Annotated in this window: 46 protein-coding genes and 1 pseudogene (1 of these 47 running past the window's edge); 42 read left to right on the forward strand and 5 right to left on the reverse strand. The window is 42.0% G+C overall.

The features are described from left to right. A pseudogene (locus B6K83_RS06495) lies at positions 1 to 189 on the reverse strand (IS256 family transposase); the annotation flags it as partial. After that, positions 152 to 760: a LysR family transcriptional regulator gene (locus B6K83_RS06500; RefSeq protein ID WP_233143822.1), complete on the reverse strand. Its 609-nt coding sequence runs from the start codon at positions 758 to 760 to the stop codon at positions 152 to 154. The gene B6K83_RS06500 and the pseudogene B6K83_RS06495, both read right to left, overlap by 38 nt. Before the next feature lie 328 nt (positions 761 to 1,088). Between B6K83_RS06500 and B6K83_RS06505 the strand changes: the two genes are divergently transcribed. The 22 genes from B6K83_RS06505 to B6K83_RS06610 all read left to right on the forward strand — a co-directional run bounded on the left by B6K83_RS06505 (position 1,089) and on the right by B6K83_RS06610 (position 25,138). Then, positions 1,089 to 3,347, forward strand: coding sequence for a TonB-dependent receptor (locus tag B6K83_RS06505; protein WP_233143827.1), 2,259 nt, complete (start codon positions 1,089 to 1,091; stop codon positions 3,345 to 3,347). 190 nt (positions 3,348 to 3,537) lie between these two features. Next, a complete protein-coding gene (locus tag B6K83_RS06510) occupies positions 3,538 to 5,175 on the forward strand; it encodes an arylsulfatase (protein ID WP_233143832.1) in 1,638 nt (545 codons plus the stop codon). After that, the gene (locus B6K83_RS06515; RefSeq protein ID WP_085284148.1) at positions 5,172 to 6,887 is read left to right on the forward strand and encodes an arylsulfatase; all 1,716 of its coding nucleotides are present in this window, start codon (positions 5,172 to 5,174) and stop codon (positions 6,885 to 6,887) included. Before B6K83_RS06510 ends, B6K83_RS06515 begins: the two co-directional genes overlap by 4 nt. A gap of 41 nt (positions 6,888 to 6,928) precedes the next feature. Then, entirely contained in the window at positions 6,929 to 7,285 is a 357-nt protein-coding gene (locus B6K83_RS06520) for a DUF485 domain-containing protein (RefSeq protein ID WP_233143833.1), read from the forward strand. After that, positions 7,269 to 8,954 (forward strand): sodium:solute symporter family transporter, encoded by a 1,686-nt coding sequence (locus B6K83_RS06525; protein WP_233143835.1) that lies wholly within the window; start codon positions 7,269 to 7,271, stop codon positions 8,952 to 8,954. The genes B6K83_RS06520 and B6K83_RS06525 overlap by 17 nt, the downstream gene beginning before the upstream one ends. Before the next feature lie 176 nt (positions 8,955 to 9,130). Next, entirely contained in the window at positions 9,131 to 10,447 is a 1,317-nt protein-coding gene (gene fahA, locus B6K83_RS06530) for a fumarylacetoacetase (protein ID WP_085284320.1), read from the forward strand. Between the two features lie 54 nt (positions 10,448 to 10,501). Then, positions 10,502 to 11,029, forward strand: coding sequence for a VOC family protein (locus B6K83_RS06535; RefSeq protein ID WP_085284149.1), 528 nt, complete (start codon positions 10,502 to 10,504; stop codon positions 11,027 to 11,029). A gap of 138 nt (positions 11,030 to 11,167) precedes the next feature. Further along, positions 11,168 to 11,797 carry a maleylacetoacetate isomerase gene (gene maiA / locus B6K83_RS06540; protein ID WP_085284321.1) on the forward strand — a complete coding sequence of 210 codons (630 nt, stop codon included), beginning with the start codon at positions 11,168 to 11,170 and terminating at the stop codon, positions 11,795 to 11,797. Positions 11,798 to 12,062: 265 nt separating this feature from the next. Then, positions 12,063 to 14,258, forward strand: coding sequence for a multiheme c-type cytochrome (locus B6K83_RS06545; protein WP_139175513.1), 2,196 nt, complete (start codon positions 12,063 to 12,065; stop codon positions 14,256 to 14,258). 166 nt (positions 14,259 to 14,424) lie between these two features. Then, positions 14,425 to 14,991: a tellurite resistance methyltransferase TehB gene (tehB, locus tag B6K83_RS06550; RefSeq protein ID WP_085284150.1), complete on the forward strand. Its 567-nt coding sequence runs from the start codon at positions 14,425 to 14,427 to the stop codon at positions 14,989 to 14,991. Between the two features lie 580 nt (positions 14,992 to 15,571). Beyond that, on the forward strand, positions 15,572 to 16,162 hold the full coding sequence (locus tag B6K83_RS06555; protein ID WP_085284151.1) for a phage tail protein: 591 nt from the start codon (positions 15,572 to 15,574) through the stop codon (positions 16,160 to 16,162). A 14-nt stretch (positions 16,163 to 16,176) separates the two neighbouring features. Next, positions 16,177 to 16,761 carry a phage tail protein gene (locus B6K83_RS06560; RefSeq protein WP_085284152.1) on the forward strand — a complete coding sequence of 195 codons (585 nt, stop codon included), beginning with the start codon at positions 16,177 to 16,179 and terminating at the stop codon, positions 16,759 to 16,761. An 11-nt stretch (positions 16,762 to 16,772) separates the two neighbouring features. Next, a complete protein-coding gene (locus B6K83_RS06565) occupies positions 16,773 to 17,363 on the forward strand; it encodes a phage tail protein (RefSeq protein WP_085284153.1) in 591 nt (196 codons plus the stop codon). Positions 17,364 to 17,377: 14 nt separating this feature from the next. Further along, positions 17,378 to 18,124, forward strand: coding sequence for a PEP-CTERM sorting domain-containing protein (locus B6K83_RS06570; RefSeq protein WP_085284154.1), 747 nt, complete (start codon positions 17,378 to 17,380; stop codon positions 18,122 to 18,124). Positions 18,125 to 18,588: 464 nt separating this feature from the next. Continuing rightward, positions 18,589 to 19,428 (forward strand): CbbQ/NirQ/NorQ/GpvN family protein, encoded by an 840-nt coding sequence (locus tag B6K83_RS06575; RefSeq protein WP_085284155.1) that lies wholly within the window; start codon positions 18,589 to 18,591, stop codon positions 19,426 to 19,428. Between the two features lie 7 nt (positions 19,429 to 19,435). Next, positions 19,436 to 20,059 carry a cytochrome c oxidase subunit 3 family protein gene (locus B6K83_RS06580; protein ID WP_233143837.1) on the forward strand — a complete coding sequence of 208 codons (624 nt, stop codon included), beginning with the start codon at positions 19,436 to 19,438 and terminating at the stop codon, positions 20,057 to 20,059. Between the two features lie 11 nt (positions 20,060 to 20,070). Further along, complete coding sequence (locus tag B6K83_RS06585; RefSeq protein WP_085284156.1) at positions 20,071 to 20,337, forward strand: cytochrome C oxidase subunit IV family protein; 267 nt, start codon at positions 20,071 to 20,073, stop codon at positions 20,335 to 20,337. Positions 20,338 to 20,718: 381 nt separating this feature from the next. Beyond that, a complete protein-coding gene (locus B6K83_RS06590; protein WP_085284157.1) occupies positions 20,719 to 21,159 on the forward strand; it encodes a c-type cytochrome in 441 nt (146 codons plus the stop codon). A gap of 4 nt (positions 21,160 to 21,163) precedes the next feature. Beyond that, the gene (locus B6K83_RS06595) at positions 21,164 to 22,552 is read left to right on the forward strand and encodes a cbb3-type cytochrome c oxidase subunit I (protein WP_085284158.1); all 1,389 of its coding nucleotides are present in this window, start codon (positions 21,164 to 21,166) and stop codon (positions 22,550 to 22,552) included. Positions 22,553 to 22,681: 129 nt separating this feature from the next. Next, on the forward strand, positions 22,682 to 22,960 hold the full coding sequence (locus B6K83_RS06600; protein WP_085284159.1) for a hypothetical protein: 279 nt from the start codon (positions 22,682 to 22,684) through the stop codon (positions 22,958 to 22,960). A 111-nt stretch (positions 22,961 to 23,071) separates the two neighbouring features. Further along, positions 23,072 to 24,913, forward strand: coding sequence for a nitric oxide reductase activation protein NorD (locus tag B6K83_RS06605; RefSeq protein ID WP_085284160.1), 1,842 nt, complete (start codon positions 23,072 to 23,074; stop codon positions 24,911 to 24,913). Positions 24,914 to 24,946: 33 nt separating this feature from the next. Next, entirely contained in the window at positions 24,947 to 25,138 is a 192-nt protein-coding gene (locus tag B6K83_RS06610) for a hypothetical protein (RefSeq protein WP_085284161.1), read from the forward strand. A 12-nt stretch (positions 25,139 to 25,150) separates the two neighbouring features. On the opposite strand, the gene B6K83_RS06615 is transcribed toward B6K83_RS06610, so the two are convergent. Further along, a complete protein-coding gene (locus B6K83_RS06615) occupies positions 25,151 to 26,254 on the reverse strand; it encodes an HDOD domain-containing protein (RefSeq protein ID WP_139175511.1) in 1,104 nt (367 codons plus the stop codon). A 565-nt stretch (positions 26,255 to 26,819) separates the two neighbouring features. Between B6K83_RS06615 and miaE the strand changes: the two genes are divergently transcribed. The 3 genes from miaE to B6K83_RS06630 all read left to right on the forward strand — a co-directional run bounded on the left by miaE (position 26,820) and on the right by B6K83_RS06630 (position 31,084). Next, complete coding sequence (miaE, locus tag B6K83_RS06620; protein ID WP_085284163.1) at positions 26,820 to 27,392, forward strand: tRNA-(ms[2]io[6]A)-hydroxylase; 573 nt, start codon at positions 26,820 to 26,822, stop codon at positions 27,390 to 27,392. A 36-nt stretch (positions 27,393 to 27,428) separates the two neighbouring features. Then, positions 27,429 to 28,694, forward strand: coding sequence for a glycosyltransferase family protein (locus tag B6K83_RS06625; RefSeq protein WP_085284164.1), 1,266 nt, complete (start codon positions 27,429 to 27,431; stop codon positions 28,692 to 28,694). A 428-nt stretch (positions 28,695 to 29,122) separates the two neighbouring features. Continuing rightward, positions 29,123 to 31,084 (forward strand): methyl-accepting chemotaxis protein, encoded by a 1,962-nt coding sequence (locus tag B6K83_RS06630; protein ID WP_085284165.1) that lies wholly within the window; start codon positions 29,123 to 29,125, stop codon positions 31,082 to 31,084. 174 nt (positions 31,085 to 31,258) lie between these two features. Here B6K83_RS06630 and B6K83_RS06635 read toward each other — a convergent pair whose 3' ends face one another. After that, positions 31,259 to 32,335 (reverse strand): M14 family metallopeptidase, encoded by a 1,077-nt coding sequence (locus B6K83_RS06635; protein ID WP_085284166.1) that lies wholly within the window; start codon positions 32,333 to 32,335, stop codon positions 31,259 to 31,261. A 380-nt stretch (positions 32,336 to 32,715) separates the two neighbouring features. Here B6K83_RS06635 and B6K83_RS06640 point away from each other — a divergent pair, with 380 nt between their 5' ends. From B6K83_RS06640 to B6K83_RS06700, 12 genes are all read left to right on the forward strand, one after another. Further along, positions 32,716 to 33,645 carry an AAA family ATPase gene (locus B6K83_RS06640; protein ID WP_085284167.1) on the forward strand — a complete coding sequence of 310 codons (930 nt, stop codon included), beginning with the start codon at positions 32,716 to 32,718 and terminating at the stop codon, positions 33,643 to 33,645. 40 nt (positions 33,646 to 33,685) lie between these two features. Beyond that, the gene (locus B6K83_RS06645; RefSeq protein ID WP_085284168.1) at positions 33,686 to 34,711 is read left to right on the forward strand and encodes a DUF58 domain-containing protein; all 1,026 of its coding nucleotides are present in this window, start codon (positions 33,686 to 33,688) and stop codon (positions 34,709 to 34,711) included. A gap of 4 nt (positions 34,712 to 34,715) precedes the next feature. Next, entirely contained in the window at positions 34,716 to 36,866 is a 2,151-nt protein-coding gene (locus B6K83_RS06650; protein ID WP_085284169.1) for a transglutaminase TgpA family protein, read from the forward strand. Positions 36,867 to 37,000: 134 nt separating this feature from the next. Further along, positions 37,001 to 38,335 carry a Na+/H+ antiporter NhaA gene (gene nhaA / locus B6K83_RS06655; RefSeq protein ID WP_085284170.1) on the forward strand — a complete coding sequence of 445 codons (1,335 nt, stop codon included), beginning with the start codon at positions 37,001 to 37,003 and terminating at the stop codon, positions 38,333 to 38,335. A gap of 423 nt (positions 38,336 to 38,758) precedes the next feature. After that, on the forward strand, positions 38,759 to 42,508 hold the full coding sequence (gene recC, locus B6K83_RS06665; RefSeq protein WP_085284172.1) for an exodeoxyribonuclease V subunit gamma: 3,750 nt from the start codon (positions 38,759 to 38,761) through the stop codon (positions 42,506 to 42,508). Next, complete coding sequence (gene recB / locus B6K83_RS06670) at positions 42,505 to 46,086, forward strand: exodeoxyribonuclease V subunit beta (protein WP_085284173.1); 3,582 nt, start codon at positions 42,505 to 42,507, stop codon at positions 46,084 to 46,086. The genes recC and recB overlap by 4 nt, the downstream gene beginning before the upstream one ends. Beyond that, entirely contained in the window at positions 46,079 to 48,145 is a 2,067-nt protein-coding gene (gene recD, locus B6K83_RS06675) for an exodeoxyribonuclease V subunit alpha (protein WP_085284174.1), read from the forward strand. Before recB ends, recD begins: the two co-directional genes overlap by 8 nt. A gap of 51 nt (positions 48,146 to 48,196) precedes the next feature. Continuing rightward, a complete protein-coding gene (locus tag B6K83_RS06680; RefSeq protein WP_085284175.1) occupies positions 48,197 to 48,757 on the forward strand; it encodes a DUF3087 domain-containing protein in 561 nt (186 codons plus the stop codon). Between the two features lie 28 nt (positions 48,758 to 48,785). Further along, positions 48,786 to 49,175: a VOC family protein gene (locus B6K83_RS06685; RefSeq protein WP_085284176.1), complete on the forward strand. Its 390-nt coding sequence runs from the start codon at positions 48,786 to 48,788 to the stop codon at positions 49,173 to 49,175. A 67-nt stretch (positions 49,176 to 49,242) separates the two neighbouring features. Beyond that, on the forward strand, positions 49,243 to 49,503 hold the full coding sequence (locus tag B6K83_RS06690; RefSeq protein WP_085284177.1) for a DUF5062 family protein: 261 nt from the start codon (positions 49,243 to 49,245) through the stop codon (positions 49,501 to 49,503). Between the two features lie 164 nt (positions 49,504 to 49,667). Continuing rightward, on the forward strand, positions 49,668 to 49,880 hold the full coding sequence (locus B6K83_RS06695; protein ID WP_085284178.1) for a DUF2986 domain-containing protein: 213 nt from the start codon (positions 49,668 to 49,670) through the stop codon (positions 49,878 to 49,880). A gap of 46 nt (positions 49,881 to 49,926) precedes the next feature. Then, positions 49,927 to 50,454: an AAA family ATPase gene (locus tag B6K83_RS06700; protein WP_085284179.1), complete on the forward strand. Its 528-nt coding sequence runs from the start codon at positions 49,927 to 49,929 to the stop codon at positions 50,452 to 50,454. A 16-nt stretch (positions 50,455 to 50,470) separates the two neighbouring features. Here the strand turns inward: B6K83_RS06700 and B6K83_RS06705 are convergent, their stop codons facing one another. Beyond that, the gene (locus B6K83_RS06705) at positions 50,471 to 51,280 is read right to left on the reverse strand and encodes a crotonase/enoyl-CoA hydratase family protein (protein ID WP_085284180.1); all 810 of its coding nucleotides are present in this window, start codon (positions 51,278 to 51,280) and stop codon (positions 50,471 to 50,473) included. A gap of 234 nt (positions 51,281 to 51,514) precedes the next feature. Here B6K83_RS06705 and B6K83_RS06710 point away from each other — a divergent pair, with 234 nt between their 5' ends. The 5 genes from B6K83_RS06710 to hrpA form a co-directional block, all read left to right on the forward strand. Further along, complete coding sequence (locus B6K83_RS06710; protein WP_085284181.1) at positions 51,515 to 52,561, forward strand: isoaspartyl peptidase/L-asparaginase family protein; 1,047 nt, start codon at positions 51,515 to 51,517, stop codon at positions 52,559 to 52,561. Continuing rightward, complete coding sequence (locus B6K83_RS06715) at positions 52,551 to 53,069, forward strand: CreA family protein (RefSeq protein ID WP_233143840.1); 519 nt, start codon at positions 52,551 to 52,553, stop codon at positions 53,067 to 53,069. The genes B6K83_RS06710 and B6K83_RS06715 overlap by 11 nt, the downstream gene beginning before the upstream one ends. 77 nt (positions 53,070 to 53,146) lie before the next feature. Further along, positions 53,147 to 53,944, forward strand: a complete 798-nt coding sequence (locus B6K83_RS06720) for a hypothetical protein (RefSeq protein WP_085284182.1) — start codon at positions 53,147 to 53,149, stop codon at positions 53,942 to 53,944. A gap of 126 nt (positions 53,945 to 54,070) precedes the next feature. Continuing rightward, entirely contained in the window at positions 54,071 to 54,487 is a 417-nt protein-coding gene (locus B6K83_RS06725) for a CBS domain-containing protein (RefSeq protein WP_085284183.1), read from the forward strand. A gap of 657 nt (positions 54,488 to 55,144) precedes the next feature. Next, positions 55,145 to 57,671, forward strand: partial view of an ATP-dependent RNA helicase HrpA gene (gene hrpA, locus B6K83_RS06735; RefSeq protein ID WP_085284325.1) — the 5' portion only. 1,463 nt of this gene lie beyond the right edge of the window; only the first 2,527 of its 3,990 coding nucleotides appear in the window; the start codon lies at positions 55,145 to 55,147; its stop codon lies off the right edge, out of view.

Below are 57,671 nucleotides of genomic sequence, written 5' to 3' on the forward strand. Positions count from 1 at the left end.
GGTTTTCTTACTTGTACCGTTCTTACGATTAGGCTCGGGATCTGCTCCTAAGTGTTGTTCTAGCTCCGCTTTTAAAGCGGCTTCGGTTAATTGCTTGATAAGCGGTGTTAAAACACCATCTTCACCTGTTAAACCTTTACCAGATTGAAGTTCAGCTAATGCTTTGTTGAAGTCGAAAGATTGAGTCATGTGTCACTCCTATTTTATTAATAATACTGAAATGACACAGATTTCTAAACACTACCTTTTCATCTATCACCGTGATCAGTAAGTCATATTCTCCCTTTATCAAGGCTTGGATTTTGTTTGCTGGGTTGTCATCAAGTAAACCGGCGAGTTCTACATGAACATCTGGATGATTAAGTTTAAATAGGTTAATAGCTTTAGGTATTAATCTAGGTATTAAAGCAGGTGAGCCATTGAATTTGATGCTTTGCTGAGAGCGGTCCTTCATCAAGGTAATTTCTTCAAGCGCTCCTTTCAACTCCGCTTTTGCCGCCTTTGCTCTGCGCAAAAGGATCTCGCCATATTTATTGAGTTTCAGCCGGTGCTTGGAACGATCGAATAGTGCAACTCCGAGCTCTGACTCTAAATTAGAAATACTTTTTGTGATGGCAGGTTGGGACACATACAGCTTCTGCGCCGCACCAGCGACCCCATTGCCTTCGGCAATGGCAATAAAAGCATTTATTTGGTTGATTTTCAATAAAGTACCCTCGTAATCACAGGTGTTATTGGCGTTACTTTTTCTATATTTCACGCAAATAGCTCAAATGTCAACATAACTAAAAGTTAAATAACCATCAATAATTATGAATATAATTTTATTTTTAGCTGAATTAATCTCAATGAGCATCATAAAAAAGCAACAAAATTAATGCATGAAATGCTTAGTAGTAGAGTGCTTAAGAATTCGATATTCACTGATATTCGACTGAAGTTAATGGTTTTAAAAGCTTCTTTTCAGGCGGGATATAGCACTTCTAATCCTCGAAAGTGAAAACGTCGAGTTGCTATTTAAGGTTACTAAACGTTTAAAAGGCGCATGATTTAAATAACTAAAGACTATAACTAGGGGCAAAGTAAACATGAATATCATTCGTAATATCTCAACCATATTTAACTCAACTGCTTGTCAAGATAGCCATGTTCATGCAGAAAATGGTTCGGCAAAAGCATCGTTGAGTCTATCAACTAAAAAGTCCAGTTTAGCGATAGCGATTGCTGGAACTATAGCGTTAGGTCCAGTTGCTGAAGCCATGGCAAAAAAGGATATGGAAGTCATTATGGTGACAGTTAATAAACGTTCAGAGAGCCTGTTAGAAGTTGCTGGCTCTGTTCAAGTATTAGATGAGAATTTACTACAAGACTTCCAGCTAGATGAGATGGACTCAGTGGTTGACTTTATTCCAAATGCAACTTTTAGCGCTGCGCCTAGCGGTACGCCAGTACTTGCTATTAGAGGCATAGGCACTCGGGCTGGTGGCGCCATGTTGGAGCAAGATGTTGGTTTATTTATTGATGGTGTTTGGGCTGGGCGGAATAATCAGATGCAAGCCGGTTTAATGGATGTTGGCATGATTGATATCGTCAAAGGTACTCAGGCCACGCTATACGGGCGAAATGCCTTAGTTGGCGCTATCAGTGTCACGACAAAAAAACCCGGCGACAGATTTGGCGGCTACTTCCAAATTAGCAATGAATTTGAGTATGGCTCAAAAGCTGTAGAAGGGGCTATAGATATTCCTGTTAATGACAAGTTGGCTTTTCGTGTAGCAGGCATGTATGAGGAAGTAGGCGGTTGGATTCATAATGATGGCGTCGGACGTGATGAACCTGAAAGTGAGAATAGCTCGGTAAGAATTACTGGGGTTTATTATACCGATAACGATTGGACTATTACTGGCAAGTTGCAGACTTCAAATCAAGAGCAAGTAGGTAATAGTTTTGTGCGTTTGCTTGAGGGGCAATTTACAGAGTTTGACGGCACAGATCGCTTCACACCGGCCGCAGAGCCACCGACAGCCTTACGGGGTTTTTCAGAAACGGCTTTTGGTGTTGATATAATCGCACCTATTTTAACTAATGCTGATATTGGCTCTGAACGTGACTTTGTTGATACATCGTTAAAATTAGATATTCCGGTTGGTGATTATGAAATTACCGCCATTACGGGCTTTAATCAGATGGATTATACCGCCGCTTTTGACCCGTCGATTTTAGGCGGGCCTCGGGTAGTGGCTTGGTATGACGAAGAATATGAGCAATTCACGCAAGAGATTCGTTTGACCTCACCTGCAGAAGATGACTTCAATTACATTGTTGGAGTCTATTATGTCGACCAAACGGTAGACAGGTTAACTTTTCAGTACCTTAATAACGATCAACGCTTTTGGTACGGCGAGCAAGACATGAGTGCATGGTCGGTATTTGCTAGTAGTACGTACTCTATTAATGAAACATTGCGGTTAATAACAGGCGCGCGTTATACCGATGAAGGAAAAGATGCAGATATTATTGTGCATGGCAACCGAGAAGATGACGGTGTCTATGCAAATGCAACAGATAGTATTGATGAAAGCACGCTAGACGGCTCGATCACACTCGAGTTTGATGGTAGCGACAGCCTATTAATATTTGGTGGTATTGCAACCGGCTCAAAAAGACCAGGCTTGGCCAGTGGTAATCCAGTAAATAATACCGACTTTGTTGGCGCAAATTCATTATTTATACCCACCGAAGAAATTCTGACATTTGAAGTTGGTTTTAAATATGAAATGGCTAACGGTTATATTAATGCCACTGTTTTTGATATGGACATTTCAGACTTTCAAAACGCAAGTTTTAATAACGGTAACCTAGTTATTAGTTCGTTTGATGTCGACAGTCGAGGCATTGAGTTAGATACCTATCATTACTTAACGGATGAAATCACGTTAAAGACGGGGTTTGGAGTTATGGATGTTGAAGATGTAAGCAATAATGCCGAAGTATCAGGAGCACCAAAGTTTTCTGCTAATGTCACTCTTACTTATGAGTCAGACGCCTTAATTAGTAACTTCATATCGCGAGCCAGTGTCAATATTAGTCACAAATCATCTCATTGGTTAAATGCAACGGTTGGCGAAAGTAATCAATACAATGAAATCGATGCGGTTACGCTGCTAAATGCCAACATGTCACTAAGCCACTTAGATTCAGGCATTAAAGTTTCATTATTTGTTAAGAATTTAACGGATGAAGAATACGCTGACTTTTCTTATAACGCGCCTGGTGCTAATAACGACTATATTTTTGGCGTCGCAAAAGGCCGCACCATTGGTTTAGAAGCAAAGTATAGTTTTTAACTTGCTTGTTGAGGGTTCACTGGCGGTTTAACAGTGAGCCCTTTTTACTTGTTCGAATGTCCAGCATTTAGGATTGGAGTCTAATATGTATCACCGACAAGGCTTAGCTAGCCCTTTTTTGACAGTGTTTGTTGTCGCTATTGTATGTCTGGTTATAACACCTTCTAGAGCAGCTGACACGCGCCAAAAAATGCCTGTTGAACGGCCTAATATTTTATTTATTGTTGCTGATGATATGGCGTACACAGATATTGGCGCGTTTGGGGGGGGAGATATCCAAACACCCACCTTAGATACGCTGGCAGATGAGGGCATTAGGTTCTCACGATTTTATGCGGGTGCACAATGTTCGACAACGCGCGCTATGTTGATGACGGGCGTTGACAATCATAGAGCCGGCTTAGGAACAACTGTGGGGGCTTATTCTCAACCTGCAGCAAATCAGCTTGGTAAACCTGGCTATGAAGGCGAACTGCGTAGTGATGTCATTACTTTATCAACAATTTTGCAAAATGCGGGTTATTACAATGTCATGGTGGGAAAATGGCATTTAGGCGCTAGTAAAGACAATAAACCCAGTAGCCGAGGGTTTGATCAAACATTTGCCATGCAGCAAAATAGTGATCATTTCGATGATCAATTAGGCTCTTTTGGTTTTGGTCACCGAGATTATTGGCGTAACGGTGAAATTGTAGAAAAGCTGCCAAAAGGTTTTTTTTCAAGCCGTAACTTCACAACAGAGTTTATCAAATACTTAGATCAGCGCGACAAAGCTAAACCATTTTTTGGTTACTTAGCTTATACCGCTCCGCATTATCCGCTGCAAGCACCTGAGGATATCATTGATAAATATCAAGGGCACTACGATGCTGGCTATGACGATTTGCGTAGTAAACGCATCAAAGGCTTACAAGCGTCGGGTTTAATAAACAAAGAGGCCAAGCATAGCCTATTTCGAAGTGATGTACGGGCGTGGAACACCTTGTCAGACAAAGAGAAGCAACGTTCTGCTAGGTCAATGGAAATATATGCGGCCATGGTTGATGACATGGATCAGAATATTAGTAGGGTATTGGCATACCTAAAGTCTAAAAACCTTTATCACAATACCCTGATTATTTTTTTGAGTGATAATGGTGCGGAAGCGGCATCAGCACAACGAGGACATGCACCAGCATTACTGCCGAAAGCGAGAAACCTAGATAACAGCCTTGAAAATATGGGCCGACGAGGCTCGGTTGTTCTGTATTCGCACACTTGGGCTGCGGCTGGAAATGGCATATTTCGAGAGTATAAGTTTTCCGGTGCTGAGGGTGGTGTTCGCGTTCCGGCAGTGATTAGTTGGCCCGCTGGTGGTTTAGCTCCTCGCATAAATCATGGCGTGACGAGTGTACTTGACATTATGCCAACAGTACTCGAATTAGCCAGAGTTGAACACCCAACTCAAACGCATGCCAATGCGGTTTATCAAGCACCGATAGGCAAGTCACTGGTGCATGTTCTTATGAATGACACGGACAGTATCAGAAGTGAAAGCGAGTACCTCGGCTTTGAGTTTTGGGGCGGACGCGGTGTTGTCGCAGGTGATTGGAAGCTCACGGGCTTGTATGACCAAGACACAGAAACAATGCAAGCGTGGCAATTATTTAACCTTGCTACGGATCCGGGTGAGCAAAGAGATCTTGCTAAAGAACAACCAGTCGTTATGAAGCAAATGCTGAGTTATTGGCAAGATTATGTCACAAACAATGGGGTCATTTTAGCTGAGCCTAATGTACCAGCATTGCGTAAACCCCAAAAAACATTTTTAGAGAGTACGGTAAAATGATCCCTATCAGATTGATATTAGCTATGTTACTTGTTTTCATTTCATCCGCTTGTGCAAAGCATAATGATACTGATTCAACGACTACTCAACCCAATATACTATTAATCGTAGCAGACGATCTTGGCTACTCGGACTTAGGTAGCTTTGGTGGTGAAATTGATACCCCAAATTTAGACAAACTCGCCACTTCAGGGCTGCAGCTAACTAATTTTTATGCTGCACCAACCTGCTCACCAAGCCGGGCTATGCTGCTGTCTGGTATGGACAATCACTTAGTTGGGCTAGGTACACAAAAATATTATTGGTCAGAGGAGCAGAAGGGCCGCCCAGGCTATGAAGGTTTTTTAAATGAGCGCTTTGTCACGCTTGCAACTCGACTAAAAGATGCTGGTTATCGTACCTATATGGCGGGAAAGTGGCACTTAGGTTATGACGAAACGACCTATCCATCTGCGCGTGGCTTTGAAGAAAGTTTTGCTCTTTTAGAAGGGGGTGCTAGCCACTTTGATCAGCGCGGCGTGATCCCTAATGCTAGCAAAGCGAACTATAGAAAAAATGGCAAAGCAGTGGCGCTACCTAAAGACTTTTTTTCGTCAGCATTTTACACCGACAGATTAATTGAAAATATTGAAAGCAACCGAAAAGATGGTCAACCTTTCTTTGCTTATGCGGCTTATACAGCGCCTCATTGGCCACTGCAAGCACCTGAAGAGAATATTGCCAAGTATAAAGGAAAATATGATGCAGGTTATGAAGCAATCATTGCTGCACGATTGCAGCGTATGAAAGAGCTCGATTTAATCGCCAACGTGGTCGAAGCAAACCCAGGTGCTGAAGTGTACCCTACTTGGGATGAACTTACAGCAACACAAAAAAAACACGAAGCGCGGCTAATGGAAATATATGCCGGTATGGTAGATGCTTTAGATTTACATATCGGTCGATTGATCAATTATCTTGAAGAAACAGGACAACTAGAAAACACCATAATCGTTTTTATGTCAGATAATGGCGCAGAAGGAGCCAACCCATTAGATATTGAAGCAGGTAAAAATGAGCCTAATGCAACATGGATCCCGAACAACTTTGATAATAGTGACGACAACTTGGGCAAAGCTGGCTCGTTTGTTTCCACAGGTCCTGGATGGGCACGCGTGAGCAGTACCCCTTCGCGTTTATATAAAGGGTTTACCACGGAAGGGGGCATTAAAGTACCGGCATTTATTTATTACCCTCAAATGGCCCGTTCAAAACAAAAATCTAGTGAGTTTGTTTCTGTGATGGATGTCGCGCCGACCCTAATGGAGCTAGCAGGTCTCGATCCGAAATCGACGCGTTATCAGGAGCGAACTGTGTTGCCGATGACAGGAACCAGTTTGTTGGGGTATCTACAAGAGCAACAAACTAGTGTGCATGGCGAAAACTTTAGCGCTGCGTGGGAATTATTTGGTCGTCGTGCCGTACGCTTGGGAGACTGGAAGATGGTTTGGCTTAATGAACCCTGGGGTAATGGCCGCTGGCAGTTGTATAACTTGGCACAAGATCCAGCAGAAAAGAATGACCTCTACCATTTGTACCCAAAAATAGTACACAAATTAAAGCAAGCTTGGCATGACTATGTAAAGCGCAATGACATGGTGGTTGTGGATAAAGTCGACATTCTCTACAGCAATGGTACGTCTCACTATAAGGGGGCGCAGGTAAGTAAATAGTTCGGTCATTTTTAAAGTATTCCAATAAGAAATTGGCAGTTATGCAATCTAAAAAACATCGGAGTTTAAATTATATGTCAGCTTTAAGTTTATCAGAAATTAGAGAACGGCCAGCTTTCAAAGAGCTAGTACAGAAAAGGCGCAAAATGCGAGTAACGATGATTAGCATGATGATGCTGGTTTTTATAGGCTATTTGTTTGCTTGGGCATTTTTACCTGAATTTGTAAATCTGCGTCTCCCCGCAGACAGCTCGGTAACAATTGGTATTTGGATTACCGTGGTTGTGGTACTCGTTGCTATTCTGTTATCTGCCTACTATGCAATGATTGCCGGTAAACAACTAGACCTGCTTAATGAAAAACTAATCAAGGATATTCATCATGATGCTAAAAAATAAGCGTAGGAATGTGAGTCTACTTTTTCTGACGGCAATTAGCTTGTTCTTAACTCAACCTATGGCTTGGGCTGCTGGGTCTATTTCTGGCGATGTAGCAAAGCAGGCATTAAATATTCCAGCAATAGTCATTTTTATATTGTTTGTGTTAGTGACCCTAGTGATTACCTATTGGGCAGCTAGAAAAACAAGTACTACTAAAGAGTTTTATACCGCAGGAGGGGGGATCCCAGCGTGGCAAAATGGCGTTGCAATTTCAGGTGACTTTTTGTCTGCTGCGACCTTATTAGGTATTACCAGTAGCATTTATGTTATGGGGGTTGATGGTTTAGCGATTATCGCAGGCACGTTAGGCGCATGGCCAGTGGTACTATTTTTAATAGCAGAGCGACTTCGCAACTTAGGGCGGTTTACTTTTATTGATGTGGTATCATTTCGATTATCAGCGTCGAAAATAAGACCTTTAGCGGCGGTGTCGTCACTTTTTGTCTTGGTTTTTTATCTGATCGCCCAGCTAGTAGGCGCTGGCAAACTAGTGCAGTTACTATTTGGTTTAGATTATTTAGTCGCTATTATTTCAGTTAGCTTATTAATGGTAGTTTATGTTGCGTTTGGCGGCATGCTAGCCGCTACATGGGTGCAATTTATTAAATCAGTGCTACTTGTCGCTGGTGGCACAATATTAGCTTTGCTGCTACTTATTCAATTCGATTTTGATTTTGGGAAAATTTTTACCAGTGCAGTTGAAACTCACCCAAAAGGCGGCGCTATTGTTGAAGTGGGTGGCTGGTTAAAAGACCCATTATCGGTTATTTCGTTAGGGATGACCTTATTATTTGGCTTTATTGGCTTGCCACACATCTTAATGAGACTGTTTACTGTTAAAGATGCTGCTGCGTCTAGAAAGTCAGCTTTTTATGCAATTTCTATTATCGGTTATTTTCAACTACTGATTATTTTAATTGGTTTTGGTGCATTATCGTTAATTATGTTTAATGGCAATTACCATGATGCAGCCGGCGACATGATTGGTGGCAATAATATGGCGGTATTACATGTCTCGCACCTGTTAGGTGGCGATATTTTGCTTGGCTTTATTGCCGCAGTGACTTTCGCGACAATTCTAGCTGTGGTGTCTGGATTGACAATATCGGCTGCCGCAACCATAGCTCATGATTTATATGCAGGCACCTTTGCAAAAGGAAAAGTTACTGAAAAGAAAGAAATGATCGTGTCGAAAATTGCAGTTGTTGGTACAGGTGTCTTAGCAATTATTATGGGCGTTGTCTTTGAACACCAGAACGTGGTGTTTGTTTCTAATTTAGCTATGGCTATTGCAGCTAGTGCCAATGCGCCAGTGTTAATCATGGCTATGTTTTGGGGAGGGTTAACCACCCGAGGTGCTATCGCAGGTATTGTCTTAGGCTTAGCTAGCTCGTTATTACTGATAGTGCTTGGCCCTCAAGTTATGGTGGAAGTCTTGGGGATGGAGCAAGCTATTTTTCCATATGCTTACCCTACCGTGGTATCAGTCCCTTTGGCTTTTTTATCGATTTGGTATTTTTCTATCAGTGATAAAAGCGAGTCGGCTGCTGCAGAAAGGCTAACTTACCAAGATCAATTTGTCTTGTCAGAAACCGGTATCGGTGTTCAAGATGCTGTAGAACATTAAAAGTGGCAAGTGCTCAATAAGCTTATACTGGCTAAATAAAGCAACGACTTAGCGAGAGGGGGAATTTTAAGCAAAAGTATCTAAGCCGCTTTGTGGTCATTTTACATTGCAACAAAGCGCTGTTTTTTTTTGGTGATTTTCGTACCAATTTTATTATTAAAAGTGAGTTAAAAATTATGTCCTTAATTAATGAAACCCATAATGTCGCCCTGTCTAGTTGGGTAGAGTCTGCTAACCAAGATGGTTGTGATTTTAGCATTCAAAACCTACCGCTAGCCATTTTTAGAAGAAAAAGTAGTAATGAAGCATTTCGAGGAGGGGTAGCTATTGGCGATCAAGTCGTTGATTTGAAATCTTTAAGCGATAGTGGTGTGCTATCAGGGTTAGCTCAACAAGGAGCACTCGCTTGTAGTCAGCCGAGCTTAAATAAATTTATGAGCATGGGAAAAGAGGCTTGGTCGGCGCTTAGGTTGTCTCTTTCAAGGGCATTAAGGACAGGATCAGATGTTCAGCAACAAATAAGCACCTGTTTGGTTAGTCAATCCGAAGTGGAATATAGTATGCCTTGTCATATTGGTGACTATACGGATTTTTACACTTCAATACATCACGCCACCAGTGTTGGTAAGTTATTTAGGCCTGACAACCCACTACTGCCCAACTATAAGTGGGTACCAATTGGCTATCATGGCCGTTCATCTTCTATTGGTATTTCGGGACAACAATTTCACCGACCGGTAGGCCAGTTAAAAGCGCCGGAAGCTGACACGCCTATTTTAGCGCCATGTAAGCGTTTAGATCATGAATTGGAATTGGGCATCTTTATAGGTGCAGGTAACAACCTAGGCGAAGCAATCCCTATCACTGAAGCAGAAAATCATGTGTTTGGTATGTGTTTGTTTAATGATTGGTCAGCCCGTGATATTCAAGCGTGGGAATATCAGCCACTTGGCCCATTCTTGTCAAAGAGTTTTGCATCCACTATTTCACCTTGGATCGTAAGTATGGAAGCACTAGCACCGTATCGTGCCAGCTTTACTCGTTCGAGTGAGGATCCGCAGCCGCTACCATACTTAAGCTCTGAACAAAATAGCCAGCACGGAGCTATTGATATTGAATTGGAAGTATTGATACAAACAGAAAAAATGCGTGCTAGTGGTCAGCCGCCAGAGAAAATAGCCAATTCCAACTTCATTCATTCTTATTGGACCATTGCCCAAATGGTTACTCATCATAGCGTTAATGGCTGTAATTTACGCCCTGGTGATTTATTTGGTAGTGGAACGCAATCGGGACCTGAGCCAGAGGAAGCGGGGTCGCTATTAGAGCTATCAGCGGGTGGTAAAGAGGCATTAACGTTAAGCAACGGTGAAAGTCGTACTTTTCTTGAAGATGGCGACACGATAGTGATACGCGGAGGCTGTCGTCGAAAAGGCGCTGCTTATATTGGTTTTGGTGAAGTCACTAGCACTGTGCTGCCAGCAAATAGCTAAAGCTTAACAGCATTGTGACTTATCGCTATTATTTAAATTGAGAGGATAGTTTAGATGAAAATAGAGCAAATTCATCATGTAGCTTATCGCTGCAAAGACGCGAAAGAAACCGTTCAATGGTATGTTAAAAACTTAAAGATGGACTTTGTATTGGCAATTGCTGAAAACGAAGTCCCCTCAACTAAAGAGCCCGATCCTTACATGCATGTATTTTTGGATGCGGGTAACGAGAATGTTTTAGCTTTTTTTGAGCTTCCTACCCAGCCCGAAATGGGGCGAGACCCTAATACACCTGAGTGGGTGCAACATATTGCTTTTAAAGTTAAAGATTTAGAAACTCTGCTTGAATACAAAGCTCACTTAGAGAATAACGGTATTGATGTGCTAGGGGGTACCGACCACTCTGTATTTAAGTCCATTTATTTTTTTGACCCCAATGGCCATCGTATAGAGCTTGCCGCTCCCAGTATTGATGAGGCAGAAAAGCTTGCGAAATTAGATAAAGTTAAGTGGGATATGCTCGAAGAGTGGTCGAAAACTAAACGAGCACCTAAGCATGCTGCTTGGTTGCACGAGCATTAAATCTATAGTGTAAAGTTAGACGCAATACAGGCTCTTAGTGAGGCCCTTAATTGTGTAAAAAACACAGAGCTCGCACAAAATTAGCGAGCTAATTTACAGCTTATAGCGCAACAACTATCCATAGCAGGAAGGAAGATGATCACGCTTTATTCTTACTTTAGAAGCTCAGCGGCATATCGTGTTCGTATCGCTCTCAATTTTAAACAGATAGCGTACAACATCGTTGCCATTAACCTCGTCAAAAATGAGCAAAACTCAGCTGAATACCGTGCGATAAATTCACAAGGCTTATTGCCATCTTTACGTTTGGAGGGCGGGGCCGTTGTTACACAATCAGCGGCAATTCTTGAGTGGCTAGAAGAAAGCTACCCAGAACACGCGCTCTACCCAGAAGGTGCAATTGCGAAAGCCCACATCCGAAGTTTGTGTAATATTATCGCCTGTGATATTCACCCACTGAACAATTTACGCGTATTGAGGCATCTCAGCTCAGATATAGGTGTTAGCGACGACGAAAAGTTAGCTTGGTATCATCATTGGATTGATAAGGGGTTTACTAGTATTGAAAATCATCTCGGTAGCTCACCTTTTGCAGCTGGTACAGAGGTAACTATGGCTGATATCTACCTGATACCACAGGTCTATAATGCACTGCGTTTTAGTCAGGATATGACAAAGTATCCAAAAATAATGCGTGTTTTTAAAGCCTGTAATGAATTGAATGCTTTCAAAGCTGCCGCACCCGAGTCACAAACCGATGCACTATAAGTATGTAACTCACTTGGGTTTGAAAAGTTAGGTTAGGTAGTGTTGTAAGCGCTTAGGTGTTTATGCCGTGTAATAAGTCAGTGTTATTGAAGTTACAGTACAGGCTTTAATTTTACTATTTTTTCAACCTACTAGGCTCAAGGTATTAAAATTTGGCAGAAATAATGTCGTCTGTAGGTGTTGTTATTACAATTGTAGCTTACAAACAGAGGCTATTTTTTATATGAGTCGATAAAAAATCGATCTTTAAGGTTTAATAGTAATTATGAAATATATGCTGTTATTTAGTGTCGCTTTTTCTTGTATGTGCTCGGTATTTTCTATTCACGCTAATGAAAAGCTACAATATGCATTTCAAAAAGACGCGGCTAAATCAAATCAACAGTGCATTGCTTGTCATCAACAATCACAGCATGACTGGCAAGAGTCTGACCATGCTAAAGCAATGGCTGTGGCAGATAATAGTTCAGTTTTAGGTGACTTCAGTAATATTGAAGTTGAACATTACGGCCAAAAAGCCGTTTTTTTTATTAAAGAAGACCTTTACCATGTCACCATTTCATATAACGACATAACGCATACTTACCCGATAAAATATACTTTTGGGCACTTTCCTTTACAGCAATACCTCATAGAAACTGAGCTAGGAAAATTGCAAGTAGTGCCTTTTGCTTGGGATAGTCGAGCAAAGAGTGATGGTGGGCAGCGCTGGTACCATAATTATAGTGAAGAGAAAGTTAGCCCCACAGATCGATTGCATTGGCGTCAACCATTACAAAACTGGAATGGAATGTGTGCTGATTGTCATTCTGATGGTTTGGTAAGAAAATATAACCCAGCACAAAATAGCTTTAGTAGTCAATTTGATAACATAAATGTTGGCTGCTTATCTTGTCATGGAGATATGGCGGCGCACTCGAATACGAATGCCAATAAAGCGAAGCTAGACGATATTATTGCGCGTCAAAACCCTACAGGGAAATGGTTAAGAAGCTTAGGGGAAAAAACGGCACATTGGCAGGGGGAAAAGCGTGATAACACGGTTATGGATGGATGTTTCGCATGCCACTCACTTCGTACTCCTTTAACGGATGGCATCATGGCAAAAACAGCTTTTTTAGATCAATTTACACCACAATTGTTGTTAACACCTAATTACCATGTAGATGGTCAAATTAAAGAAGAAGTCTTTGTTTATGGTTCTTTTTTACAAAGTAAGATGTATGCTGCTGGGGTAAATTGTTTAGACTGCCATGACAAACACACCACAAAACTCAAGTTTGAAGGTAACGGCACCTGCCTTCAGTGCCATAGTAATGAAGTTTATGCAGAAAAATCTCACCATCAGCATAAAGAAAACAGTGCAGGAGCTCAATGTGTTAATTGTCATATGCCGACTAATCGGTATATGGGGGTCGATGATCGGCGAGATCATAGTTTCAAAATACCTCGCCCTGACTTATCGCAGCAATATAACACCCCCAATGCATGTGTTAGTTGCCATAGTGACAAGTCAAACCAATGGGCCGTTGAACGCTTATCTGCATGGCATGGCAAACCTCAAGACTTATTAGTAAGCAAGCAACGATTAATAAAGTTACTTAATGGACAAGCGCTGTCGTTAGAAGAGCACTTATCGATCATCTCTGATGAAAAACTTGATGTCATTAGCCGAGCTACAGCGATACAACTGCTTGCGTATACCACCAATTCACTTAAAATCACTCAACTATCAAAGTTCTTAACGCATACCGAACCTTTAATTAGGTTGAGTGCGGTAATGGTCGCAACCTTACTGCCGACCGCTGAAAAAGCAAAGCATGTAAGCCCGTTATTGCAAGATAAATATAGAGCAATACGCGTTGCTAGTGCCCGTAGTTTGGTAACCAGCGATTTATCTTCTGAGTACCAAACATTATTTGCTCAAGCCTTTAAAGAATTAATTCAAGCCAATCATATTAATAGCTGGCGCGGCGAAGGACAGATAAATCAAGGTGTGCTAGCTATTGAAATGAATAACATAGCCCAGGCAGAAAAATCCTTTAAAAAAGCCATTCAAATAGAACCTTATTTTGAGGCAGGTTATATAAATTTAGCTGATATTTATAGAGCGCAACAAAAGCCTTATTTAGTGGCTTCCGTATTAGCAAGTGGTATTAAAAATAACCCATCATCAGCTGTTTTACATTATGCTTATGGGTTGCACTTTGTTCGGCAAAAAAAACTTGATAAAGCTGTTAGTTACTTTGAAAAAGCCATGATAAAAATGCCAAATAACTCACAATATGCATATACCTATATACTGACATTAGATAGCTTAGGGCAAAGTGAAAAAGCATTAGAGCAATTAAAAATATTATTGATGAATTATCGAGATAAAGCTCAGCTAAAAGAATTAGGTTTGTATTTGTCGCAGAAATTGCGTTTACGATCGGAATACGATTGGTTTATGGAGCAATAACTTAACCCAAACACTAGCTTAAGGCCTTTAGGCGCTGCATTTTTATTTATTGTTGATGATTAACAGGGAATATTGATTAAGGTCAACTAAAACACAGTAGGCTAATATTTAACGTGGTAAATTCTTTAGTATGATATGAGTCTTGTTTTAAAACTAAGTTGTTACTATGAAAGTTGATCTAAATAGCCGCTATGGCTTAAACCCTGCTCACAGTGAAGTTGTTGCCGCTAGTAAACTGATTGCGCCTTGCGATGTATTAGACATGGGCTGTTCTACTGGTCGAAATGCGGTGTACCTTGGTCAATTAGGTTTTAACGTTACTGCGATAGACAATAACCCGAATGCCATTGATATGTTAGCCAATATTGCGCAACAAGAGCAAATGCCGAATATCAAGGCGCAGCTTTATGATATTAATTCTGCCAAGCTTGCCAAAGATTATGATTTTATTTCTTGTACCGTTACTTTGATGTTTATTGAGCCAACTCGGCTTGATGCCATAATAGCTGATATGCAAAACAATACCCGTAGCGGTGGTTATAACCTTATAGTTTGTGCCATGGATACCGAACGACACCCATGCCCAGTGCCTTTCCCGCTAACGTTAAGCGCAGGGCAGCTATCTCAAGCCTATCAGGGGTGGCAGCTTATTAAATACAATGAAGATGTCGGTACTATGCACAACGGTGCCAAGTTGCAATTTGCAACTATGTTGGCAAAAAAGCTGAGTTAATATAAACATAAATAAAGATAAACCAAGGTAAACAAAGCCTAAAGACGACTTTTGTCTGCTATGTTAAAGCGTTCAATGCGTAGTGTGGTTCGCGAGTGATTTATTTAGCTTTTTGTTATTAAACGGCACAAAATGGTGCCGTTATTAATTTTTCTGCTCAGAACTTTTACTCTTGATAATTCAAGCGGATAGATACTTGCATATAACCTCACTTTCTAAGCTTTATTTTAGTGTTATTGATACCCACCATTTTTTTTATTTCTCACCCGTGCAATAACCTTATTATTGCAAATAAGCTACTCGACTAAATTGAAATGCAGCGCCGTAGCCGATTAATCATTTAGAAAATAGCAAGAAAGGCCGCTATTACAGCACTAAATTTACTGTGATAAATTTATGTCAACTTATTTTACACATTTACTTAACTAAGAGTGTTTAAAAATTAATCTAGCAATTAACTTGCTGGTTTAACACATATAAATTTTATTGGATTAAATTATGCATCCCGTCTTGAATTACAACAAATACTGTAGCTGGTTAAAACGTTTATTAACCACAAAACAGTCAAGGAGAGTTGCCAATGAAGACAATAACCTCAGGTTTATTTTTATTTATAATATTCATACTTGTTAACACCCTACCAATTAATGATGCCAATGCAGGAGATCAACCTTTTCTTGGTGAAATTAGTTATTTCGCCGGTAATTTTCCACCCCGTGGATGGGCATTTTGCGATGGTCAATTGCTAGCGATAAGTCAGCATGATGCTTTATTTTCTCTACTAGGCACAATGTATGGCGGTGATGGCAGAACCACATTTGCGCTGCCTGATATGCGTGGTCGAGTCGCTATTCATCAGGGTAACGGCCCAGGATTATCAAATCGTTTGCAAGGCGCTAAGTTCGGCACAGAAAGAGAAACGGTCACGGTTAATAACTTACCTGCACATAATCATGCGTTGATGGTTAGCAGTGACTCGCCATCGAGTAGTGTTGCCACAAACCGAGCGCTTGCCTCGACCATGGTTTATGCCACAGAAGCACCCAACAGTACATTAGATAATTCTTCAATGGCAGCAACGGGCGGAGGTCAAAGTATCAATAATAAACAACCCGCCGCTACAGCGCGCTGTATTATTTCACTCGTTGGCATCTATCCATCTCGAAACTAAAGGGGAGCATCATAATGAAAAGTAAACATTTAATAGCAGGTTTGTTGTTTTTATTACCGAGCCTTTTTATTGCAAATCATGCGATAGCAGATGCACCTTTTATTGGCGAGATGCGTTATTTTGCCGGTAATTTTGCCCCCCGAGGTTGGGCTTTTTGTGATGGTCAATTGCTACCGATAAGTCAGAATACCGCTTTATTCTCACTACTTGGCACTATGTATGGCGGTGATGGTCGAACAACGTTTGCCCTACCAGATATGCGTGGTCGGGCATTAATACACTCAGGTAATGGCCCAGGCCTTACGCCTGTAACACAAGGCTCAAAAAGTGGCTCTGAGACGGTAACCATGACAGTCGCACAGATGCCCAGTCATAACCATGCCTTATTAGCCAATGGTACCGCGGCGGATACAGCAACACCAAATGGCAACGCCATCGCAGCGGAAAAAATCTATAAAGCAGGTCAACCGGCAGATAAAACGTTACATACTGAATCAATAGCTAATAGTGGTGCTGCGCAAGCGATTGATACCGTACAACCTTATATTGCTTTGAACTGCATTATTGCGCTTCAAGGTATATTCCCGTCAAGAAATTAGGAGATATAACGATGAAAAAACCATACCTACTCTTGATCGTTACAGTATTTATGACCGGCTTTAGTTCTACAGCGGTATTTGCAAACGAGCCATTTATTGGAGAAGTGCGCTTTGTCGGTTTTAATTTTGCCCCCCGAGGTTGGGCAAAGTGTGATGGCCAAATATTGCCGATCAACTCAAATCAAGCGTTGTTTTCTATCTTAGGAACTACTTATGGCGGAGATGGACGAACCACTTTTGCTTTGCCCGATATGCGGGGTAGAACCCCAATTCATCGCGGGAGCGGGCCAGGATTATCGAGCTATAACTTAGGGCAAAAAGGTGGGGCTGAAAGTATTACTTTAACGCCGGCACAAATTCCCAGTCATCATCATGCTCTTAAAGGCGTGAGCGCTTCGGCTCGAACAAATAGCCCAACGGCTAATGTTTTGGCAAGACCAAGAAGCAACTTAAAAATATATGATGACTCTGTGCCTAACATTGCTTTGCACAATGATTCAGTAGGTCATACAGGTAACGCGAGCACAATAAACAACATGCAACCTTCAATGACCTTAAATTGTATTATTGCGCTTCAAGGACTATTCCCTTCTAGAAATTAATTAAGGACTTTATTATGTTTAAAAATATAGCTATAGCTATTATTGTAATGTTTGCCATCAGCAGCAGCCCGTTTTCTAAAGCGGCTATTATATCTAGTTTCGATGTTGATACGGAATTAACCATATTATCTGATTTTGCGACAAGTGAGTTTGATGCGTATTTTGATGGAGAATTTTTAGATATAGCAGGCTTAGCAACGGGAGGGGTCTCGGGGTCAGGTGACTTTAGTTCGACCTTAGCAGCGTTAGAAGCTGTAGTGTTAAGTGCATATGCTGAGGGTGCAGTAACAGGCTCTCCCGGCAGTGTTGATGGCTTTTATCTATCGTCTGGCGAATTATTTATTGAAAATACCGGTGCGAGTATTTTAACTGGCGAAGTAAGCTTTGACATTGCAATGTTTGCCAGTATTTTTACTGATACGGTTGATGAAATGGCGCTTGCTTTTAGTGGTTTATTTATTAGCTACGAAATCTATGACGGTGTCGGAAATTTGGTTACTGAAGACATATTATTTGATGACTTTATCGAGTTTGATAGTAGCCTAGACGGTACAGGAGGCTTTAATAACAGTGTCTCTAGTTTGTTGACCAATAACGTAAGACTTGCAGCTGATGAAAGCATTTTATATTACTTTGAATTAGATGCCTTCGGCTTTGCCGATACGCTAAGGGCGCCAACAACGAGTGTGCCTGAGCCGTCAACACTTGTTATATTTGCTTTAGGGTTGGTTGCACTTACTTTGCGTCGAATAAAAAGGTAATTAGACTTTATTGTTATTTCTGTTAATAAAAACATCAATCATTCGATTGATGTTTTTGTTGTCACATACGCCTAGCTTAGATCTTTTGCTGATTATGCAAATAAGGCTTGAGTAAGGATTTTACCTTAGCAAGCGTATAGCTTTACTACTTGCTAGTAAAACTACCGAAAATATCCGTTTAAGTGCAATTTAATGCTTAAAGGTTGTTGGCTGCGCGAGAATGACAGTATTTAGTTTTTTATGGCTTTTACCTTGTCATTGTCAAAATGAACACTTTGCTACTTTGTGATTTTTCGCACAAGCACCTGAAATATCAGCTTAGGTTTGATCGGTATCAACTAGCCGGCATTCTTCTCAACGTTTACATATTCTATCATTGCCATTGTTCCCTATAGCGCGTAATTTAGCCGCAATTACTTCGATATCTAACATCATTGCTGATATACAAATGCGAATAGGAAATTATGACTACTCTCAATTTAAATGCCTCGGTGGCGATCGCTGCTGATAACACAGACCAAGCAAAGACGTCACTATTTTATCAAGAGCAAGATAATGAGGTGGCATTATTTGAATATGCTTACAACCAACAATTACCGGTGTTAATTAAAGGCCCAACCGGTTGTGGTAAAACCCGTTTTGTTGCCCACATGGCGGAAAAACTCAATAAACCATTATATACGGTTGCCTGCCATGATGACTTAACCGCCGCTGACTTAGTTGGCCGCCACCTCGTTGGACCGCAAGGGACGTACTGGCAAGATGGACCCTTAACGCGGGCGGTGCGTGAAGGCGGCATTTGCTATTTAGATGAAGTGGTAGAAGCACGCAAAGATACCACAGTTGTGCTACACCCGTTAGCAGATGATCGCCGTATTTTGCCATTAGAGCGCACCGGTGAACTTATTGAAGCCGCACCGGGTTTTATGCTGGTGGTATCTTATAACCCCGGCTATCAAAACCTGTTTAAAGGCATGAAACCTAGTACCCGTCAGCGCTTTATTGGCTTGCGCTTTGGTTACCCAGAAAGCGAAATAGAACAAGATATTATCATTAAAGAAACGGGCGTTGAGCCAAATTTAGCCTTTAAACTTGTTGAGTTAGCACAAGCCTTACGCCGCCTTGAAGACAATGATCTCGAAGAAGTTGCCTCAACCCGTTTATTGATTTATGCCGCGAAAATGATGACTTCAGGCATGAATCCATTAGATGTTTGTCGTTGTTGTTTAGCTGAGCCACTCTCTGATGATATTCAAACGGTGAACTCAATTATGGAAGTAGTAAAAATTTACTTTGACGCCTAACGCCACCATGAAAACAGAAAATATTTTGCAAGCAGAATCAGTAACTCAGCTGTTAGAAAATAAGGCAGATAAACGCTTGCCAGGCGATTTGGCAATGTGGTTTTTTATTTTGGCCGAGTTAACAGTATTTGCGGTATTTTTTATTGGCTTTGCCGTTGCGGAAAATGCCAATATGGCCATGTTCGCGGAAGGAAAAGCACAGCTGCATAAGGTGGCAGGGCTTATCAATACCATTGCCTTGATCACCAGCAGTTACTTTGTTGCTCTATCGTTACATTCGATGCGAAAAAATAATGCTAAACAAACTCTGCGGCACTTGGGCTTAGCGTTAGTATTTGCCGGCGTTTATGTAGTGTTAAAGCTATGGGAGTATCAAGCGCTATTTGCCTTAGGTATTCATATTGAAACCAATACTTTTTTCACCTTGTATTTTTTGATCACTGCTTTTCATTTTCTACATATTATTTTAGGAATGTTGATTCTGGCGTATATGGCCATTAACGTTTATAAAGACAATTACAACGATCCGACAACCGAGAATGAGTTTTCAGGCTTTGAATCTGGCGCCTGCTATTGGCATATGGTGGATTTATTGTGGATTATTTTATTTCCGCTCATTTATATTATTTAGGGAGTCGCTAAATGTTAAAAGTATGGCAAGGTTTTGCGCTGAGTTGGGCTTGGTTACTTATTCTTACCTTAGTCTCTGTTGCGATTGGACTTTATTATCAATCAACGGCTTTTAATCGCTTTGCCTTTATTAGCATAGTAATGTTGATTATCGCCATGAAAGGGCAGCAAATTATTGATATTTTTATGGAGCTTAAACACGCACCTAGGTTATGGCGCAGCGTAATGCTAGCTTATGTAATTATTATTCCACTAATTATTACCTTTATTTATTTGTAAACCATTCATCATTTTACCGGCTGTTATCTGGCGGTCACCTGTGATAACAGCGCAGCTTTTTAGTCAGCAAACAAGGCTTGTTTTTGTTAACAGTCGCTCAATTTTAACTTAGCAAAAACAGTATTGTAGCGCGTTAGTTAGCGAGTTTTATTTCGTCGCTATACCTTTAAAAACCCTACATAAATTAAGGGTTTACTGCTGGTATTATCAACAAAATCCTTATGGTTTATCGTGCGGTCAAGGTATTTATTTGTCGCTAACAGGTTTTTTTGATTTTATTTGTTACACTTTTCTAAAAACTTGATTCTCATCAAGATCAACAGCTAGAGATTCCCTTATCATGAATTTGCTTTATTACATTATTTTAATAAGGGAAATACCATGTCAGAGCGTTTTACAAAAGGCATGGCTCGAAATATTTATTACGGTGGAAGTGTATTCTTCTTTTTAATATTTCTTGCTTTGACTTTCCACACAACCAAAGAGATGCCCAAACGGGACCATCGTCAAAATATCACTGAGTCTGTAGCACGCGGCAAGGCGCTATGGGAAGACAACAACTGTGTTGGTTGTCATTCATTAATTGGTGAAGGCGCATATTTTGCACCTGAACTTGTTAATGTTTATAACCGTCGCGGTGGTGAAGAAGGTTTTAAAGCTTTCTTCAGTGGCTGGATGAAAGCTCAACCGCTTAATATTCCAGGCCGTCGCCAAATGCCTAATTTCCATTTATCAGATCAAGAAATTGATGATCTAGCAGAGTTCCTTAAATGGGCGTCTGAAATGGATACTAACAACTGGCCACCAAACATAGAAGGATAATGGCGTGAATACTCTAAAATATCAATCACAAGCCGTTGCAAAGCCTTATTTTGTATTTGCTATGGTCTTGTTTGTCGGTCAAATATTATTTGGCCTACTCATGGGATTACAATATGTTGTCGGCGATATCGTCGGTGGTTTAATTCCATTCAACGTTGCACGCATGGTGCATACTAACTTGTTAATTGTTTGGCTATTGTTTGGCTTTATGGGGGCTGCCTATTATTTAGTACCCGAAGAAGCCGAAACCGAGCTACACAGTCCTAAACTCGCTATGGTCTTATTCTGGATCTTTGCTGGTGCTGGTGTATTAACCATTTTAGGTTACTTGTTTGTACCTTATGCCACGCTAGCGCATATCACAGGTAATGACTATTTTCCTACCATGGGGCGTGAGTTCCTAGAACAACCGACCATTATTAAAATCGGTATTGTGGTAGTGGCTTTAGGCTTCTTATACAACCTTGGTATGACCATTTTGAAAGGCCGTAAAACGGCTATCAATATGGTGATGATGACAGGTTTAATTGGTTTAGCTGTATTCTTCCTATTTGCTTTCTATAACCCAACAAACTTAGCATTAGATAAGTACTTCTGGTGGTTTGTGGTCCATTTATGGGTAGAAGGTGTTTGGGAATTAATCATGGGTGCCATTTTAGCCTTCGTATTAATCAAAATCACTGGTGTTGACCGTGAAGTAATTGAAAAGTGGTTGTATGTTATTATCGCGATGGCGCTAATCTCAGGTATCTTAGGTACTGGCCATCACTTCTATTGGTTAATGGTGCCTGAGTATTGGCAGTGGGTTGGCTCAATTTTCTCAGCCATCGAACCGCTACCTTTCTTCGCTATGGTGTTATATGCCTTTAATATGGTTAACCGTCGTCGTCGTGAGCATCCAAACAAAGCGGCAACGTTATGGGCGCTTGGCACATCAGTAATGGCATTTTTAGGCGCAGGTGTGTGGGGGTTCTTACACACATTGGCACCGGTAAACTACTTTACTCACGGCTCTCAAATTACCGCAGCACATGGTCACATGGCATTCTACGGTGCTTATGCCATGATAGTAATGACAATAATGTCATATGCTATGCCTAAGTTGCGCGGTATCGGTGAAGCGAACTGCAATAAAGCACAAGTCACAGAAATGTGGGGCTTTTGGTTAATGACAGTCGGTATGGTATTTATTACCTTATTCTTAACCGGTGCGGGTATCTTGCAAGTTTGGTTGCAACGTATCCCAGAAAGTGGTGAAGCGTTAAGCTTTATGGCGACACAAGACAAATTAGCAATATTCTACTGGTTGCGTGAAATCGCTGGTGTTGTATTTTTGATTGGTCTTATTGCCTATCTTGCAAGCTTTTTTGTTAAAAGTAAGCAAACTGCATAAGCGATAGCCTTGACCTTAAGTAATGTGTCACACGTTACTTAGCAATAATAAAGCCGTGATAGTTATATCGCGGCTTTGTTTATTAACCATTATAGTATCTGAACTTGATAACAAGCGGTGGAGTACTTCATGAGTGATTATCAATTAACACAACGAAAACAAAAGCATATCCTGCAACGGTTGGCAAAAGTGGTTAGCATTGTCAGTATCATTGCTGCCTTTATTTGTGCCGGTTATCTACTAACTCTAAATGACACTGACGATAAAGTGATGAAGGCATTTTTTGGCTCAATTTCGTTTTTTTGTTTTACCATGGGTTTAGTTCTCCATAGTATTGGTAGCGCCAACTTACCCGACTTAACTGTGCCACAAGACAAAGTGACGCATAAACCCGACCCTAAAATGTAAACTAGAAACTTTCATGCTAACGCCACTAATTTGACATACATCACAATGGCGTTACTAAATTCACGTTAGCATAGAGCTATCTAAAGCGGTTGTTCTGTTGGGAAAGGTAAAATGGAAGAGTGGGTAGGCGGTCTTTGGCACAAATACATTACGCGTAAAGCAAGCTCAAATTACGAGCATGCAGCGGTGCAGTTTGCCGATGTGAGTCATGCTATAGGTATGGTTTTTCGTGCCTTAGGCGGTGACGCGGTTAAGCGTGTTGAAGCGGCCAGTGGTCGTGACTATATTGTCCGGCGCAGCTTTTTAGAAAAAATTGCCGGTGAAAACCAACAAATCAGCTTAGCTTGGCAAGATGACGAAAGCTTACGACTGCCTGAAACCTTAGCGGTATTTCCAACTACTGAGCTCAATCATGACTTATATATATGGTTAGCCGTGTTAGCGGCTCAACATGATGGTAAGTTTCGACATTGGGCAATTGATAACCAAGCGTTAGTGGTTAAGGTATTGCAGCGTTATCCGGTATTAAAAGCTCGTTATCAGCGCTTGGCTCAAGCCTTTATTGCTAGCCGTGGCGATCACAGCAAAAGACCAAAAGCTGAGCAATTAATGGAGCAAGCCATCAGGCAAGCGATATTACAGCCGGGGTCAGTTACAGAGTTTCCAACGGTTAATTACGCGCCGCAAGCCGTATATTTGTGGCTATACCCGTCTGCGCAAGTTGACCCACAAGTATTACCTGAGTATATCGACGATGAAGAGGACGGCGAATCAGCAGAGTTAAGTAAAGCGAAAAAAAGTGACAGCACCCGAAAAAAAGCTGAGCGTGTTGACACAGGTGACGATAAAGAAGGCATGATGATATTTCGTCTAGAAAGCCTGTTTTCTTGGAGTGAGTTTTCAAAGCTTGACCGTGGAACCGATGACAGTGATGACGATGAAGAGGACAATCAGCGTATCGCAGAAGATCTTGATAAAATTACCTTATCAAATCAGCAAAGCGAAAAAAGTGCCCGTATTAAAATCGATATGGACTTACCTTCGGCATCTGAAGATGACTTGCCGTTAGGCGAGGGCATTAAAATTCCAGAGTGGCACTATAAAAAACAATGTCTAGAAGCGGATCGCTGCTTATTGCAACCCATGTTACCTAAAGATGCAGGTCCGAAAAAGTTACCAATAAAATTACAAAAAACGGCAAAAGCTATTCAAGCGCAATTTGAACAATTACGCAGCGTACGATATTGGCTCAAAGGTCAGCAACAGGGAGAGGAGCTCGACTTACCAGCGTGGCTTGATTTTCATGTTGAATCAAAAATATCACCCACTGAAGAACGAGGCCATTACCGCAGCTTTCGTGGTAATAATCGCGATATTTCCACTTTGTTACTGGCTGATTTATCCATGTCGACGGATGCCTACCTAGACGATAACAGCCGGGTAATTGATGTGGTGCAAGACTCTATGCTGTTATTTGCTGAGGCGTTACACAGCGTTCAAGACAGTTTTGCTATGTATGGGTTTTCTTCAGTTAGGCGCAGCAATGTCCGCTTTACGCTATTGAAAAACTTTAATGAAAAATACGACGATATTATTCGAGGCCGCGTACAATCACTTCGCCCAGGCTTTTATACTCGCATGGGGGCAGCGATTCGCCAAGCAACGAAAGTTTTGGTTGAGCAACGCAGTAGCCAGAAATTATTACTAATATTAACCGACGGTAAGCCAAATGATATCGATCATTATGAAGGGCGCTTTGGTATCGAAGACACGCATCAAGCGATAAAAGAAGCCAATAAGCTGGGTATTAAACCGTTTTGTATTACCATAGACCAAGAAGCACAAAGCTATTTACCTTACATTTTTGGTAGTAATGGGTATACGGTTATTTTAAGACCTGAGCAGTTGCCTGTGCGCTTGCCGCAGTTATATCATCAACTAACCAGTCAATAAATCGCAGCACAATAAATTTATGTGGGAGGCAATATGGCCGAAGAACAAGTCGCTTGCTTATTTTGCCAAGTAAAAAATGACAGTAAATTAGCAAACTGTAGCCATTGTGGCATGGCGCTAACTCAGCATCACCCCGAAGGCAAAGCGCGTTTAAGTTTTTTTGCTAAAGCATTCTGGGGTATAGTGATTTTTTGTGTAGTCATGATGTATCTGTTACCGCGTTAATACTAACGTCAGTTAGGCTTTTGCTAAGCTTGTGCTAGCCAGTAGTTGCGATAACAGCAACTTTGCCTCTTCACTAAACAATAAATTATTGGCGACATCGTCAATAGTTTGTGACTCTAGCGGAAACTGCTTTTGTCTTGATTGCAACTCACTAATAATGTTGGCCTCATATAAATAGCAAGCTAGCGGGCGGTTTTTGTATAAAGTAGGTAATAAAGCTGCCTTTTTCATTTTCGCTTGCAATGCTAACACCTCTAAAATTGCTGGCGGAAACTGCCAATATTTGGCGATCAAGTAAGTCAGTTTTTTTGAGTTTTTAGCCATCATGTCTTTAAATGAGGCGGCATTTGGTTGACAGTCAGGGTGTACAATGGCAAAAGCTCCCAGCATCAATTGATAAATAATTAAATCACCTAAATGGCTGATCAAGCCAATGAAATAGGCTTGTGCAGCACTACCTTGTAATGGCGATTGTTGAACGATGCTTTTCGCATTAATGCCAGTTAACAAGCTATGTTGCCATATTTTCTCACCGTATTGGCGAAAGTAAACGTTACTTTGTGGCACCATTTTGCTAATAAAACCGTTAATGACTCCTTCAACTAACCCTTTTGCACCAAGTAGCATAAAGGCCGACTTAAGCTCGGTGATGGCTTTCTGTTGTCGGTTGTAATAGCTAGAGTTAGCAAGTTCGATGACCTTTGCTGCAATGACGGGTTCTTGTTGGATAAGGTTGATTAACTCATCGGTATCAAAGTTTGCATTGTCGAGTTGTGCAATAATGGCAGTTAATGATGCGGGTAAAATAGGCAGTGCTGCTAAAATGAGTTTTGGCTGCTTGAGTAACGCTTGTATTTTTTCTGTAATGTAGTCAGTTAACTCATCGTTATTGGTTAATGCTTGACTCGGTGATGCACCCAATAAATAGTCATAAAATGCCTGCTGATATTCATCTTCAAAGCTGCGGTAGGATATAGGCTTTGGCTGTGTTTCAACCCCCTGACATTTATGCTCATCATCTAAGGTTGATACTTTTCTACTGTCTTCAAAGTAATAAAGGTTGCTAGCTGTTTTCGGCGTTTTATTGAAAAGTTTATTCAGTAGTCTTGTGAACATATTTGCCAACTTATGAGCCAATGGAATGACTAAAAACGGGCTAGAAAATAACACGTTATTGCTATCAGTCTCTAGCGTACTAGGGTTGTTATGCTATCACTTTTATCTTCAACAGTTGTAGCATGTTTTACGTTTATTTTCTCGTTTATTTTTTCGTTTAACTAGGGGGCTCTTTGGAGATTACTTTTTACAGCGATTTTTTTGGTGCTTAGACAAGTGCTGCCTTTAGGTTCATATAAAAACGGATGTCGGCTTGGTTATTCGCTTTTTAACTAGCATCACGATTATTCAACGCTCGCGCGCGATTAAATCCATTTTAAATGGCACAAATGTTAACCATGAAAGATCAACCGACCCAAGCAAAGACATTAAGCTGTATTTAACATGGCTATTTGCCAAATTTTAGCATGAAGCAAAGTTAGCAGGGAGCAATGTCACTTGTGTAAAGGGTTATAGCTTATATTATTCGCAAAAATGTAACTTAAAGGAGTATTTCCTTGTTGCTAACGTCAGGGCGTGTAAAATACCGGCATTATTTTTTAGCACTGTAAATAAAATTTTCATTATGTTTCAATTAAAATATCAAACCCCGCAAGCTTGGGTGGATGCTGTATTAAAAGACTTCGACGCATTTTTAACGGATCATGCCGCCGCTGAGAAAAAAGCCTCAGGTATGGCGATGTCTATGATCTCACATTACCCCGATCGCAAATCATTGGTTAAAGCCATGGCTGACTTAGCGATAGAAGAGTTGATACACTTTAAACAGGTATTAAAGCTGATCAATGCCCGTGGCGGTCAACTTGGCGCCGATGAAAAAGACCCATACATTAACCAAATCCGTAAAGTGTTTCGCAACGGTAGTGACGTGTTTTTTATGGATAGGTTACTGGTGGCCGGTGTTATTGAGGCTCGTGGTCATGAACGATTTTCCTTGGTGGCAGCAGCTTTACCAGCAGGCAAAGATAAAGACTTTTATCAAAGTATTGCCAAGTCGGAAGAAAAACATAAAAATTTATTTGTTGAGCTCGCCTATGAGTATTTTCCGCCGGCTGAAGTTGACCAAAGGTTAGCTGAAATCCTTAGCATTGAAGCCGATATTTGTGCTGCTTTGCCTTTTCGAGCGGCATTACATTAGCAGCGATTGCTAAGTTAGATTAAGTTAGGAAAGTCCATGAGTAAGGTCAGTGTGGCCCGAGAAAAAGCGTGCGCTAAATATCTGGCACATTATGCAGAGCCAGAAGTGCAGGCATTAGCAAGCTTTCCAAGCACTTTATATTATCAGCACGCGGTGGTGATCCCTGCATTTCAAGAAACTGGCGACTTTATTGACCGCTTTGTTCATTCTGTACTGGCCCAACAAGCCTGCTTATTGATTGTGATCATCAATCAGCCTGATAGTGGGTTATCTTTGCAACAGCAACAAGCGCAAGTTGATTTAAGTGCTTACATCAAACAGCAAGGTGAAACACGTTGGCAACACAACAACCTTTACCTGGTAGAGTTAAACAGTGTTGAACAGCAATCAAATTCCGCCATCTTGCTGGTTGATAGATACAATGTGCCAATTCCCGTCGAACAAGGCGTCGGCTTGGCTCGAAAAATTGGCGCAGATTTAGCACTTAAGCTATATCATCAAGGGCAGATCAGCTCTTCGTGGTTGCACTCCACCGACGCTGATGCACACCTACCAGACAATTATTTGAGCGCTTATGGTCAAGCCAACCCCCTGCTTGATAAGGCGGTAGTAACTTGCTGCAACTTTTATCATTACAGTCGTCACCTTGCAATTCATGATGCCAATATGCGCTACGAAAACGCCTTACGTTATTATGTGGCGGGCTTACAATACGCGCAATCACCATCCGCGTACTTTACTATCGGCAGTACCTTATCTTTTGATGTTTTCGCCTATAGCCAAGCGCGCGGTTTTCCAAAGCGCAGCGCTGGCGAAGACTTTTATTTACTTAATAAACTTGCCAAGTTGGGTGAGGTTGCTTTTTTGTCTGATGTGTTGATCAAGCTTGATGCTCGGCCGTCGCAACGGGTACCTTTTGGTACTGGGCCTGCGGTGCAAAATATTATGCATTTAGCGCAAACTGGGGCTGATTATTACTATTATCATCCCCAGGTTTTTACTGCTTTGCGCACCTGCTTACAGGCATTTGAACATTTATGGCAACAACGGCATCAGCCTGAGTTATGGTTGAGCGAATTACCTGACTATATTCAACAGGCGTTAAGCGCAGTTGGTTTAATGGCTTTTATCAATAAGCAAAAAAATGCTAAACAGCAGCAGTTTAATAAACAGTTAGTAGTGTGGTTTGATAGCTTTAAAACCTTGAAGTTTATTCATGCCGTACGAGATTTAGGCTTAGCCAATATTCCCTTAGAGCAAGCGATAGCAACAGCCCCCTTTTCCATTGACCACTTAAGGTAAGTCACTCACGCTAGCGGCACTTAAATAGTTATTTTTTAAGGGCGCGGTAACAAGTGGTGCGCTTCTTAGTACTCAGTGTGCTGGCTGAAACCTTAAGTACGCTTGCCACTTATTATTTCGTTTTCGATATTTTTTATCTCGTTTTGCAACGAACTTTTGCCGCAACGAAGTGAGCAATTTAAACTGGTATTTCCCTGCTATTAGCTTATTGGTGTCGGTTTAGCAGTCTGTTTTGTTTGATTAACCGTAAACTGCTGGCGAGCCGATAACCCATAACGGCGTTTATGCGCAACTTTGCTTGCAAAAAAGTAGTGTTACCATAGACATAGAAAAGTGGAACAGTTAATAAACATCGACAAATGGCGCTTGGTCTTAGTGTCAGTCTCAGTTATATTGTGGCTACATTTATCGCTATTTAATGATTTACTATGAATATTCGCTCTAAATTAACGCTGAGTTTTGCAGCTACCGTTATATTACCTATTATTGCCATTGCGATTGTTAGTATCTCCATGACAATCTCTAAATCTTCTACAAACTTTGTTGAGCACACGCAGAATGAACTCAGCCAAGTTGATAAAGGCTTTCAGCTATTTTTCCAACAAATTAAAGCTAATGTAAAATTTTTAGCTGCGAACAAATTAACCACGCAACTTCCTGATAATACACATACTTATTTTGACGCAGAGCATATGATGGCGCCAAAAAATGACTCGAGCGAAGAATTGGCTTTATATAAGCTTTATGAAAATTTTGGTCAGTCGCATCCCGATTTACTTTATGTCTACACGGGCACTAAAGATGGTGGCTTTGTGCAATATCCATTGGAAGTGCTTGGTGGTTATGACCCGAGACAAAGACCTTGGTATCAACAAGCGCTAGCTTCGCCGAACGAGCCAATTATTACAGAAGCATATCAAGATGTTATTGGAAAACCTGTGGTCACGTCGGCGTTTGTAGTTAAAAACGCGCAAGGTAATGTTGTTGGCGTTCAAGGGCTAGACGTTACTTTGTCGACTTTGACCGATATATTGAGTAACACTAAGTTAGGTAAAAGTGGCTATTTGATCCTTATTGATGAGTCAGGAACCATTTTAGCTGACGCTAAAACGCCAGAAAACAACTTTAAAAATATTAAAGATCTGCCATCATCATTATTTTCTACCTTACAAAAAACGCCGAACCAACATCACTTTTCGACAGAGCATTTAGGTATGGATGTCAATGTCGCTAGCTATTACTCCAATACGTTAAAGTGGCGTTTTGTCGGTGTTATTGATAGCGATGAAATTTTAGCGCCCGCTTATAGTATGAGTCTAACCATTGCCGTTATTGCCCTAATCATGGTGACATTATTTATTACCATAGGTTTTTGGTTAGCTAATCGCATTGTTCAGCCTATTAACCGTGTTGCTGAAGGCTTGCGTGATATTGCACAAGGTGAGGGCGACTTAACTAAGCGCTTAGCCGTTATAGGTCACGATGAAGTCAGTGAATTAGCACAATGGTTTAATCAATTTTTAGATTCTATTCATCAGCTTGTGGTTGATATTAAAACTTGTGCATCTACTTTAAATATGGCGGCAAATCAATCAGGCCAGCAAATTGCGGATGTTAAATCAGTTAGCCACCAACAAGAGCAATCGATAGACAATGTGAATAGTCTCATAACAACTATGACAGATATCGCACACCAAACATCCAATGATTGTCATGAAAGTTCAACGACGATTATTAAAACACAAGAGTATGCAAAAAAAGGCACGTCGTTGATCTCAGTGACGGTTAATGAAGTGAGTTTATTAAATGAATCGTTAAGTGAGTCATCGCAATCGATGAAGTCACTCGAGCTGGAAAGCGAAAATATTACCAAGATATTAGATGTGATCCGCAGCATAGCAGAGCAAACCAACCTATTAGCACTGAATGCGGCAATTGAAGCAGCAAGAGCAGGTGAGCAAGGACGAGGCTTTGCGGTTGTTGCCGATGAGGTGAGAACATTAGCCCAACGTTCACGCGGTGCGACTGAAGAAATTGATACCGTACTAATGAATTTGCTAGAAAAAACCCGTGTTGTTTCTCAGCAAATGGGAGTGAATGTTGAACAATCGCAACAGACCATTGAAAAAATAGAACAAGCAAACCAGTCATTTAACGAAATCAGTTCGTTAGTGGGACAAATGAAAGAAAATATAGCGCGTATTACGCATGCCGCAGAGCAACAGTGCAGTTCATCAGATCTGATTAATGACGATATCAGTGGCATAAATCACTCGGCCAAAGGGATAGTTACAACAGCTGATGCATTGGCGGACGGCTCAAAAGACTTGCTCGTCTTATCAAAAGATTTAACCAACTTGGTTGGGCGATTTAATGTGAGCCAGCCGTAACGATAGCAGTAACGAAAATAAACAATGGCTAAAAAGCCAGTATCAATTTTTATATTGATACTGTTTTTTTTGTTTTTGGGGGATATACAAGGTGTTTAAGTTAAATTAAGTTAAAAAATAGCGACGTTTTTTAGCGCCGAGTAATAGCTTAGCGCCGCGATCTTAGTTTGAGTTTTACAAAAAGTTGCTAACGTTATTCACCACATAAAACAAACAATCTGAGCGGGCGATATCTTTTTCGGTCGAGGCCATAAATATTTTTAAATTGCTTGCACAAAGCAATTTATTTTCATCAACTCTAAAATACTTATCAATGACATTCACTCCTTGGTCATTTAACATTTCGAGGTTTTCTAAGCCTTTATCATCTAACCAACCTAATACCAAGCCGTCACAGCAGCCACCGTAATTAAATTGCTCAATATTATCGCGCAGGGTTACACCACTGTAGTTTTCATCATGCTTGCTAAATGATAGCTTTCGATCTGGTTTAATAGTTAAACGTAAGGGCTTATACAGAATTTGTACGGCCTTATCTTGCGGCAGCGCACATTGACTGTCGCATTGAGCAAACTGTTTAATACCCTTGAAGGCAACATCGTGAGCTTGATCATCCATTTTGCCACCACATTCTATGGTGACCACAGGGCATGGAAAATCGACCTCCATCAAGCCGCCAATACGAATATCAGATAACAATAAAGTGTCACAAAAATAAGAGGTGATAGATAATACATTGGGGCTGATCAAGGTGCTAACGGCAAAGGCTGGACAATTACCCGAGGTATTATGTATATCAATAATGGCTTTCGGATTTACTTCGCGAATCGCATGGGCTATTAGCCTTGCCCGCTCAACATAGCCGTTGAGGTGTTGATTATCCTGGTACTCACTTTGACGAATACTTTGTTCATTAAAACAGCGGTTTAAATCAATGCCATCAGGCATATAACGATGATGGAAAAGGTGTTGATGCGTAGCTGCTTCCACCGAGGAAATTATAATACGAATATTGGTTTTCGGGCGAGGTAAAGTGTTTTCTGCGGTTAACCAGCGGTGAATACCAATTAAACCAGAAGGTTCGTCACCGTGTAATAAGGTAGAGATAACGCGCCATTCATCATTATTTTCTCCATTAATATCGATTACGGTTAAACCTATTAGCGATAGCAAAAACTGTTCATAATCGGCGTGCAAGGTACGACTACAAGGGTCTACTAAATAGTTTATTTCGCTAAAATCTATATCCATAACTTACCCCAAAGTGCGCCAGACCGGCGCGTGTGTCAAAACTAGAATGAAACATGACAAAAGATTGCCTAGAAAACGTCTTAATTTATTATATTTTCTAAGCATGACATAAAGCCGAGTAATGGGTTGTTGACTGAGGTCAAATAAGCTGCGGATTTGTGTTGAGAAAGTGATACATTTAGCAGCTTTTTATTTTAGTGGTTGTTTTTTACCATGACAATGGCGAGTTATCGGAAGCTACGTTGTTGCCCGTGACAGCCAGTTTGTTGTTCACGCATTTGTCGTTGTCATGTTATAGACGATATCAATCATCGTTATTTAGCTTGGTATTAGTAAGATAATTACTTATGCTGAGTACTCACAAAAGGAGGTAACATCGTATGCAAACTGTGGTTGCAAATATTTTAGCGCAAATAGAGACAGTGGTGATTGGCAAACCACATCAAATAAAATTGGCGCTGGCTTGTTTATTAGCTAAAGGCCACATTTTAATTGAAGACTTACCGGGGATGGGAAAAACCACCTTAGCTAACACCTTGGCAGCGACCTTAGGCTTGTCTTATCAACGTATTCAATTTACCTCAGATTTAATGCCGTCAGATGTTATCGGTATTGCCATTTATGAAGAACAAAGCAAATCGTTTCAATTGCATCCTGGGGCAATATTTAATCAAGTTGTATTAGCAGATGAAGTCAATCGCGCGAGCCCAAAAACACAAAGTGCATTATTAGAGGCGATGGAAGAAGGGCGAGTGAGCGTCGATGGTGTTACGCACTCACTGCCTGAGCCTTTTTTTGTTATTGCCACCCAGAACCCAATGTCACATGCTGGTACTTACCCTTTACCTGAGTCACAACTGGATCGGTTTATGATGCGATTGTCTTTGGGGTTTCCTAGCATCGCGGCGGAGCGAAAAATTTTACAAGCTAACAGTTCGCATCGTGATACAGTGGCCATTACGGCCTGTATAGATCTTAACCAGTTGCGTGAAATTCAACAACACATTGCCAATATCAGTGTTAGTGCTGCAATTATTGATTATGTGATTGCACTTTGTCGGCTAAGCAGAAGCCAAGACAGTCAAGCTAAGGCGTTATCACCACGAGCCGGCAAGTCATTATTAGCTGCCGCGAAAGCTTGGGCGTTTATGGAAAATAGAGACTATGTTATCCCCGATGATGTACAAGCCGTGTTCTCGCCTGTGTGTGAGCATAGGTTGGCGCCACAGCAACACCATATTTTTGACGAAGCTAATGAGCTTTCACAACAGATATTGTCACAAGTTAATCCAACGGATCCCTTAGCTTAATGACAGTACTCATAAGCAAAAATACCGGTGAGGTGCATCGGTGTTAAAGCACACACAAAAAAGTTTATGGTCTCGGCTGTTTAGGCCGATACAAGTTGTGGTTGCGCAACGCGTTCAAGCTTGGATAACACGACGTATGCCACAAGCCGCTCACCAGTCGATCAATTACAAAAATATTTTTATTATGCCGACACGCTTTGGTGCCAGCTTTTTATTTTTTACCTTGTTGCTATTTCTATTGGGCACAAATTATCAAAACAACGTGATTATTTTGCTGAGTTATTTACTGGTGAGCTTTTTTATTGTGGTATTACACCATAGTTTTTTTAATCTCAGTGGCTTGCGCTTTCGTGCCGAGCAATCCATACAGGGCTTTGTCGCTAGCCAAGTATATTTTCCATTACAGGTGAGTAGCGATAAAAAACGTTTTAATATTGGCTTTTCCTTTGTCCTTGCGGAAAAAAGTCAGTCGCCAGATGTGGTAACAATGGCGCAGTTACCGATTGGCCACACTTGCATTCAAGTGCCGTATCGGCTCGTACGGCGTGGGCAGTACTCCTTGCCACGCGTCCTGATCGCCAGTGAATACGGCTTTGGCCTCTTTAAAACATGGACCAGTTTAGACTTTGCACAGCAGGTAACGGCTTTTCCAAAGCCTATGAGTTACTGCTGGGCAGATGCTAGCAACAAGGCGGCCAGTCAACAGACAACGAGCTCGATTGAAAGTTATCACAGTAGCGGCCAAGCCGGTCAAGATGAGTTTTATCAACTACAAAGTTATCAAACGGGCGAGCCACTATCACGCGTGGCATGGAAGCATGTGGCGCGGGGGCAAGGTTGGTTGACAAAGCACTACCAGCAGGCTTTATCGGCTAAGTTACACTTTGATTTTTCATCATTGCCACAGGGCAGTACTGAGCAACGTTTAAGTTGGCTAAGTTTTGCTATAAAAGACAGCGCCGATAAGCAACTTGGTTTTTCTTTAACATTACCCAATCAAAGTTTTAGCTATGATAACGGTCGCGAACATACCCTGAAGTGCTTAACGGCATTAGCCAAGTTTTGAGGGTATGATGAGCAAACAAGCCACAACAAGTCGTAAAGGCTTATCGAGTGATAGCACAGCGTTAACTTTGCCGCGTAAATTGTTTTTTGCACTGTTGCTGTTGCAACTTTTTAACGTACTCACCTTAGTGCAGCAATTGCATCCTTTTTACCTTGTATTTGCCCTTGCTGCACTGGTGTTGCAATGGCTGGGGTATTTAAAAACGAGAAATCATAGTAAGCGCGCGCAAGCAAGCCTTCAGGCGTTAACTCAAGCCCATAGCACAAAAATATTACCCTCGTGGTTGATTTTAATTTTGGCAATTTCAGGGAGTGTTGTTATTGCGGCTGCGGGTAAATCATTAGGGTTGTTAGCAAGCATGATCCATTTGTTGTGCTTTGCTTATAGTTTGAAACTGTTTGAGATCTCCCAACGTAAAGACTTATATCAGCTGGTGGTTTTAGGGGTTTTTGTCGCCACCACGTCGTTAATTTTTATCCAGTCTATTTATTTTTCCTTGCTGGTTTTAGCGCTAGTATTTGCAAATTTCTACCTGTTATTAAACTTTTTTAGTCCGCAACGCCGATTAGCATCTGAGCTTAAATTATTGGCTAAACTCAGTATTTACTCGCTGCCTTTTGCCATTATATTGTTTGTTGTTTTTCCTAAATTAACGCCATTTTGGCAAGTACCCAATGTTAAGTCGGCGAAAGTTGGCTTATCTGATCGCGTAAAAATTGGTGATATTGCGCAGTTGGCGTTATCGAATGAATTGGCGTTTAGGGTTAGCTTTGAAAATGAAACGCCGTCGCACGCTCAGCTTTATTGGCGCGCCATGGTTTTAGATGACTTTGACGGCGTAAGCTGGCAACAAGCTGGGCAGCGTGCGGGTCAACATCACTATAACCGTTATTATGGCGCTAACAAAGAAAATGCCAAACCATCAGCAAACGTCAGCTTGATAGGTGATGCTATTGACTATCAAGTTATTGTAGAGCCTAGCTTTCAGTCTTGGTTGTTCGCATTAGACTTTGCCACCACGCAACAGGGCAATATTGGTCAACGAGACGACTTTGCTTTGTTTTATCGTGGCATTATTAGCCAAACCACCAGCTATCAAGTAACCAGCTTCTTAGAGGCGATACTTGCACCGAGCCTAAGCCAGCAAAGTCGCGCAACTAATTTACAGTTAGTGACCGAAAATAACCCTAGACTGCTGGCGAAAGCTAAACGCTTACGTCAGCGTTTTCAAAATGATAGCGAGCTAATTCAGCAAGTACTTACCGACTTTAATCAAGGGCGTTACTTTTATACCTTACAACCGCCTCCTGTGGAAAATAACAGTTTAGATCAGTTTTACTTCGACACCCGCGCTGGCTTTTGTGAGCATTATGCCAGTTCGTTTACTTATTTAATGCGCGCAGCGGGCATTCCAGCGCGCTTGGTGGTGGGCTACCTTGGTGGCGAGCTTAATCCACGTGCAAATTATTTAAGCGTTTATCAACGTAATGCCCATGCGTGGGCAGAAGTATGGTTACCTAATCGAGGTTGGCAACGTGTCGACCCAACTGCTGCGGTTGATCCTGAGCGCGTTGAGCGAGGTTTCTCCAATAACTTATTGCAAGAACATGCTAATTTATCTGACAGCTTTTTTTCCATGCAGGGGCTAGGGTCAATGTGGTGGTATCAACAAGTACGCAGTCAAATTGATGCACTGGATTATCAATGGACCCGTTGGGTAATTGGCTATACTGGTCAACAGCAGCTTCAGCTTTGGGCTAAGCTGCGAGCAGTATTTACACAACGCCAAAGCTTGGGGTATGGTTTATTTTTTCTATTAACCTGCGCTTTGCTGCTTGTATATTTTAACCTAATGCAAGATAAACGCCATCATCAAGATAAAATTATAGTCATTTATTTAAAGACTTTAGCGCTATTAGCCAAATATAGCCTGGCAAAAGAAACGGCCATGACCGCACAACAATTTGCGCAAAAAGTTAACCGACAGCGACCTGAGTTATCGGCGTCATTTCAGGCAATAACTGATAGCTTTGCCGCTGTGTCATATCAAGGTCTAACAAACCAACAATATGCACAACACCTCAAAGCCGCTAATCGTCATTATTGGCGCTTGCGATGGCGATTGGGGCTCACTCGCTTAGGAATAAAAAACTGAGGCTAGCATCATGGCTTTTAAGTAAGCGCTAGCAATACGTCGCGACTTAGGCGCGCTTGCATTTTACAATAAACCTCTGTGATGCTAGGTTTTAAGCGTGCGTAATACTTTTTCACTATGATTAAGGAGGCTCGATGACGAAAAATATATTACAACGTGGTTTGGAAAATATTCATACGCCTTTTGCCAGTTTTATAGGCGCGCAAACGACATCTAGCTTGATCCTGTTTTTTTCAACTATCATTGCCTTATGGTGGGCAAATTCAGGGTATGCGGCAAGCTATGTTAACTTAGTCCATACGCCAATAGGCATCATTTTAGGTGATCTCCAAGTAACGGTATCGTTAAAGCATATTATTAACGATGGCTTGATGGTGGTGTTTTTCTTTTTGCTTGGTCTTGAAATAAAGCGCGAAGTATTAGTGGGTGATCTAGCACAAGCAAAAAACCGCCGCATGTTAATTTTTTGTGCCTTAGGCGGCATGGTGCTACCAGCACTGATATACGCATTATTTAACTACTCGCTTGACTCTCAAGCAGGTTGGGGCATTCCGATGGCGACAGATACCGCTTTTGCGCTGGGTGTCTTAACCTTAGTTAGAAAGCATATTCCAACCAGCTTATTAGCTTTTATTGTTGGCTTGGCCATTGTGGATGATATTGGCGCGATTTTAGTGATCGCGATATTTTATACCGAGCAAATTGCGATTTTGCATTTAACGCTAGCCTTTGCCTTAGTCGCATTTCTCGCCTTGGCCAATTACGCGGGTGTTCGGCATGCCTTGTTTTATATTTTAGTAAGTTTAGTCATTTGGCTACTAATGCTTAACTCAGGCGTGCATGCTACTGTCGCGGGTGTAGCTATTGCCTTAACCGTACCCGCTCGCCCGAAAAAGTCCGCAGAAAAATTGTTAGATAAAGCGCAAGCAAAAATACAGCGTTTACAAAAAAACCAACAAGACGTTGATGTATTAGCGAGTAAAAAAGCGCATGAGCAGGTACTGGAAGTGCGCGATGTTGCAGAAGGTGCAAGTACGCCATTGCGTCGTTGGGAAGACGCCTTAAGCTTGCCGGTATCCTTATTTATTTTACCACTATTTGCTTTAACGAATGCCGGCGTTGTGGTGAATATGAATTCATTTATTGATAGCATGACGCAACCTATTGGCGCAGGTATTATTGCAGGCTTAGTGTTAGGTAAGTTTTTCGGAATTAGTTGTGCCTGTTGGCTTGTGTTGCGATTTAAACTGGGTTGTTTACCTAAAGGTGTGAACTTTCAACATGTGATTGGCGCTTCGTTAATTACCGGGATTGGCTTTACCATGTCAACTTTTATCGCGACCTTAGGTTTTAGTCAGCAAGCTGAGCAATTACAATATGCAAAAACGGCCATTTTAATCGCCTCAGTGCTTGCTGCCTTGTTAGGGTGTTTATACCTACGATTGATTGCTGCAAAGACTAAGCAGTAACAAACGCGTTAATTGGCCATTGTAATCGATATATAAGCCATCACGACATTTAGTCGTGGCTTATATCCGCAATTAACGTCCGTTAATGAGCAAGTCCTAGCGGCTGTTAATCTTTTAGGATTAAAGCTTGTGCAATTTAAAATAGCGTTAATCGCGGCGCGAGTTTTGAATAATAAGTAATCTATTAAAAAGTAAGCAACAAAGGCTACCTTCGTTTTAATTGCACCTAAAGGCAGCACTGGTTTGAAATTTATACGCTGTAATCTCCTGTTCGCGGAGCTAGCGATACTTTTCATGCGCTGCCTTGACTAAATACCAAGCAAGTCAGGGGAAAAGTCATCTTGAAAGGTCAACAGTCCTAGTCTTATAGCACTTGATGTGGTTAAATTTAAGCATAAGAAAAATAGCTAAAAAGGCGCGCTTTTGTTCTATCTTTATCCTGCTAATAAAATGGAAAATTTATTAGTGCTGCTTGATAAAATTCAGCAGTTGTCTCCACTTCCTGTGTTCGCCCAAGATACTGTAATTGTGCAAAATGCTGGCATGCAACATTGGCTAAATATGTCATTGGCAAAGCAGCGTGGTATAAGCATGAACATGCGCTATGCTTTACCATCACAGTTTTTATGGCACTTAATTCGCAGTTTAGCCAGTGAGCAAGATGTACCTGAGCAATCACCATTTTCGCGAGAAGTAATGACGTGGCGTATTGATACCTTGCTAGCATCCGCCAAGGTGCTAAAGGACGATAGCTTTAACGTTGCCAGTGATTATTGGCGAGAAAATCAAGCCACTGAGCAAGCATTTACTGAGACCGAGCAGTTAAAGCGATACCAGTTAGCCTGTCAGTTAGCTGACTTATACGAGCAGTATTTAATTTTTCGCCCAGAATGGATCCATGCTTGGCATCAAGGTGAATTTAACGCTTACGACCAAGTGAACTCTGCGAGTACAACGGATAACCAAGCCGATCAAAAGCTAGCTGCACAAAGTAACGCCATTTGGCAAGGCAAGCTTTGGCATTTATTGGTGCAAGAGCAGTCTTATGATCCGCAAGAGTTGGTTGAGTTGGCGATCAAAAATTTACACCATAGTGAAAATCTTAGCGTGCAAGCGTTACCCGAACGGATATCTTTTTTTGGAATCAATGCCATGGCACCGCTATGGCTAGAATTTATCAATGCACTTAGTCAGAAAATTGATGTGCATTTTTTCCATTTAAACCCTTGTTACGCGTATTGGGGCGATGTAGTCACGGAAAAAAATGCCATAGAAGCTTGGCTCAAAGGCACCGACTTTTCGGCGCCAGCGCAAGAGCATACAGATGATCAAGCCAGCGATTTAGCGGACATTAACTTGCCGGTAGGTAATCCATTATTAGCAAACTTAGGCCAACAAGGCCGAGAGTTTATGGCTTTGTTGTACCAATACAGTACCATTAATATCGAGGTTTTTGAGTCAGCGTTATCAGACTTAGCTAATGCAGCTTCAAGCAGTACAGTAACCGATACCGCAACCGAGGCTAACCATGCACTCCAGCGTAGCCAAGCCAATGTTTTAGCCTGTGTGCAACAAGACATTTTATCCCTTAGCGATGCGCGCCAACAGCAAATAAACTCCGCGCAAGAGCCAGCAAAAATTGACGGCTCTATTATTATTACCAGCGCACACAGCGCCTTGCGAGAAGTGCAAGGTTTACACGACTGGCTGTTGCATCAGTTTAATCAAGACCCAAGCTTAACGCCCAAAGATGTCTTGGTTATGTGCCCACAAGTTGAACAATATGCGCCTTATGTTAATGCGGTGTTTACCCGTGGTTGGCAAGACATTGGCGATGAAGTACCGCCATTACCATGCTCAATTGCTGATCGCGTGAGTAAAGATGCCGAGCCATTGGTAGCGGCATTCGCGCAGTTGCTAAGTTTGCCTGATAGTCGCTTTCAAGTGTCGAGTTTAATCGCTTTGCTGCGTTTACCCGCGATGCAAGCTCGCTTTGCCATTAACCTTGATGACATTGAAAAAATTACCCAGTGGCTAGATATAGCAGCGGTTCATTGGGGCTTAGATCAAGCCCATAAACAACAAGTATTAGCGCAAAGCCATGGCGCAATAACTAGCAATGTTGATCCGACAAGGGCCGAGTTAGATAATGTCAGTGATAGTTTTACTTGGCAGCAAGGCTTGTCGCGTTTAATGCGAGGTTTTGCCTTTGCCGATCACAGCGTGATTTATCAAAATCAGCTATTATTGCCAACCATTGAAGGTAGCGACAGTGAGTTGCTCGGCAAGTTAATGTTAATCATTGAGCAGTTGCAATTGAGCGCGGTGAATATGGCCAAAGCACGCAGCGCCCAGCAATGGCAGTTATTTTTGTTTGAGTTGTTAGCACAGCTATTTGACGATGATAACGATAACGGCTTGGCCATTATCCGCCGTGCCATAGAGTCATTAGTCGAGTATTGCCAACACGCGAATTATAGTCAGCACATCAGCTTGGCGGTGATACGCGACTTTTTAAATAGTCACTTTAGTCAACCAGATCCTGGCCGTCAGTTTATGGTGGGCCAAGTCACCTTTTGCTCTATGCTGCCAATGCGCAGTATTCCATTTAAAATTATTGCCGTGTTAGGACTAAACGATGGTGAGTTTCCCCGTCAGAGACAACCATTAAGTTTTGACTTAATGACCACCACAGCGGCTAAACTTGGCGACAGATCGCGCCGGGGTGATGACAGGTACTTATTTCTAGAAGCCATTATTTCTGCACGCCAAGCATTGTATTTAAGTTACCAAGGTAAGAATATTAATAATAACAAGGACCGTCAGCCGTCACTGGTGTTAAAAGAATTAATGGAATACCTTGCGCGTGGCTATGGCTGGCCGTTATTGGGTTTAAATCAAACGCCAACGGCTTGTAGCGCAAACCAAGTACGGCAATTACCGATGCAGGCTTTTAGTGAGCACAACTATCGCGGAGCGTTTGCCAGTTTTGATGCGAACTGGTTGAACTTGGCGCGTGCGGGAAAGAGTGAGGCAAACCATGACATTAAAGGCCAAGCTCAGCCACAAACTCAGTACCCTAATGCTAGCCGTGAAGAACAAGCGGCTGTTAAAGAGCAAGATAACCTACTTAGCAGCGAACTGATCCGTTTTTATCAACACCCGAGTCGCTATTACGCGCAACAAGTACTGAATTTGTATTTAGATAGTCGTGATACCTTGATTAATGATGTTGAGCCATTTGTGCCTAATCGACTCGATAGTTACTTGCTACGTCAAGACTTGCTCAACTATTACTTGGCACCAGAGCAAAGTCGTCAAAGTTGTGAAGATATTTTGCTAACCGCGCGACTGGCGGGCAGTTTACCTGACTTGCCCAGTACCGATGCCTTGATTGCAGGTTGGCAGGCAGATAGCGAAACGTTTAGCCAATTTATCCGTCGTGAGTTGGCACAACCTGGTGCTGAAAATGCCGCATTGTCATTACAACCAATAGATTGTCGTGTTTCGCTTAATCTTGCCGACTTTTGGTCAAGTAACCTAGCACAGCCATCAACAGATGGCACAACACTGTTTTCTGCAGAGCAATTAGCTTGGTTAAAGCCTTTGCTACCTAAAACGCTCACCCTACACACTAAATTAACGCTAGTGCACAATAAAGCCGTACTTTATCGTAGCAGTAGTGCTAAAGCGAAAGACCTATTCTCGTTATATTTGCAGCAATTAATGGTGCAAGTTGCGCAAACGCAAGCCAAAAGCGCTGAGGTTTTTGTCGATATTAGCGCGAGCCATGGTTATTACTTTGACACCAAAAGCCAAACACCCAGCGAGGTTTATTTTACCGATATTGATGACGCAAAAGGGCAATTACTGCGCCTTGTCGCCATGTTTTATTTGGGACAAGGTCAGCCATTATTACTAAACGCTGAGTTGGCCGAAAAAGTACAAAAAAGCAAAGTATTTGAACAAGCACAGTTGCAACAATTTTGGACCGACAGCAATAGTTTTCAAACGTTTGGCGCTGAGCCATACATCAACTATTTTTGGCCGCAATGCCCTGATTATCAGGATATAACACCTAAGCTTTTCAGTATTTATCAACCTATGTTTGCCGCGCTGAAAACTGTCAAAGCAGCGGCTAAAACAAGCGCTAACTCGGGAGCTAAAGCATGAATAACTTAAATGCCAACACCATAGCGCTACAGGGTCGACACCTGATTGAAGCCAGCGCGGGTACCGGCAAAACTCATAATATTACTCGCATTTTCTTACGGGTTTTATTAGAGCGCGAGCTGCCAATAGAACAAATTCTGGTGATGACCTTCACCAAAGACGCCACCGAAGAAATTCGCGGCCGCATTGATGACTTTATACGCGAAAGCTTACACCACTGGGATGAACTCATTGTCAGCGATGATTATTTTAAAACCTTAAATGCTAACCTTAGTGCTAAAAATATCGGCGTGCGCGAAGTCAAAGCGCGTTTAAGACAAGCGCTACTTTATATTGACGAAGCCGCTATTTTTACCATCCATGGCTTTTGCAAGCGAGTGTTAAATCAATATGCCTTTGCCAGTGGTATTAGTTTTAATGCCATAATGGAAACCGACAGCCAAGATATTACCCTAGAAGCGTGCCAAGATTGGTATCGACTTTTAGCATTGGAAAGCAAACATGATAACTCAGCCTTTAACTTAGTGACTGAATTTTGGCCTGAGCCAAGTAGCTTTATCAGTCAATTTTCTAAAGCTCTCAATACGGATAATCAGCTACACGTTGCAAACCCAGAAAATATTACCATTGAATTTAAAGGCCTAGTGCAACAAGCTATTGCCAGTTTACAAGATAATCACGCTTTCTTAACCACGGCATTAATTGATGTTAAAAAAGCTGCAGATCGCGCCTTGCGTCAACAAGAATTAGCGCAACTGTTGACTTGGCTAACGGCGCTCGCTAACGATATTGAAGGCGAGTTGGGTACTATGCCGGCAGCGTTTATTGATGGCAGGCGTTATAGCCGCTCGAAATATAAAGCTGAATTAGTCGAGATTTTTACCGCTGTTAATCAGGTAAAAAAACACCACGCCAATTTACACAAGCAACTCAACCGCGCAAAAGCCTTGTTGGTGGTGAGAGACGGTGTGTATCATATTCGCGCTGAGGTCACGCGCAAAAAGTTACAAGCCAATGTCATGGGCTTTGATGATTTGATCAGCACTTTAAATCATTGCTTAAGTCATGAGCCTGAGCAGGCGTTAGCCAATAGCCTATACGCACAATTTCCAGTAGCGTTAATTGATGAATTTCAAGATACCGACCCGCAACAGTTTTCAATATTAAAAGCGATTTATTATCACCAGCAAAATGCGGCGCTGTATATGATTGGCGACCCTAAGCAAGCCATTTATGGTTTTCGTGGTGGCGATATCTTTGCATACCTTGCCGCGCGTCATGATTGTGATTATCAATGGTTGATGGACACCAATTGGCGCTCAAGTGCTGACATGATCACCGGCTATAATCGTTTATTTTACGGCAACCACTTAAACCAAGAGGGTACTGAGGTTTTTGGTTATCAAATACCCTACTTGCCGGTTAAAGCGTCGCCGAAAGCAGAGCAGAAAGCTTTTAGCGATGGTCAATACCATGCCTTGCAATTTATACATTTTAATGCTGAGGCTATGGATAGCCGTGTCAAGCAAAGTTACCGCAGCACTATGGCCTGTTGGTGTGCTAATGAAATAGTGCGCTTATTAACCAGCCCTGAACTAAAGATCAGCAGTGGCGATATTGCCTTATTGGTGCGCGATGGTACTGAAGCTGCAGATATTAAACAGGCACTCGATCAATACGGCTTAGCCAGCGTGTTTATGAGTAATCGTGCTAATTTATTGCAAAGCCGTGAAACCAAACATCTATTACAAGTGTTACAGGGTATTTTATTTCTCGAAAATGAGCGCTTATTTACCGCGGCGTTAGCGAGCCCGTTAATGGCCTTTGATGCAAAAAAGCTATTGCAATTGCAACAGGATGAGCAGCAATGGCAGCAGCTAAAGTTTAGTTTTGAAAAGCTACGCAATGAATGGCAATTTAAAGGCTTTATTAGTATGGCGTTGCAGTTAATGCATCAACATTTTCATATTGATGTTGCTCAGGAGCAAACAAGTGAAAATAGCACAGATCGCATTTTAACCAACTTATTGCATTTATTTGAATTACTACAAGGGGCGAGCCAACGCCACCGGCAACCACAAGAGTTACTATTTTGGTTTGAGCAACAAAGTCAAATAGATAACCCAGAAGTGGAAGCCGAGCTGCGTTTAGAAAGTGACGAAAACTTAATTCGCATTATTACTCAGCATGGCTCCAAAGGCATGGAGTACCCAGTGGTCTTTATTCCCTTTGCCACCCGTCACAAAGACCCGTTAACCTTTGGCAAACGAAAAGTAAGTGTCATTGAATACCATGATCAGCAAGGCGTAATGCAGCATAGCCTCGACGGCAGTGAGCAAGCCAAAGCCAGTATGGCAGCTGAAGCGTATGCGGAAACTATCCGCTTATTGTATGTCGCGGTAACGCGCGCAGAAAAACGCTGTTATATACTCACTAGTGCATTTGATCACTTTGACAAGTCGCCATTAGGTAAAACCTTAAAATGGACGGCGGATACCGATATTGCCACCAACCTGCAACAATTAACGCAAGATAATAGCACTGAAATTGGCTTAGCGGTGTTAACCGATTATGCGCCGCCAACACCATGTCAGGTGCAGCCGTTAAAGAATGAAACGGCAAGATTAGCTGCGCAGCCAAAAGTTGCTCGCTTTAGTGGCAAAATAGAGCGTGATTGGTGGCTAAGCTCATTTTCTGCCTTGAGTAAAAACTTACGTCATAATGGTGTCTCGGCGCCGGATCGTGATAACCAAGAACTGTTAAGCAAAAATGACGCTGAGCCGAGTGGCTTAATGCCTACGAGCAGTGAACTTCGCTTTACTTTAAGCAAAGGCGCCCATACCGGTAACTTATTACATGACATTTTAGAACAAACCGATTTTTCGGCTCCCGACTGGGAAAAAAGCTGTCACTGGCCCTTACTAAAATACGGTGTTGAAAATTTATCGAGCCATGAAAATGGCCAACCGCAGTTACAGCAATGGTTAACCGAAGTTTTACAAACGCCACTTAACGCTCCCAATACAAAATCTTTGACATTAGCGCAACTTAAGTTGTCTGATACCTTGCGCGAAACAGAGTTCTATTATCCTATGAATGCTGCCAGCAGCGGGCAATTAAGTCAGTTGTTGAGTGCACATCGTAATAGTGCCAGGCAAGGGGGTAACCAAGGTCATCGCGTACACTTACCTTCTTATCAACAACTTAAGGGTATGATGCATGGCTTTATTGATCTGATATTTCAAGCAGATGGTAAATATTACGTTTGTGATTATAAATCCAGTCATTTAGGTGATGATTATCAAGACTACAATAAGGCGGCAATGCGGTTAAATATTGAGAAAAACCATTACGATTTACAGTACCTGATTTATGCCTTGGCACTGCATCGACATTTACAATATGCCTTAACGGATTATTGCCCCGAAAAGCATTTTGGCGGGATTTATTATTTGTATTTACGCGGCATGAGCGCACAACCACAACATAGCGGCTGCGGCGTTTATGCGCGCGCAATAACCTTGGCAGAGTTAGCTAAGCTTGATGCTATTTTTGCAGGAGAAACCGTCGATGGCTGAAGTTACCGTCAATAACGCAAAAGTAAAAAATACCAAGTTAGATCAAGGCGCTGAGTGCTATCGCTCATTTGCGCACGCCGCTCAGCATTTAGCAGGTTTACAGGCGGTTGATTATTTTTTCGCCAAAGAGCTTAGCCAGTGCTTAAGTTTTGCAAAATGCAAAGCTAGCGCTGAGTATGATAGCAGCGCCGCGCATCAATGGCTGCATTTGTTAATCGCCTTAAGTGTTAGCTTACGCGATGGTCATAGCTGTTTACCCATTACTGCGGTAGCAGGTAAACGCTATTTTGTCGATAGTACAACAGACGCTACCGCGCCGTTAGCGGCGAATGGTTTTGAGTTTGCCGATGTTAAGCGCTTAACGAACTTATTGGCACAGTTGCCGCTCGAGGCCAGGCAGCAACAACCCATAGTATTGAGTCACGGGCGACTCTATTTACGTCGCTATTACCAATTTGAACAAGAGCTAAAGCAGGTGCTACAGGCGCGAACCTTGACCTCAGCGCCGCAACGCAATAGTGAACAAGCCAGTACCGTTGGTTTAACAGAAATTAGCGCTATTATAGCGACACTATTTCCAACGTTAGCCAGTGAAAGTGATTCACGCGAGTGCGATATAGACTGGCAAGCCGTTGCGGTTGCCAATGCTTTGAATAAAGACTTTGCCATTATTGCTGGCGGGCCAGGGACAGGCAAAACTTATACTGTTACCAAATTACTGGCCGCACTTATTATGCTGAACCAGCTGCAAAAGTGCTTAGATAATCATAGCGTTGCTGAGCAGGTTGCACCGCGTATCGCCTTAGTGGCGCCAACCGGCAAAGCAGCTCAGCGTTTATCTGAATCTATCAGTAATGCGGTACAAGGCTTTCGTGGCAGTATAGCGGATCAGGTGTTGGACTTAATTCCAGAACAAGCGCAAACCCTACATCGCTTGCTCGGAGTTATTCCAGGGCAAGTGAATTTTCGTCACCATCAAGATAATCTATTGGCCGTAGATATCCTTTTGATAGATGAAGTCTCTATGGTTGATTTGCCGATGATGACCCGCGTTTTTCGCGCCTTACCTGCCAGTTGCAAAGTCATTTTACTCGGTGATGCCGATCAATTACCGTCGGTTGCCGTTGGCAGTGTGTTAGCTGATTTAGCGCCACGTCCGCACCCAGGTTATAGCCCGTTGAATCAGCATTATTTAGCGCAAGTAACCGGTTATCATCAATTAACTATTGATCACAGTGTAAGCCATCAAGAGCACTACAGCGCTGCTGATTGTGTGACCTTTTTGCAGAAAAGTCGCCGCTTTGATGGTGAAGGTGGTATTGGAAAATTAGCAAAACATGTTATCAACGGACACTACCACGAGAGCTGGCAATTGTTGCAGCAAAGCAGCCTAGCAAAAGATGCTCAACCGGCAAGCGGGCAATTAAGCTTACTGTCAGGTGATATTAAAAACTGGCTTGCACCACTGGTTGCTCAGTACTATCACGACTTAAGCCAGTGTGCGCAGGTTGAAGATGCCTTTGCCTTATTGGCCAAGTTTCGAATTTTATCGTCGACCCGAAAAGGTCCGCAAGGAGTCGATAGTCTCAATGCCATGGTGATGGAGTTATTGCGTGAACAAGGGGTAATTGCGGATAACCGCTTTGGCCAGAACGCGAGTAGCCGTTTGTATGCAAGCCAGCCTATTATGATCACTGAAAATGATTATCGCTTAGGCGTTTATAATGGTGATATTGGCTTGCTTTGGCGTAACGCCTCAGGTCACTTAATGGCGGTGTTTGAAAATGCACAAGGCGGTTTACAATGGATTTTACCTTCACGTTTACCGACATTTGACACAGTTTACGCCATGACCATCCATAAAACTCAAGGTAGTGAATTTCAGCATGTTGCTATGGTGCTACCCGAGCAAAAAGACAATAGCTTATTGTCACGAGAATTATTATATACTGGCATTACCCGCGCCAAGCAGCAGTTAAGTATTGCCTGTAGCCAGCAGGTGTGGCAAAGCGGAGTTAGCCAGCAAGTTAAGCGTTATTCGGGTTTAACCGTCAATTAGGGCGTTTTATCCAGATAGTTTTTACGTTAAATTTTAAAAGTAAGTTGAAACATGAAGTTAAAAGAAATAGATAAAACTACCTATCGTAAACATCTCAATATTATCATTGCCGGGTTTATTGCCAGTTTATTGGTGTTGGCCTTGGCCTATGGTCAAGGTTTGATCATGCTGTTTGCCGATAACAATGCCATAGTAAGCGATGCGACCTTAACCAGCGGCAGTGGTGAACCCGCTACGCCTAGCAGTAATTTTAAGTTTAATCTGCTAGGGGTGATTTTAGCGCTACTTACTTGTATGTTTGCACTCCATAAGCTGCGTAGCAGTGATTTTTTTGCCGAGGTTTACTATGTTTGGCAAGTTAAGCAGCTGCAAAACTTAATTTATCGTAAGCTAAAAAAAATTAAGGCCGCGGCGAGCAATGATGATGTCAATGCCTTGATCATTTTAAGTTTTTATTATGCCAGCTTAAAACAAATTTATTTATTAGATGACAATACCTTAACTATGTCTAAACTCAATAAGGATACCAGTGAATTAGCAAGCCAGATAGCAGATAAAAACGTAACGGTAACCCTAGACCAGTTCGACAAATCACTGCTGGCTAATTACTAACAGACAATTAACTTGTGAGGATAAGCTCATGTTAGGTTATGTAACTTTAGGTACTAATAATTTAGAGCGGGCAGTCGCCTTTTACGATGAATTATTTGCCAGCATTGGCGCAGGGCGCTTTTTAGAAACAGAACAATTTGTCGCTTGGGCGAAATCACCCGAACAACCGGGCATGGCGATCACTAAGCCGTTTGATGGTCAGCCAGCTAGCGTTGGCAATGGCGTGATGGTGGCAATTCAACTGGCGTCAACTGATGAGGTGGATGCGTTTTATCAAAAAGCCCTAGAGCTAGGCGCAAGCTGCGAGGGGCCGGCAGGTCCGCGTGGTGACATGGACGGTTTTTATGCTGGCTACTTTAGAGACTTAGACGGTAATAAACTCAATGGTTTTTACCTGAATATGACGCCAGCTGACTAAATATCATTGCAGTACTAAGCGCGCAGTGATGTGCGCTTATGATTAATTAAAGGATAAAATATTACCGATGAAGAAGCTAAAAAATGAAGCTGAACTATTGAAAAAAGCCATCGCGATAGGTGAAGGTTATGCAAAGAACCGCGGCTATACCGGCTTTTCAGCAACCGCGGCAGCTAAGCAAAAAATTGAAAGCTTATATCGCTTATTGGTTAACGATAAGTTGATCCAGCCATTAGCTAAAGACAATGAAGACTTAGCCAGTATGAAACATAAATTAGCATTGTGGATTGCTAAGCAGTTACCTGCCGATCACCCATTGTTAAAGTAGGGTGAAGTTACCTTAAGTCTTATTAGCGGTCAGCTAGGGCCTGTTATTACATTATCGGCGCAGTAACGCGGCTTAACAGGCGGTGATTGTAAAACGCAACACCTAGCATAAATGCCCTTAACGTTGGCAAAATATAAACCTAGCAAGAGTAATAACAGCAAGTTATGAATCGAAAAAAGAAAATTAACCAAACCTTAAAAGCTAAGGCTAAAAAAATGAATGCCAAACGGCAAAAGTCCAATAAACCTAAATATATTTCCAAGGCAGAGCGTGCCGCTATGGCTGTGCAACAAGCGCAAGACAATGCTGACAACCTTGCGACAGCCAAAGCTGATTTAGCAAACCAAGCAGCGCAAACGGACCTCGTTAAAGACTAAGCCAAAGTTAGCGCTTAACTCAGGCTCTAGTTAAAGGTGAAATACCATGCAAGCAAGAACAGAAAAAAGGCTAGTAATTTTTGGTAACTCGGCGGCAGGTAAATCCACCTTGGCCCAGCAGCTAGCAACTCGGTATCAACTTGCGCATTTAGATTTAGACACCTTGGCTTGGTTAGCCGCTAGCGGGGCATCTACAGCACCACAGCGCCAAGCTATTGAGATAAGTGTGGCACAAATCAATGATTTTATTGACCAGCACACAGTCTGGGTAATCGAAGGTTGTTACAGTGATTTACTTAGCCACACCCTTGCTTTTGCCAATGAAGTGTTATTTTTAAACATACCTCTTGAGCTTTGCATTGCCAACGCGAAAAAGCGGCCGTGGGAGCCGCATAAATATAAAAGCAAAGCTGCGCAAGATGCAAATTTAGCGATGTTAATTGACTGGATCGCACAATATGACACCCGAAGCGATAGTTTTTCAAAAGCCGCCCATCAACAACTTTATGCGCAGTTTAGCGGTCACAAGCATCAGCTAACGGATAATCAAGCAAGCATGAATTTCGTGCGCTGACTATAAACCACTATGCTCACCACTTTTTGCGTGGCACAAAGGCTTTGTGTTGCGCTGCATCATGGCTTTGGTTATAAATTTTACGTCGTAGGTTTTTACCCATTAAAATTCTGATTTGATAATACGACTCACGAAAAAGCGCCCAACCTTGGCTACCATGCCAGCTTTTGTTATAAAGCTTTTTATTGGCGGCAAGTGCGTCTGGCGATTGTTTTAATAACGCCTCTGCCCATGCTTGCGCCTCTGCAAGTGGGCTTGGTGTGACGTGTGTCACAACATTTAATGCTAACGCTTGTTCACCGTTAAAGGTTTCAGCGCTCATGGCAAGTTTTTTTGCTTGATCAATAGCCATTAATTCTCGCAGAGCAATGGTGCCGCCCATATCTGGGATCAAGCCCCACTTTCCTTCCATAATTGACAATGAGCTATCAGGGGTGGCAAACCTAAAGTCAGCCCCTAACGCAATTTGTAAGCCACCACCCCAACAACGTCCTTGAATTGCACAAATTACTGGCACAGGAATGCTTTGCCAACCCGTTGAAACTATTTGCGCTAAATTTGCGCGCCAAGGTAATGCTTTAAATAACAGCCGTAACATGCTCATGGGCGATTTCATTATGGCGTTAACGTCTAACCCTGAGCAAAAGTCGCTACCATTGCCAGACACGATAACAGCGCGAATTTTTCGGTTTTTTCTTAACTTCTTAATGGTGCGTGAAATCGCTAAAAACATGGCCATGTCTAACGCGTTTAGTTTATCTGCCCGATTAAGTTTTACATGGGCGATTTGGTTGATGATCTCTACAGTAACTCGTGGCGCTGTCATGGGCTTCTCGGATTATCAGTGATCTTACGATCGCGGTAATATTATATTGTTTAATGGTATGACCAGTACCATAGCGAAAGTCGATATTGATGTCCATAGCAAGGTCAAATGCTAACTGAAAACGGTGCACGGCTAGACGTGAGAATAAATTTTAGCGAATTGTCATAATTACCGAGAATTAATGGCGCATTGTCAGTATACTTTTTACAAAGCAATAATTTAAAGCGATCGCAGATGAAAAATAAATTACTTATTTCGACCTTACTTACCTTAGCAAGTGTCGAGTTAATGAGCATTAATAGCGCACAAGCTGAGCCTGAAAAGGCGTTTGCTATTGCCATTCACGGTGGCGCTGGCACCATTAACCGCAGTAAAATGAGCCCAGCCAAACGCGAGGCGTACGAAGCTAAGCTGAAACAAGCCCGCGATACCGGATATGCTATGTTGGCTTCAGGAAAGTCTAGTCAAAGTGCTGTCATTGCCGCAATTCAAATATTAGAAGAATCCCCCTTGTTTAATGCCGGTAAAGGCGCGGTGTACACCTTTGAGGGTGAGCATGAGCTTGATGCCTCTATAATGAATGGTAAAACCTTAAATGCTGGCGCAGTATCGGGCGTGAAAACAGTAAAAAGCCCCATTGCACTCGCCCAAGCGGTAATGGAAAACTCTGTGCATGTGATGCTAAGTGGCGCGGGCGCAGAAACGTTTGCGCGACAACAAGGCTTACCCATGGTGAGCAATAGCTACTTTAATACCGATGCTAGGTATCAATCCTTATTAAAAGCTAAGAAACAGCTAGCCGATAAAGAGCGCGAGTTGAAAGACTTTCAAGCGGCCCATCAAACCCTTGGCAAGCAATACAAATATGGTACGGTTGGCGCTGTCGCGCTAGATAAATCAGGTAACCTTAGCGCTGGTACGAGTACGGGTGGCATGACAGCAAAGCGTTATGGTCGCATTGGTGATGCGCCTATTATTGGAGCAGGCACCTATGCTAACAATGCCAGCTGTGCGGTGTCAGCAACTGGGCACGGCGAGTACTTTATTCGTTATCATGTTGCCGCCGATATTTGTGCACGGGTGCAATATCAAGGTATTAGTCTTGCCAAGGCAGCAGATATAGTAGTTAATGATGTTTTAGTCGCTGCTGGTGGCTCGGGTGGTGTAATCGCTATCGACCCTTTGGGTAACATTAGTATGCCATTTAACAGTACGGGCATGTACCGGGCCAGTAAATCGTCAAACGGTGAGGAATTTGTCGGGATATTTAATGATGATTAAGCACGGTATTTGCGATAAAAAGGCAGCAACAAAGTGGCTAACAAGCGGCGTAGGCGTGGCGCTATTATTGGCGCTTAGCGCTTGCTCGGATGATGTTGGCAAAGTGAGCTTGGGTTTATTTACCACCAAAGATGTGGTGATCAAAGCACAGCAAGATCCGATCATTAGTGGTGTCACATGCCATATAAGTCATGTAGAGGCCGACTTAGACTTTTCTGATCCCTCTGATATGAGTATTGCCTGTCGCCAAACCGGCGAAATTACCGCCCAGGCGTTAGCGCAAATTGATCGCTCTAAAAATGGCGAAGTGATCTTTAAAGAGTCGAAAAGTATTTTATTGAAAAACTTAAAAGTCAGGCGTATTTATGATGCAGAAAATAAAACCTTGATCTATTTGTCCTATTCAACCAAAGAGTCATCGGGTAGCCATCATCACGCTTTATCAACTGTGCCGCTTTACAACACCCATGCTTGGCAATGGGCGTTGGCGCAACAACCAAGCGACTAAATAAGTAGGCTCAGAATGATAAAGGAAAGATGAGAAAGTAATGATAAAAATCTATGTAAGAAACTATGTAAAAAATTATGTTAGCAAGATTATTTAGCAGCAAAGCGATTATTGACCCCAACACCCAAAATTGGATTTTCGATACCTTTGCTTGGGCAATAGAGCACTTTGATATAGCCGTGTTTCAAACCGAAACCCGTTTGATTTTACCCAGCAACGAATTTTATCCTGGCAAGGTAAGTAGTGTTGATGAAATGGCGCAAGCTATGTTTGTTAATACCAAGCAATATGCCGGCATGCAACACTGGCCGATAGCATTGTCATCAACACAACCGACTTCGAGTACCCGTATTAGTGATTTAAAGCTAGGTCAGGTGCTTCGTGGTGAGCGAGCCGACATTGGTCTAGCAGAAGATAAAGCTGCCATCATGCTGGGCTATTCGCCGCTGCAAGTAAACCAACCGCAAGACTTAATTGCCGCCATTAGCCAAGCACTGGCACGCATTTTAGTGCTAGCTAACCAAGCGCTGCCCCCTGGTGGCAAAGACTATTTACCACAAACCATAGATCTGGTGGCATGTTTTATGGGGTTTGGGGTGATATTTGCTAATACGGCTTATCAGTTTCGTGGTGGATGCGGTGGCTGTAATAACGCCAACTTAAATCGCCAAAGTGCCTTAACTGAGCCAGAAACACTCTATTGTTTAGCGTTATTTTGTGTCTTAAAACAGCAGCCAATATCAGCGGTTAAAGGGCATTTAAAAAAGCATTTGCAAAAAGACTTTACTCGCGCTTATAAAAGTATTGAACAAGCGCTAGTATCGAGTGCGCAACCGGCATTATTAGCCTGTTTAGGGGATAAAATTAGCCAGTAGAATAAATCAATAATATTTTTATAAATAGATGATTTATTTGCAAAAGAGTCTACAGTTAATGATAGATAGAAAAATAATTCGACGCTGAGCAAAGTAAAAAACACGATACTTTTTTAAGGAGCCACTATGGAATCATTGCAAGTACAAGATTATATGGACCACTACCCCGTGACCTTTACGCCAGAAATGGTCGTAGAAGAAGCGGCGTTACGGTTTTTAAAAACCAAACAAATAGGTGGCCCTGTTATCGACCAAAGTAACCGTTTGATTGGCTTTTTATCAGAAAGTGATGTGTTAGCAAAAATGATTGAGACCATTTATTATAATGAGCACATTGCTGATGTTAACGACTTAATGCGCAAAGAGGTTTTAACCGTAAAGCCCTACGACAGTATTATCGAACTTGGCCAACAAATGCTGAAAAACAAGCCGAAAGTTTACCCAGTTGTTGATGACGGCGGTAATCTGGTGGGAACAATCTGTCGTAATGATGTCTTGCGCGCCATCGACTTGCATTTGCGCTCAGGCTTTAAAGGGAAATAAAATAAGGGTCTGTTGAACTTTCAGAGTTAAAATTTATGCAATTTAAAACGGGTTTAATGGCAACGCGAGCTTTGCATAATAGTTACGTTATTTAAAAAGCGAGCAACAAAGCGTAAATTTGTTTTAAATGCACCTAAAGGCAGCACTTGTTTGAAATTTATACCACGTTATCAGCTGTTTGTGTAGCTAGCTACACGTCACAGCTTCTGCCTTGTCTAAATGCCAACCAAGTCGCTGTAAAAGTCATCTTAAAAGATCAACAGACCCTTGGCTCTGTTGAATTTTCAGAGTTAAAATTTATGCAATTTAAAACGGATTTAATGGCAACGCGAGCTTTGCATAATAGTTACGTTATTTAAAAAGCGAGCAACAAAGCGTAAATTTGTTTTAAATGCACCTAAAGGCAGCACTTGTTTGAAATTTATACCACGTTATCAGCTGTTCGTGTAGCTAGCTACACGTCACAGCTTCTGTCTTGTCTAAATCCCAACCAAGTCGCTGTAAAAGTCATCTTAAAAGATCAACAGACCCTAGCCTAAAGCTCAAGTTAAAGTGTTAATTGAGCTTAACGCATTCCTGCTTATATATTCATTTGCCGTCATATAACTGCTAAACTTAGGCTTTTGTTACTATTGCTTTGAGTTCGTTTTGTCTAAAATCTCTCCTGAAAATCCTGTTACGCCTAAACAACAACCTCAGTCTGATCAAGAAAGCTTAAACATTAATGCGTTATTTTCGCTGTTAACACAGGTTAAGCAATCAGATAAAGCGCGCTTGAGAAAACGCTTATTAGGCGTGAAAAAGATAGCGAATGCCACAAAACAGGCAAAAGCGTTGCAACAAATTGCTCATGCCATTGAACAATCAATCGCCAATAAACAATGGCGCTTAGCCAATATCCCAAGCATAAACTTTCCAGAAGGTCTGCCTGTTTCAGACAATGTTGAGGTAATTGCTAAGGCGATAAGTGAAAACCAGGTGGTGATTATTGCCGGTGAAACTGGCTCGGGAAAAACCACACAAATTCCCAAAATTTGCTTACAGCTTGGTCGCGGTGTAGATGGCTTGATAGGTCATACACAACCGCGCCGCATTGCTGCAAGAACCGTTGCCAATCGTATCGCTGATGAGTTAGGAACTAAGTTAGGCGCGACCGTGGGCTATAAAGTGCGATTTAATGACCACGTCAGTGAGCAAAGCTATATTAAGCTAATGACGGACGGAATTTTATTGGCTGAAATGCAAAAAGATCGCTTATTGCGCCAATACGATACCCTAATTATTGATGAAGCCCATGAGCGTAGTTTGAATATTGACTTTATTCTCGGCTATTTACGGCAAATATTGCCAAGACGGCCAGATTTAAAAGTCATTATTACCTCTGCGACCATAGACCCAGAAAAATTTGCCAAACACTTTGCCAATGAGCGTGGTGAGCTAGCACCTATGATAAGCGTGTCAGGGCGCACTTATCCGGTTGAGATGCGCTATCGACCGCTGCATGAGTCAAGTGATAGCAATGACAACGAAAACGATGTTATTACGGGTATTCTTAATGCGGTAGATGAGTTAAGTGCTGACAGTCAGGGAGATATTTTGGTATTCCTCAATGGTGAGCGAGAAATTCGAGATACCGCACGAGCACTAGAAAAAGCCAATTTGCGCCATAGCAATATTTTGCCCTTATATTCACGCTTAACCATAGCAGAGCAAAACTTAATTTTTAAGCCTCACAGTGGTCGTAATATCGTTTTAGCAACAAACGTCGCCGAAACGAGTTTAACTGTGCCTGGCATTAAATATGTCATTGACCCAGGTACGGCAAGGATCTCCCGCTATAGCTACCGCACAAAAGTACAACGGCTGCCAATTGAGCCAATTTCACAAGCCAGTGCTAATCAGCGTGCTGGACGATGTGGCCGGGTATCATCGGGGGTTTGTATTCGCCTGTATTCAGAAGAAGACTTTTTAAATCGTCCAGAGTTTACCGATCCGGAAATATTGCGCACCAATTTAGCCACCGTTATATTGCAAATGCTGGCGTTAGATTTAGGTGAGATTGCCAATTTTCCTTTTGTACAAGCCCCAGATAATCGCAATATCAATGACGGAGTGCGGCTATTAGAAGAGTTAGCGGCTATAGATGCCAGTAGCAAAGGTGTTAGGTTAACGGCTATTGGTCGGTCGTTGGCAAAGTTTCCGGTAGACCCACGCTTGGCAAAAATGATCTTAACCGCCGTGGATTTAGGCTGTATAGAGCAGGTAATGATAATCGTTAGCGCGTTAAGTATTCAAGATCCGCGTGAGCGGCCACACGAAAAACAGCAAGCAGCAGATGAAAAACACAGTCGCTTTAAAAACAAGCAGTCCGATTTTATAAGTTTATTGTCACTATGGGCTTATATTGAACAGCAGCAAAAGCAGCTTAGCAATAATCAGTTTCGCCGGTTATGTCAGAAAGAGTTTTTGTCTTATGTGCGTATTCGTGAGTGGCAAGATATATATAGCCAACTAACGCATGCACTACGAGAATTGAAAATTCCCATGAGCCGAGTTGAACTAGACTTCACTGAAGATAAAGACCCTAAGCAAGCAAACCCCAAGCTAGATATTGTGCATCAAGCGATATTGTCGGGCTTGTTAAGTCATATTGGTCAGCTTGAAGAAAACCGCGAATATAAAGGTGCGCGCGGCAGTAAGTTTTTTGTTTTTCCAGGCTCCGCGTTAGCCAAAAAATCACCCAAATGGCTAATGGCAGCCGAGCTTGTAGAAACCAGTCGCTTATTTGCCCGTATGGCCGCAAAAATTGAGCCCCATTGGCTAGAGCAACTTGCGCCACACCTGCTTAAACACACTTACAGCGAGCCACATTGGGAGAAAAAGCAAGGGGCGGTTATGGCCTTTGAGCAAGTCTCACTTTATGGGTTAGTCATTGTCAGTAAGCGTAAGGTTAACTTTAATAAAATTGAGCCCGAGACATGCCGCGATATTTTTATTCGTGAAGCACTGGTTAATGGCGACAGCACCATAAAAGAAGCTTTCTTAAATACTAATCGCCAACTAGTGGACGAAATTGAAGCGCTAGAGCAAAAAGCGCGCCGTAAAGATTTTTTGATTGAAGAGCAGCAGCTGGTTGATTTCTATAGTGAAAAACTTCCCTCAAATGTCATATGTCAGCGCAGCT

Source organism: Colwellia chukchiensis (assembly GCF_002104455.1).
Classification (GTDB): domain Bacteria; phylum Pseudomonadota; class Gammaproteobacteria; order Enterobacterales; family Alteromonadaceae; genus Cognaticolwellia; species Cognaticolwellia chukchiensis.

What these genes read in the sequence shown, in the direction of transcription:
- nhaA (WP_085284170.1), top strand. Translation starts at nt 37,001, where the DNA reads ATGACGAAAAATATATTACAACGTGGTTTGGAAAATATTCATACGCCT.
- tehB (WP_085284150.1), top strand. Translation starts at nt 14,425, where the DNA reads ATGAAAGTTGATCTAAATAGCCGCTATGGCTTAAACCCTGCTCACAGT.
- B6K83_RS06600 (WP_085284159.1), top strand. Translation starts at nt 22,682, where the DNA reads ATGAGTGATTATCAATTAACACAACGAAAACAAAAGCATATCCTGCAA.
- B6K83_RS06610 (WP_085284161.1), top strand. Translation starts at nt 24,947, where the DNA reads ATGGCCGAAGAACAAGTCGCTTGCTTATTTTGCCAAGTAAAAAATGAC.
- B6K83_RS06570 (WP_085284154.1), top strand. Translation starts at nt 17,378, where the DNA reads ATGTTTAAAAATATAGCTATAGCTATTATTGTAATGTTTGCCATCAGC.
- B6K83_RS06575 (WP_085284155.1), top strand. Translation starts at nt 18,589, where the DNA reads ATGACTACTCTCAATTTAAATGCCTCGGTGGCGATCGCTGCTGATAAC.
- B6K83_RS06625 (WP_085284164.1), top strand. Translation starts at nt 27,429, where the DNA reads ATGAGTAAGGTCAGTGTGGCCCGAGAAAAAGCGTGCGCTAAATATCTG.
- recD (WP_085284174.1), top strand. Translation starts at nt 46,079, where the DNA reads ATGGCTGAAGTTACCGTCAATAACGCAAAAGTAAAAAATACCAAGTTA.
- B6K83_RS06705 (WP_085284180.1), bottom strand. Translation starts at nt 51,280, where the DNA reads ATGACAGCGCCACGAGTTACTGTAGAGATCATCAACCAAATCGCCCAT.
- B6K83_RS06695 (WP_085284178.1), top strand. Translation starts at nt 49,668, where the DNA reads ATGAATCGAAAAAAGAAAATTAACCAAACCTTAAAAGCTAAGGCTAAA.
- B6K83_RS06525 (WP_233143835.1), top strand. Translation starts at nt 7,269, where the DNA reads ATGATGCTAAAAAATAAGCGTAGGAATGTGAGTCTACTTTTTCTGACG.
- B6K83_RS06650 (WP_085284169.1), top strand. Translation starts at nt 34,716, where the DNA reads ATGATGAGCAAACAAGCCACAACAAGTCGTAAAGGCTTATCGAGTGAT.
- B6K83_RS06545 (WP_139175513.1), top strand. Translation starts at nt 12,063, where the DNA reads ATGAAATATATGCTGTTATTTAGTGTCGCTTTTTCTTGTATGTGCTCG.
- recB (WP_085284173.1), top strand. Translation starts at nt 42,505, where the DNA reads ATGAATAACTTAAATGCCAACACCATAGCGCTACAGGGTCGACACCTG.
- B6K83_RS06710 (WP_085284181.1), top strand. Translation starts at nt 51,515, where the DNA reads ATGAAAAATAAATTACTTATTTCGACCTTACTTACCTTAGCAAGTGTC.
- B6K83_RS06630 (WP_085284165.1), top strand. Translation starts at nt 29,123, where the DNA reads ATGAATATTCGCTCTAAATTAACGCTGAGTTTTGCAGCTACCGTTATA.
- B6K83_RS06590 (WP_085284157.1), top strand. Translation starts at nt 20,719, where the DNA reads ATGTCAGAGCGTTTTACAAAAGGCATGGCTCGAAATATTTATTACGGT.
- B6K83_RS06510 (WP_233143832.1), top strand. Translation starts at nt 3,538, where the DNA reads ATGCCTGTTGAACGGCCTAATATTTTATTTATTGTTGCTGATGATATG.
- B6K83_RS06715 (WP_233143840.1), top strand. Translation starts at nt 52,551, where the DNA reads ATGATGATTAAGCACGGTATTTGCGATAAAAAGGCAGCAACAAAGTGG.
- B6K83_RS06685 (WP_085284176.1), top strand. Translation starts at nt 48,786, where the DNA reads ATGTTAGGTTATGTAACTTTAGGTACTAATAATTTAGAGCGGGCAGTC.
- B6K83_RS06515 (WP_085284148.1), top strand. Translation starts at nt 5,172, where the DNA reads ATGATCCCTATCAGATTGATATTAGCTATGTTACTTGTTTTCATTTCA.
- miaE (WP_085284163.1), top strand. Translation starts at nt 26,820, where the DNA reads ATGTTTCAATTAAAATATCAAACCCCGCAAGCTTGGGTGGATGCTGTA.
- B6K83_RS06585 (WP_085284156.1), top strand. Translation starts at nt 20,071, where the DNA reads ATGTTAAAAGTATGGCAAGGTTTTGCGCTGAGTTGGGCTTGGTTACTT.
- fahA (WP_085284320.1), top strand. Translation starts at nt 9,131, where the DNA reads ATGTCCTTAATTAATGAAACCCATAATGTCGCCCTGTCTAGTTGGGTA.
- B6K83_RS06720 (WP_085284182.1), top strand. Translation starts at nt 53,147, where the DNA reads ATGTTAGCAAGATTATTTAGCAGCAAAGCGATTATTGACCCCAACACC.
- B6K83_RS06640 (WP_085284167.1), top strand. Translation starts at nt 32,716, where the DNA reads ATGCAAACTGTGGTTGCAAATATTTTAGCGCAAATAGAGACAGTGGTG.
- B6K83_RS06560 (WP_085284152.1), top strand. Translation starts at nt 16,177, where the DNA reads ATGAAAAGTAAACATTTAATAGCAGGTTTGTTGTTTTTATTACCGAGC.
- B6K83_RS06555 (WP_085284151.1), top strand. Translation starts at nt 15,572, where the DNA reads ATGAAGACAATAACCTCAGGTTTATTTTTATTTATAATATTCATACTT.
- B6K83_RS06700 (WP_085284179.1), top strand. Translation starts at nt 49,927, where the DNA reads ATGCAAGCAAGAACAGAAAAAAGGCTAGTAATTTTTGGTAACTCGGCG.
- B6K83_RS06690 (WP_085284177.1), top strand. Translation starts at nt 49,243, where the DNA reads ATGAAGAAGCTAAAAAATGAAGCTGAACTATTGAAAAAAGCCATCGCG.
- B6K83_RS06680 (WP_085284175.1), top strand. Translation starts at nt 48,197, where the DNA reads ATGAAGTTAAAAGAAATAGATAAAACTACCTATCGTAAACATCTCAAT.
- B6K83_RS06520 (WP_233143833.1), top strand. Translation starts at nt 6,929, where the DNA reads ATGCAATCTAAAAAACATCGGAGTTTAAATTATATGTCAGCTTTAAGT.
- B6K83_RS06580 (WP_233143837.1), top strand. Translation starts at nt 19,436, where the DNA reads ATGAAAACAGAAAATATTTTGCAAGCAGAATCAGTAACTCAGCTGTTA.
- B6K83_RS06725 (WP_085284183.1), top strand. Translation starts at nt 54,071, where the DNA reads ATGGAATCATTGCAAGTACAAGATTATATGGACCACTACCCCGTGACC.
- B6K83_RS06535 (WP_085284149.1), top strand. Translation starts at nt 10,502, where the DNA reads ATGAAAATAGAGCAAATTCATCATGTAGCTTATCGCTGCAAAGACGCG.
- B6K83_RS06615 (WP_139175511.1), bottom strand. Translation starts at nt 26,254, where the DNA reads ATGTTCACAAGACTACTGAATAAACTTTTCAATAAAACGCCGAAAACA.
- B6K83_RS06635 (WP_085284166.1), bottom strand. Translation starts at nt 32,335, where the DNA reads ATGGATATAGATTTTAGCGAAATAAACTATTTAGTAGACCCTTGTAGT.
- B6K83_RS06605 (WP_085284160.1), top strand. Translation starts at nt 23,072, where the DNA reads ATGGAAGAGTGGGTAGGCGGTCTTTGGCACAAATACATTACGCGTAAA.
- B6K83_RS06505 (WP_233143827.1), top strand. Translation starts at nt 1,089, where the DNA reads ATGAATATCATTCGTAATATCTCAACCATATTTAACTCAACTGCTTGT.
- B6K83_RS06565 (WP_085284153.1), top strand. Translation starts at nt 16,773, where the DNA reads ATGAAAAAACCATACCTACTCTTGATCGTTACAGTATTTATGACCGGC.